General features: G+C 33.4%; 43 protein-coding genes, 1 tRNA gene, 2 rRNA genes and 1 pseudogene. 27 read left to right on the top strand and 20 right to left on the bottom strand.

Annotated elements, in window-relative coordinates; all coding sequences use genetic code 11:
- From RC62_RS00915 to RC62_RS00865, 10 genes are all read left to right on the top strand, one after another.
- A 23S ribosomal RNA gene (locus tag RC62_RS00915) occupies window positions 1-229 on the top strand; the annotation flags it as partial.
- Window positions 230-368: 139 nt separating this feature from the next.
- Window positions 369-478 (top strand): 5S ribosomal RNA (rrf, locus tag RC62_RS00910).
- Window positions 479-1,031: 553 nt separating this feature from the next.
- The gene (locus RC62_RS00900; protein WP_055091697.1) at window positions 1,032-1,595 is read left to right on the top strand and encodes a Crp/Fnr family transcriptional regulator; all 564 of its coding nucleotides are present in this window, start codon (window positions 1,032-1,034) and stop codon (window positions 1,593-1,595) included.
- A 64-nt stretch (window positions 1,596-1,659) separates the two neighbouring features.
- The gene (lpxA, locus tag RC62_RS00895; protein ID WP_055091695.1) at window positions 1,660-2,430 is read left to right on the top strand and encodes an acyl-ACP--UDP-N-acetylglucosamine O-acyltransferase; all 771 of its coding nucleotides are present in this window, start codon (window positions 1,660-1,662) and stop codon (window positions 2,428-2,430) included.
- 119 nt (window positions 2,431-2,549) lie between these two features.
- Window positions 2,550-3,356 (top strand): SDR family oxidoreductase, encoded by an 807-nt coding sequence (locus tag RC62_RS00890; protein WP_055091692.1) that lies wholly within the window; start codon window positions 2,550-2,552, stop codon window positions 3,354-3,356.
- Window positions 3,357-3,368: 12 nt separating this feature from the next.
- Window positions 3,369-3,674, top strand: a complete 306-nt coding sequence (locus tag RC62_RS00885) for a hypothetical protein (protein WP_055091690.1) — start codon at window positions 3,369-3,371, stop codon at window positions 3,672-3,674.
- 45 nt (window positions 3,675-3,719) lie between these two features.
- Window positions 3,720-4,634 carry a helix-turn-helix domain-containing protein gene (locus RC62_RS00880; protein ID WP_055091688.1) on the top strand — a complete coding sequence of 305 codons (915 nt, stop codon included), beginning with the start codon at window positions 3,720-3,722 and terminating at the stop codon, window positions 4,632-4,634.
- A gap of 3 nt (window positions 4,635-4,637) precedes the next feature.
- Window positions 4,638-4,961 carry a hypothetical protein gene (locus tag RC62_RS00875; protein WP_055091686.1) on the top strand — a complete coding sequence of 108 codons (324 nt, stop codon included), beginning with the start codon at window positions 4,638-4,640 and terminating at the stop codon, window positions 4,959-4,961.
- Window positions 4,962-5,024: 63 nt separating this feature from the next.
- Window positions 5,025-5,594 (top strand): Crp/Fnr family transcriptional regulator, encoded by a 570-nt coding sequence (locus RC62_RS00870; RefSeq protein ID WP_055091684.1) that lies wholly within the window; start codon window positions 5,025-5,027, stop codon window positions 5,592-5,594.
- Between the two features lie 78 nt (window positions 5,595-5,672).
- Complete coding sequence (locus tag RC62_RS00865) at window positions 5,673-6,410, top strand: SDR family NAD(P)-dependent oxidoreductase (RefSeq protein ID WP_055091682.1); 738 nt, start codon at window positions 5,673-5,675, stop codon at window positions 6,408-6,410.
- Window positions 6,411-6,473: 63 nt separating this feature from the next.
- Here RC62_RS00865 and RC62_RS00860 read toward each other — a convergent pair whose 3' ends face one another.
- The gene (locus RC62_RS00860; protein ID WP_055091701.1) at window positions 6,474-7,343 is read right to left on the bottom strand and encodes a DMT family transporter; all 870 of its coding nucleotides are present in this window, start codon (window positions 7,341-7,343) and stop codon (window positions 6,474-6,476) included.
- 272 nt (window positions 7,344-7,615) lie between these two features.
- On the bottom strand, window positions 7,616-7,969 hold the full coding sequence (locus RC62_RS00855) for a winged helix-turn-helix transcriptional regulator (RefSeq protein WP_055091679.1): 354 nt from the start codon (window positions 7,967-7,969) through the stop codon (window positions 7,616-7,618).
- 109 nt (window positions 7,970-8,078) lie between these two features.
- Between RC62_RS00855 and RC62_RS00850 the strand changes: the two genes are divergently transcribed.
- The 3 genes from RC62_RS00850 (at window position 8,079) to RC62_RS00840 (ending at window position 10,372) form a co-directional block, all read left to right on the top strand.
- Complete coding sequence (locus RC62_RS00850; RefSeq protein ID WP_055091677.1) at window positions 8,079-8,834, top strand: SDR family NAD(P)-dependent oxidoreductase; 756 nt, start codon at window positions 8,079-8,081, stop codon at window positions 8,832-8,834.
- A gap of 31 nt (window positions 8,835-8,865) precedes the next feature.
- Window positions 8,866-9,636, top strand: coding sequence for an SDR family oxidoreductase (locus RC62_RS00845; protein WP_055091675.1), 771 nt, complete (start codon window positions 8,866-8,868; stop codon window positions 9,634-9,636).
- Window positions 9,637-9,901: 265 nt separating this feature from the next.
- Window positions 9,902-10,372 (top strand): hypothetical protein, encoded by a 471-nt coding sequence (locus tag RC62_RS00840; RefSeq protein WP_055091674.1) that lies wholly within the window; start codon window positions 9,902-9,904, stop codon window positions 10,370-10,372.
- 54 nt (window positions 10,373-10,426) lie between these two features.
- On the opposite strand, the gene RC62_RS00835 is transcribed toward RC62_RS00840, so the two are convergent.
- A tRNA-Val gene (locus RC62_RS00835) sits at window positions 10,427-10,504 on the bottom strand.
- 178 nt (window positions 10,505-10,682) lie between these two features.
- Window positions 10,683-11,909: a bifunctional folylpolyglutamate synthase/dihydrofolate synthase gene (locus tag RC62_RS00830; protein ID WP_055091671.1), complete on the bottom strand. Its 1,227-nt coding sequence runs from the start codon at window positions 11,907-11,909 to the stop codon at window positions 10,683-10,685.
- A gap of 130 nt (window positions 11,910-12,039) precedes the next feature.
- On the opposite strand from RC62_RS00830, the gene RC62_RS00825 reads away from it, so the two are divergent.
- Window positions 12,040-12,735 (top strand): MotA/TolQ/ExbB proton channel family protein, encoded by a 696-nt coding sequence (locus tag RC62_RS00825; RefSeq protein WP_055091669.1) that lies wholly within the window; start codon window positions 12,040-12,042, stop codon window positions 12,733-12,735.
- A 3-nt stretch (window positions 12,736-12,738) separates the two neighbouring features.
- Window positions 12,739-13,134 (top strand): ExbD/TolR family protein, encoded by a 396-nt coding sequence (locus tag RC62_RS00820; RefSeq protein WP_026983008.1) that lies wholly within the window; start codon window positions 12,739-12,741, stop codon window positions 13,132-13,134.
- A 406-nt stretch (window positions 13,135-13,540) separates the two neighbouring features.
- Here RC62_RS00820 and RC62_RS00815 read toward each other — a convergent pair whose 3' ends face one another.
- The 3 genes from RC62_RS00815 to RC62_RS00805 all read right to left on the bottom strand — a co-directional run bounded on the left by RC62_RS00815 (window position 13,541) and on the right by RC62_RS00805 (window position 16,682).
- Window positions 13,541-14,443: an energy transducer TonB gene (locus tag RC62_RS00815; RefSeq protein WP_055091667.1), complete on the bottom strand. Its 903-nt coding sequence runs from the start codon at window positions 14,441-14,443 to the stop codon at window positions 13,541-13,543.
- Window positions 14,444-14,737: 294 nt separating this feature from the next.
- The gene (locus RC62_RS00810; RefSeq protein ID WP_055091664.1) at window positions 14,738-15,964 is read right to left on the bottom strand and encodes a Glu/Leu/Phe/Val dehydrogenase dimerization domain-containing protein; all 1,227 of its coding nucleotides are present in this window, start codon (window positions 15,962-15,964) and stop codon (window positions 14,738-14,740) included.
- Between the two features lie 142 nt (window positions 15,965-16,106).
- Window positions 16,107-16,682: a chalcone isomerase family protein gene (locus RC62_RS00805; protein ID WP_055091662.1), complete on the bottom strand. Its 576-nt coding sequence runs from the start codon at window positions 16,680-16,682 to the stop codon at window positions 16,107-16,109.
- 482 nt (window positions 16,683-17,164) lie between these two features.
- Here RC62_RS00805 and RC62_RS00800 point away from each other — a divergent pair, with 482 nt between their 5' ends.
- The 4 genes from RC62_RS00800 to RC62_RS00785 all read left to right on the top strand — a co-directional run bounded on the left by RC62_RS00800 (window position 17,165) and on the right by RC62_RS00785 (window position 20,839).
- Window positions 17,165-18,307, top strand: coding sequence for an acyl-CoA dehydrogenase (locus RC62_RS00800; RefSeq protein WP_055091661.1), 1,143 nt, complete (start codon window positions 17,165-17,167; stop codon window positions 18,305-18,307).
- A 143-nt stretch (window positions 18,308-18,450) separates the two neighbouring features.
- Window positions 18,451-19,428, top strand: a complete 978-nt coding sequence (locus tag RC62_RS00795) for a M28 family peptidase (RefSeq protein ID WP_055091658.1) — start codon at window positions 18,451-18,453, stop codon at window positions 19,426-19,428.
- 35 nt (window positions 19,429-19,463) lie between these two features.
- Complete coding sequence (locus RC62_RS00790) at window positions 19,464-20,141, top strand: SDR family NAD(P)-dependent oxidoreductase (RefSeq protein WP_055091656.1); 678 nt, start codon at window positions 19,464-19,466, stop codon at window positions 20,139-20,141.
- Window positions 20,142-20,236: 95 nt separating this feature from the next.
- On the top strand, window positions 20,237-20,839 hold the full coding sequence (locus RC62_RS00785) for a SprT-like domain-containing protein (RefSeq protein ID WP_055091653.1): 603 nt from the start codon (window positions 20,237-20,239) through the stop codon (window positions 20,837-20,839).
- Window positions 20,840-20,940: 101 nt separating this feature from the next.
- On the opposite strand, the gene RC62_RS00780 is transcribed toward RC62_RS00785, so the two are convergent.
- From RC62_RS00780 to gcvP, 6 genes are all read right to left on the bottom strand, one after another.
- Window positions 20,941-21,702, bottom strand: coding sequence for an ABC transporter ATP-binding protein (locus RC62_RS00780; RefSeq protein WP_055091650.1), 762 nt, complete (start codon window positions 21,700-21,702; stop codon window positions 20,941-20,943).
- Window positions 21,702-22,448: an MlaE family ABC transporter permease gene (locus tag RC62_RS00775; protein ID WP_055091648.1), complete on the bottom strand. Its 747-nt coding sequence runs from the start codon at window positions 22,446-22,448 to the stop codon at window positions 21,702-21,704. The genes RC62_RS00780 and RC62_RS00775 overlap by 1 nt, the downstream gene beginning before the upstream one ends.
- A gap of 80 nt (window positions 22,449-22,528) precedes the next feature.
- Window positions 22,529-23,377 (bottom strand): glycosyltransferase, encoded by an 849-nt coding sequence (locus RC62_RS00770; protein WP_055091645.1) that lies wholly within the window; start codon window positions 23,375-23,377, stop codon window positions 22,529-22,531.
- An 85-nt stretch (window positions 23,378-23,462) separates the two neighbouring features.
- Window positions 23,463-23,990, bottom strand: coding sequence for a methyltransferase (locus tag RC62_RS00765; RefSeq protein WP_055091643.1), 528 nt, complete (start codon window positions 23,988-23,990; stop codon window positions 23,463-23,465).
- Between the two features lie 190 nt (window positions 23,991-24,180).
- Window positions 24,181-25,239 (bottom strand): 3-oxoacyl-ACP synthase III family protein, encoded by a 1,059-nt coding sequence (locus tag RC62_RS00760; protein ID WP_055091641.1) that lies wholly within the window; start codon window positions 25,237-25,239, stop codon window positions 24,181-24,183.
- A 293-nt stretch (window positions 25,240-25,532) separates the two neighbouring features.
- Window positions 25,533-28,382, bottom strand: coding sequence for an aminomethyl-transferring glycine dehydrogenase (gene gcvP, locus RC62_RS00755; protein WP_055091639.1), 2,850 nt, complete (start codon window positions 28,380-28,382; stop codon window positions 25,533-25,535).
- Between the two features lie 220 nt (window positions 28,383-28,602).
- On the opposite strand from gcvP, the gene RC62_RS00750 reads away from it, so the two are divergent.
- On the top strand, window positions 28,603-29,409 hold the full coding sequence (locus RC62_RS00750) for a hypothetical protein (protein WP_055091637.1): 807 nt from the start codon (window positions 28,603-28,605) through the stop codon (window positions 29,407-29,409).
- Between the two features lie 383 nt (window positions 29,410-29,792).
- On the opposite strand, the gene RC62_RS00745 is transcribed toward RC62_RS00750, so the two are convergent.
- From RC62_RS00745 to RC62_RS00715, 7 genes and pseudogenes are all read right to left on the bottom strand, one after another.
- Window positions 29,793-30,191: a DUF1090 family protein gene (locus tag RC62_RS00745; protein WP_055091635.1), complete on the bottom strand. Its 399-nt coding sequence runs from the start codon at window positions 30,189-30,191 to the stop codon at window positions 29,793-29,795.
- A gap of 74 nt (window positions 30,192-30,265) precedes the next feature.
- Window positions 30,266-30,715: an SRPBCC family protein gene (locus tag RC62_RS00740; RefSeq protein WP_055091633.1), complete on the bottom strand. Its 450-nt coding sequence runs from the start codon at window positions 30,713-30,715 to the stop codon at window positions 30,266-30,268.
- A 29-nt stretch (window positions 30,716-30,744) separates the two neighbouring features.
- Window positions 30,745-31,653 (bottom strand): TIGR01777 family oxidoreductase, encoded by a 909-nt coding sequence (locus RC62_RS00735; protein WP_055091631.1) that lies wholly within the window; start codon window positions 31,651-31,653, stop codon window positions 30,745-30,747.
- 13 nt (window positions 31,654-31,666) lie between these two features.
- Entirely contained in the window at window positions 31,667-32,485 is an 819-nt protein-coding gene (locus RC62_RS00730; protein WP_055091629.1) for a hypothetical protein, read from the bottom strand.
- Window positions 32,486-32,521: 36 nt separating this feature from the next.
- A pseudogene (locus RC62_RS00725) lies at window positions 32,522-33,262 on the bottom strand (YqjF family protein).
- Window positions 33,259-33,606, bottom strand: a complete 348-nt coding sequence (locus RC62_RS00720; RefSeq protein WP_055091627.1) for a hypothetical protein — start codon at window positions 33,604-33,606, stop codon at window positions 33,259-33,261. The pseudogene RC62_RS00725 and the gene RC62_RS00720 overlap by 4 nt, the downstream one beginning before the upstream one ends.
- A 75-nt stretch (window positions 33,607-33,681) precedes the next feature.
- Entirely contained in the window at window positions 33,682-34,185 is a 504-nt protein-coding gene (locus tag RC62_RS00715) for a GbsR/MarR family transcriptional regulator (protein WP_055091625.1), read from the bottom strand.
- A gap of 344 nt (window positions 34,186-34,529) precedes the next feature.
- Between RC62_RS00715 and RC62_RS00710 the strand changes: the two genes are divergently transcribed.
- The 7 genes from RC62_RS00710 (at window position 34,530) to RC62_RS00680 (ending at window position 42,214) form a co-directional block, all read left to right on the top strand.
- Window positions 34,530-36,308 carry a hypothetical protein gene (locus RC62_RS00710; RefSeq protein WP_055091623.1) on the top strand — a complete coding sequence of 593 codons (1,779 nt, stop codon included), beginning with the start codon at window positions 34,530-34,532 and terminating at the stop codon, window positions 36,306-36,308.
- A 123-nt stretch (window positions 36,309-36,431) separates the two neighbouring features.
- Complete coding sequence (locus RC62_RS00705; RefSeq protein ID WP_055091621.1) at window positions 36,432-36,845, top strand: DUF1842 domain-containing protein; 414 nt, start codon at window positions 36,432-36,434, stop codon at window positions 36,843-36,845.
- Between the two features lie 145 nt (window positions 36,846-36,990).
- On the top strand, window positions 36,991-38,463 hold the full coding sequence (locus RC62_RS00700; RefSeq protein WP_055091619.1) for a hypothetical protein: 1,473 nt from the start codon (window positions 36,991-36,993) through the stop codon (window positions 38,461-38,463).
- An 87-nt stretch (window positions 38,464-38,550) separates the two neighbouring features.
- Window positions 38,551-39,261, top strand: coding sequence for a hypothetical protein (locus tag RC62_RS00695; RefSeq protein ID WP_055091616.1), 711 nt, complete (start codon window positions 38,551-38,553; stop codon window positions 39,259-39,261).
- Window positions 39,262-39,367: 106 nt separating this feature from the next.
- The gene (locus tag RC62_RS00690) at window positions 39,368-40,006 is read left to right on the top strand and encodes a hypothetical protein (RefSeq protein WP_055091614.1); all 639 of its coding nucleotides are present in this window, start codon (window positions 39,368-39,370) and stop codon (window positions 40,004-40,006) included.
- A 295-nt stretch (window positions 40,007-40,301) separates the two neighbouring features.
- Window positions 40,302-41,564, top strand: a complete 1,263-nt coding sequence (locus tag RC62_RS00685; RefSeq protein WP_055091612.1) for a cation:proton antiporter — start codon at window positions 40,302-40,304, stop codon at window positions 41,562-41,564.
- Window positions 41,565-41,680: 116 nt separating this feature from the next.
- Window positions 41,681-42,214, top strand: a complete 534-nt coding sequence (locus tag RC62_RS00680; protein ID WP_055091609.1) for a helix-turn-helix domain-containing protein — start codon at window positions 41,681-41,683, stop codon at window positions 42,212-42,214.
- The last annotated feature ends 76 nt before the right edge of the window (window positions 42,215-42,290 follow it).

Raw genomic sequence — 42,290 nt, 5'->3', positions numbered from 1 at the left:
ACGAGAGGACCGAATTGGACAAACCTCTAGTGTATCTGTTGTCCCGCCAGGGGCACCGCAGAGTAGCTACGTTTGGAAGGGATAAGCGCTGAAAGCATATAAGCGCGAAACCCACCACAAGATGAGATTTCTTTTAAGGATCGTGGAAGATGACCACGTTGATAGGCTATAGATGTAAAGGCAGTAATGTCATAGTCGAGTAGTACTAATAATCCGTAAGCTTATGTACACCCTTTTCTCCCCGATGCAAATCGGGGAGAAGAAACTTTCTAAAAATAATAAATAAAAATACTTTTCTTTATCTCAGTATGTTAAGATATTATGTAATGTTGATCAGTTAATCTGGTTACCCATTGCAAAAACGACCTTAAGGTGGTTATTGCGGCGGGGCTCACCTCTTCCCATCCCGAACAGAGTAGTTAAGCCCGCCTGCGCAGATGGTACTGCAGTTATGTGGGAGAGTATGTCGTCGCCTTTCTTTTTAAAACCCTGTTTCGAAAGAATCAGGGTTTTTTGTTTTTACAAAAAACCGCAATTATACCGCAATGCGGTAACTATCGAAAACGAATTTGCTTTAAAAAATCCCCATCACCTAAATGATGGGGATTTTTTAGGTTATAATAGTTCCGATTTTCAATTGTTAGATTAAAGAAGTACAAACCAAAATAAACCCCTTGTTTACCTGGAATTGCGTTAGGGATGGAAGCGATATCCTTTTGCGGTCCATAAACACCTGGCGAAGCCTTACCGAAAACCTTCCGCAAAAGATTTAGCGGACAGCCCGACCCGGAGGGAAACGCCAAAATCAATTTTATTTTAAAAAGGAAATATGTGTATTAAGTTTTATTCTTTATAAATAGTATTATTTTTGGTTTTTAGCTTCTATCGTCAATTTTACAATATTAGAAACAATAAGAATTTATTATTGTCTTAAAACTGTTTAATTTCTTTATTTAAATTTAATGTCTTGCAATTTTAAAATTCATTCTTAAATTGTATTTAATAAATTTGTTTAAGCAATAGTTTTAATTATGACTGAGTTATTAAGTACGATAAATAGCCTGCAAGTTTTGGATGAGGAAACGGAACAAGCAATAAAAAAATATTTTGTAGAAGAAAAGTTTCTGAAAAATGAATTTATTATTTGTGAAGGTAAAATTAGCTATAAAATCTATTTTATAAAATCAGGCTTAATCAGAAGATTTAGTTTACAAGATGCAACAGAAGTTACAAAGTGGATCTATACCGATAATCAGTTTGTAACATCATTGAGCAGTTTTTTTGAACAGAAACCTTCTTTTGAAAATTTTCAGGCTTCTGAAGATACCGTAGTTTATTCTTTGTCGTACCAGCATGAACAAATATTATTAGAATATCCTTTGTTTTCTAAATTTTACATTAAATTATTGCGACTTTATCTTTCTAAATTGAATGAATTTCATCACTTCTACACTTCAATGACTGCTCAGGAAAAATATTCTTATCTACTAAAGTCATTACCTCAAATTGTTTTGAAAGCGAAATTAAAAGATATTGCATCTTTAATTGGTGTTAGCCCTGAAACATTAAGTAGGATTAGGGCTCAAATTAATTGACTTTAGATCAATAAATGAGGTTTAATTCTTTTCAATATTTGTATCCTAAATAAAATACAGAAAATTGAAAAATATAATAATTGATAAGAAAGCTATAATTGGAAATAACGTAACGATTGGAAATTTTACAACTATTGAAAGCGATGTCGTAATTGGAGATAACTCGTGGATAAGTAACAATGTAACTATTTTAAACGGTACCAGAATTGGCGAAGGGTGTCATGTACATGCCGGAGCTGTCTTAGGCGGAACTCCTCAAGATTTAAAGTATGGAGGTGAATGCACTTTCTTGGAAATTGGAAATAGTAATATTGTTCGAGAATTTGTTACGATAAACAAAGGAACATCTTCAAAGTATAAAACTATTATTGGGGATGGTAATTTAATTATGGCAAATAGTCATATTGGTCACGATTGTTTTATTGGTAATAATTGTGTTATTGGATTTAATGTTGGTATGGCGGGTGAAGTTAATGTTGGCGATTGGGCTAACATTAGTGGTTTAACAGCTATTCATCAGTTTTCGATTATTGGTGAACATTCTATGATTAGCGGAATGAGCCGTATTGTAAAAGATGTTCCTCCTTATGTATTAGCATCGCGTGAACCGTTGTCATATTGTGGCCTAAATTTTACCGGATTAAAAAGAAGAGGTTTCCCAAGTGATAAAATTAATGAGTTGAAAGAAATTTACCGTATCATTTTTCAGGAAAAAAGAAATACGAGTAAAGCTTTGAATTTAATTGAAGAAAATTTTGAACAAACAATAGAGCGGGATATTATTATAAAATTCATCAAACAATCGAAAAGAGGAATTATAAAAGGATTTTACTGATTTCTTATTTAAGGTAAAAAAACCGTATTGTCATTTTGGCTAATACAAGATCCAAATAGGCTACATTTCTCAATGTTCTTATTTGGATTTTTGCATTATAAATTTAAACAATCAAAAAAATGCAAAAGACAATTTTTATTACAGGAGCTTCATCAGGTTTAGGAAAATCAGCAGCAAAATTATTTCAGAGCCAAGGTTGGCGTGTAATCGCGACAATGCGTAATCCTGAAAAAGAATCCGAATTAAATAAGCTTAAAGATGTTGTTGTACTTCCTTTAGATGTTACCAATTTAGACCAGATTATTTCAATAACTAAAAAAGTTACCAATTTATATTCTGTAGATGTTGTGATGAATAATGCTGGTTATGGTTTAATAGGAGTTTTAGAATCATTAAACGATGATCAAATTCAGCGCCAGATAACAACGAATTTACTTAGTGTTATTAGAATTTCAAAAGCTTTTACTTCGCACTTTCGTGAAAAAAAGAGCGGTATGTTTATTAATATTACTTCTACTTTTGGGTTAATAGGATTTCCTACCTGCTCCATTTATAGCGCTACAAAATTTGCTATAGATGGTTTTTCTGAAAGTATGGCCTACGAATTAGCTCAGTTTGGGATACAAGTAAAAATTATTGCGCCGGGAGGGATGCAAACTGATTTTGCTGTTCGATCAATGGAGTTGGAGAAACATGATGCTTATGAAGAATTAACTGCAGAAGTAAGTAAAGGGTATAGTGCTGAACAAATAGCTAATTATACTAAAGTAGAAGATATTGCTCAAATTGTTTTTGAAGCTGCGACTGATCATAAAAATAAATTAAGATATGTTGCCGGAAATGATGCTATTGGTTTATACGATCAACGTTTAAAAGAAGGAACAGAAGTGCAGTTTCAGAGTATTAAAACAATGTTTACTTTTTAAATTTTTATTAAAATGAAAAAACAAGCGATAGAACTCACTACTTTTAAATTAAATAATTTTACGTTTCAGCAATTTATTGAAGGTAATAAAGAGGTAGATGAATTTTTGAAAAGACAAAATGGATTTATTTCCAGAAATATTTCGGAATTAAAGAAAGGTTTTGTGTATGATATTCTTATATGGGAAAGTGTAGAAGATGGTACGAATGCCATGCATAAATTAATGACAGAACTACATGATTCTCCCGTACATGATATGATTGATCAAAGTATTGTAAACTGGAATATTGCACCAATTGAACATTTCGTAAGTTTGTAAAAATGAGAGTTGTTGAAAGCATAATGTTTAATTCAATTTTATGTCATGAAAAATCAGCCTAAAATATTTAATACAATATCAGAATTGCATGTTGCAATGGGACAGCCAAAGCCTATGCATCCGCTTATAAGTATTTTAAATTACGGCGAAGCTGTTTTTGATCCAAAGGATTTTGATCAGGGAATTATTTTAGATTATTATAAGATATCTTTTAAAACTCATTTTAAGGGAAAACTTAGATATGGTCACGGTTTTTATGATTTTGAAGAAGGAGGAATGTCCTTTGTGTCTCCGGGACAAATTTTGAAAATGCAGGATGAGGAAGCTGATTATAGTGGAATGTCATTAAATATTCATCCGGATTTTATTCGTCCATACTCATTAAACAGTAATATAAAAAAGTATGGATTTTTTAATTATTCTGCTTCTGAAGCCTTGTATTTATCTGAGAAAGAAAAAGTGACGATTCTGGATGTTTTTACTTCGATCCAGAATGAACTTAATGAGCGAATAGACAATTTTAGTCAGGATGTAATTATATCGCAAATAGAACTTTTGCTTAATTATAGTAACCGTTTTTATAATAGACAATTTATTACCAGGAAGGCAGTAAATCATGATGTACTTTCTAAACTGGAAAGTATAATAAATGATTATTTCGATCAGGAAAAAACATTAGTTAATGGAGTTCTTACGGTTCAGTTCTTAGCTCAGGAATTAAATTTATCTTCAAGGTATTTAAGTGATTTGCTGCGTAATCTTTGCGGTCAAAATACACAACAATTTATTCATGACAAATTGATAGAGAAAGCAAAGGAATATATTGCAACAGGAACTTTATCAATAGCAGAGATTGGTTATAAGTTAGGATTTGAACATCCGCAGTCTTTCAATAAATTATTCAAGAAAAAGACCAATTTGAGTCCTGTAGCATTTAAGGAATTATTCAATAAAAATTAAATTATGGCATCGCTAAATTTTGAACAATTAAAAGAACGTTCTTTAAAAATAAGACAACGTTATCACGAATTAGAGTTATTACATCACGGAAGTGAATGGACAGTTGAAGAAGATGCATTGGCTTTTTTAACAGATGTTGGTTTAGTAGCACGTCAGGTAATGTCGCAACAAGGACGCTGGCCAAAAGAAAATACCAAAGAAGAACTTCGTCATAAAATAGGCGAATCTATTTGGTGGCTTACTATTTTGGCTGAAAGAATGGATATCAATATTGAAACAGTTACGGAAGAATTTCTAAGTAAAACCGAAAGTTTATTAGGAGAATAATTTTATAATTATTTTTTGCCAAATGGCAAATTCTGCAAAAACAACTTTGATTAACTTAGTACTATGAAAGAATTTATAGAATACATATTGCAATTTGGCAGTTTAAATCAGCAGCAAATTGATTTGATTTTGAAAAAAGCAGATATACTTGAACTTCAAAAAGATGAATATTTTTCTGAGGCAGGAAAAGTTGCTCAGCAAGTTGGGTTTGTTTTAAATGGTATTGTAAGAGTTTGTTACTACAATAACAAAGGGGAGGAAATCACTAAATACTTTATTGACGAAAATAATCTGGTTGTTGATTTGGAAAGTTTTGAGAATGAAATTCAGTCAACAGCATACGTGCAAGCTATTACAGATACTAGTATTATGGTTTTTTCTAAAAAAGACTGGAAAGAACTTTCTAATACTATTGTAGGCTGGGATGCAATAGTGCATAAAGTTATTTCGAGAGCGTTAATGCAGAAAGTAGAAAGAAGAAGTCCGCAGATTTCAGAAGATGCGACCACACGTTACCTGAAATTTTTAGAAATCTATCCAAATGTTGTCAATCGTGTTCCGTTATCTTATGTTGCCTCCTATTTAGGTGTTACCCAATCCTCATTAAGCAGAATAAGAAAAAATATAAGTTAAATCGCTTTTTGTCAAATGGCAAATGATTTTATTTTTAAACGAATGACCTTTGCTTTAATAATTTAAAACAAGAAAAAAATGAATTCAGTATTAATTACAGGAGCGAACAGAAGCATTGGTTTAGAACTGGTAAAAGAGTTTTCTAAAAAAGGATTATTTGTTTATTTAGGAACCCGTGATCTTGAAAAAGGACAGGCGGTAGTAAAAGAATTAAGCGAAAGCGGATTTGAAAATATCAAACCCATTCAAATTGATGTTACGAAAACGGACACCATCTTAGCGGCGAAAAATATTGTCGAAAGTGAGCAAGGAAAATTGGATATTCTGATCAACAACGCAGGAATCAGCGGGGAGTTTCCGCAAAGTGCTTTAGATACATCGATTAAAGACATTCAAAATGTATTTGATACTAATTTTTTTGGTGTTATCAGCGTTACTCAAGCATTTTTGGAATTGCTTAAAAAATCGGAAAGTCCAAGAATAAGTAATATTACCTCGGGACTAGGATCTCTGACCTTGCATAGCGATCCAGCGTGGAAATATTATAATTTTAAAGCAGCAAGTTATGTTACATCAAAAGCAGCTTTGAATGCTTATACTATTGCATTGGCGTATGAGTTGAGAGAATTGCCTTTTAAAGTAAATGCAATTGATCCGGGTTATACGGCTACAGATTTTAATCATCATAGTGGTCCGGGTTCAGTAGAAAGTGCTGCGGCTTTTATTATCAAACATACTTTTACAGATGAAAATGCGCCTACAGGACAATTTTTTAGTAATGATATAGAAGATGAAACAGAGGTTAGCCCTTGGTAAAAAAATAGAAAAGTCTTTAAATTTTAAAAACCTCCAAAGTCAATGACTCTGGAGGTTTCTTTTTTATTTCTTCCTTCTCAAGGAAATAATGGTTTGAAGAATGACAGAAGTCATCACGAAAAATAATCCAAGATAAAATGATTGGCTCATTTCCTTGCCTTCATTAAAAAATACAAATGCTAAAATTATCGCATAAATAGGTTCTAGGTTAAAGGTAAGATTGGTTGTAAATGCAGGTATTTTTTTTAATGCTTCTGCAAATAAAACATAGAGACCAACGGTACAAAATAATGACAGCAATATCAGATAAAAAAAGTCGCTTCCGTTAGGGATTAAACTTTCAACAGGAAAAAAGATCAGATAAAATGGCATTAAAATTCCTAAACAAATTGTTCCGCCAATCATTTGATAATAATTGATGACTTTACTGTCGTAGGTTTTTACCAAACGTTCATTGTAAATCGTATACAGCGCAGCAAATGCCGATGAAATGCAGCCTAATAAAATTCCGGTATGATAAGAACTGTCAAAATGGAAAATCAGGCTGATGCCAAATAATGTGATGACACTAAAGATTAATTGAGAAAAAACGAGTTTGTTTTTATTGATCAAGGGTTCAAAAATCGCCGTAAAAAAGCTGGTAAGACAATAGCAAACCACGCCAATAGAAATACTGGAATACTTTATACTGGCATAAAAAAATGCCCAGTGAATGGCTATAAAAAAACCGATTTTAGCAATATTTAATTTTTCCCGAATATTGATTTGAACCAATGTTTTGGTCAATTGGATAAGAAAAAATAAAATAATGGCAGAAAAGAAGGTTCTATACCAAACTAAAAGTCCTTCGTTAAGGGAAATGAGTTTACCAAAAATACCGGTAAAACCCGAAAGTAGTACAGCTAAGTGTAACTTTAGATATGAATTTTTCATGAAAAGTGTCTGCTCGAAACCGAACAAGATTTAATTAATTACTAGTTAAATATGAAGTGTACAAAAACAGTTGATGTATTATCAACTTGTAACTTCATCTCATTTTAGAAAGAAATTAAACTCTTGGCGGAGGAAGACAACCTTTTCTATTCATTGTTTTTATTTTTTCAAATGTATGAAAATTTGAATGGTACTCTAAATTTGACTACATTTTTTTCTTTATAATAATAAACGTTAAGAGGAGAAATTTTATATTGGAAGTAAAAAAGAAATTAATCACCAATAATCTTTTTTCGATGTTCTATGCCCCAATCTGTCAAATTATTAATGATTGTTTGCAGTGTTTTTCCGTGATCTGTTAGTGTATATTGAACAGTGATAGGTTGCGTTTCTAAAACAGATCTTTTAATCAGTTTATTTATTTCCAATTCTTTTAATTCCTTGCTTAGCATTTTATTCGAAATGCCAACAACATCATTCAAAATATCAGAGAATCTTCTTTTGTTATAATAGCAGATAGAAGAAATAATAGCAATTTTCCATTTTCCACTCAAAACATCCATTGAGTCCTGGACGGCCATCATCTCCTTTTTATGCTGCTCTTTTTCGGGTACTGTGCATTCCATAAGGTTACTTTGTTACTTCAAGGTTACTGTTACTTTTAGTTACAAAGTTACTAAAATAAATTAAACTGCTATAAATTTGCATCAGTAAACATATTAAAAAAATATAAAAATGAGCAAATTAAAAAATAAAGTAGCAATAGTAACTGGAGCTTCAAAAGGAATTGGTGCTTCTATTGCTAAATATTTTGCAGCAGAAGGTGCAAAAGTTGTCGTTAATTATGCATCAAGCAAAGAAGATGCAGACAAAGTGGTAAAAACAATAACAGATAATGGCGGAAGTGCAATTGCAGTACAAGGCGATGTTTCGAAAGAGTCAGACGTTACAAGGCTTTTCGATGAAACTAAAAATGCTTTTGGTACTTTAGATATTTTGGTAAACAATGCGGGTATCTATCAATATGCGCCAATTGAAGAGTTTTCAGCCCAATCTTTCCACTCGCAGTTTAATATTAACGTTTTAGGATCATTGCTTTCTATTCAGGCCGCTCTAAAATCATTTGGTGAAAAAGGTGGTAATATTATCAATGTTAGTTCGGGAGCAAGTAATACGCCTCTTCCAACAGGATCTGTATATTCTGCTACTAAAGCCGCTTTAGACGCTATTACGATTTCTTTATCTAAAGAATTTAGCGGAAGAAATATCCGTATTAATTCTATTTTGCCAGGTGTGGTAGAAACAGAAGGCTCGCATAGCGCTGGTTTTATAGGTAGTGATTTTGAAGCAAAATTAGTTGCCACTACACCACTTGGCCGTACAGGACAGCCGGAAGATATCGCAAAAGTTGCCGTATTTCTTGCCTCTGATGACGCAGGATGGATTACGGGAGAAAAAATCTCTGTTTCGGGAGGTATTTACGGTATATAATTTCATCTATAAAAAAATTAAAAGAGACAAAATGAGTAAATTAAAAAATAAAGTAACAGTAGTTACGGGCGGTAATAGCGGTATTGGATTTGGTATTGCAGAAGCATTCAAAAACGAAGGAGCTGTTGGTGCTATTACAGGAAGAAATGAGAAAACATTAAGTGATGCTTTAGGAATTCTGGGTAAAGATTTTATCAGTATTCAAGGTGATGTCACGAATATCAGTGATTTGGAAAATACATTCAAAAAGACCTTTGATAAATTTGGTAAAATTGATGTATTAGTAGTAAATGCAGGAGGTGCTGTAGATGGTATAGAAATGGGAACCATAGAAAATGCTACTGAAAAAAGTTATGACAGCTATATGGATCTTAATTTGAAAAGTGCCTATTTTACGGTACAAAAAGCACTTCCGTATTTAAATGATGGAGCATCTGTAATCCTGATTGGATCGAGTGCTGCTCATCGCGCTGCACCCGGAATGGCTATTTATGCAGCGGCAAAAGCAGCAATTATATCATTGGCTAAAGGTTTATCTCTGGATTTATTGTCAAGAAAAATTAGGGTTAATACTCTTTCTCCAGGTTCTATTGATACACCAGTTTTTGGAAAAATAGTACCAGAGGAACATTTAGAAAGTGTAAAACAAATGTGGATAGATATTACACCTGTAGGCAGGCAAGGACTTCCGTCTGACATTGGGCATGCCGCGGTATTTTTAGCATCAGACGATTCAGCATTTATAGTGGGTACTGAAATCTTATCTGATGGAGGTTTAACTAATATCAGCCTTATGAGATAATTTAATTCTTACTTGTCGTTTTCAATGTTTCCCTTTTGAAAAACAAAAGTGAAGTAGAAGTAATAAAAAACTCCTTAAGAAATTAAGGAGTTTTTTTGTGTTCCTAAAAGTTTTTTCCCAATCATATTTTGCAATACCTGGATAAACCGGTAACTAGATAATGAACCATTTTCTTCGATTTGAAAGCTAATTTACGGTGGCATTATATTTGTAATATTGGGAAAAAGTTAACTGAAACTAAAAATCAATAATAACCTTGAAATATATGGAAAATCAAATTACTATACCAAAACCTTGCAGCCAAAATTGGAATTCAATGCTACCAAATAAAGAAGGTAGATTCTGTAATTCTTGTAGTAAAACAGTAATTGATTTTACTAAAATGGGGAATACTGAAATAAAAAAATATTTGCTTGAAAAAAAATCCAGTCAGGAAAATATTTGTGGACACTTTAAATTTGATCAAATTGAGACCGCGAATAGTATCAAATATTCTAATTTGAAAAATAGAATTAGCAAAATTAAGGTTAAACCAATTAAAAAAGCTGCACTGTTTTCTTTAAGTCTTCTTTTTGCTTTAACAAGCTGTATGGGAAAAGCAGCAATAGAAGGGGAGCCAGCAGTAATTGATAATGATTCAATTAATGATAATGAAATCATTAATAAAGAAAATGACACTTTAAAACATACTGATTCTATAAAAAGCCAGATTATTCAGGAAAAGGCAAAAAAATAAAGGATCAAGAAAAATAGACATAAAAAAAACTCCTTAATTTCTTAAGGAGTTTCTTGGTGGGCGATGAGGGGTTCGAACCCCCGACCCCCTCGGTGTAAACGAGGTGCTCTGAACCAGCTGAGCTAATCGCCCTATTTTACTAGGTTGCTATCGTTTGTGATTGCGAGTGCAAATATAAGGCACTTTTTCAGTTCTGCAAACAAAACCCGCTAAAAATTTAAAGTTTTTTTAAAGTTTTTTCTATCTCGTTGTAATTGAATTTATTATAAAGATAGTTTTTTTAGTCTTTTTCAGACAATTTAAAATTCTGCTAGTTTAATGGCAATTCCGCAACAACAAAAGTGCTTCCGCCAACATAGATAAAATCATTTTGCGTCGCGTTTTTCTTCGCAGCAAAGAAAGCTTCGGCTACAGAATCGTATTTCTCTCCTAACAAATTATATTTTTTAGCTGCTTCTTTTAAGATTTCAGTATCTAAACCTCTCGACGAATCAGGTCTGCAAAAATAGTATTGTGCATTTTTAGGAAAAAGAGGTAAAATAGAATCCAGGTCTTTATCGTTAACAACTCCCAGAACAATATGTAGATTCTCAAAAGTTTCTTTCTGAATCTGATTCATTACAACCGCTAATCCGTGTTTGTTATGTGCAGTGTCGCAAATAATTTTTGGTTTTTCGCCTAGTTGCTGCCATCTTCCTTGTAAGCCCGTATTTTTTACTACTTTCGATAAACCAGATTTTAGACTTTCATTTGAAATCTTAAATTCATTTTGAGCATTCAAAACCGCAATTGTTTGCTGAACCGTTTTTTTATTGTGAAATTGATAATCTCCAATTAAGTCTGATGGGAAAACTTCAGAAATTAAATCTGAGGCAAAATAAATAGGTGCTTTGTTTTCTTCGGCTTTAGCCAAAAATACAGGCTGAGTTTCTGGAGTGTATTCTCCAATAACAACAGGAATGTTGGGTTTTATAATACCGGCTTTTTCAGCAGCGATTAATGCTGGAGTATTGCCTAAAAACTGAGTATGATCTAAATCGATGTTCGTAATAACAGAAACCAAAGGCGTGATAACATTAGTAGCATCTAATCTTCCGCCAAGACCAACTTCGATAATTGAAATGTCTACCTTTTGAGCTGCAAAATAATCAAAAGCCAAACCTACAGACATTTCGAAAAAACTCATATCATTGGCTTCAAAAAAATCTTTGTGTTTGGCGACAAAATCACAAACAAAATCTTCTGATATTTCCTGACCATTAATTTTAATTCTTTCCCTGAAATCTTTTAAATGTGGAGAAGTATATAATCCTACGTTATATCCTGCTTCTTGTAAAACCGAAGCCAGCATATGCGAAGTTGATCCTTTGCCATTGGTTCCCGCAACATGAATGCATTTTAGCTTATTTTCCGGGTTATCAAGATGCGCCGTCAATAATTTAATATTGGTCAAATCTTCTTTATATGCTGAGGCACCTTGAAGTTGATACATCGGGAGTTGATTAAACATCCAATTTGTGGTTTCCTGATAGTTCATGTATTTGGATAAAATAGTTGTTGATTGAAATAATTTTCGTTTTTTTTAGTTTTATATTACAGCGAAAATTATCTTTATTGCAAATTTCAAATATTTTTTAGAATTAATTATTAAAAACCAGAATTAATATATGTTTAGTTTTATTCAATTACAAACAGACACCATTGCAAACGCCGCATCTAACGTAGTTATCGAAAAAATTGCACCAAATACCGAAATCTCAGTTTTAGGATTCATCTTAAAAGGAGGTTTTTTCCTGATCCCGATCGCCATTTTATTATTCTATACTTTTTATGTTATTATAGAACGTTATCTATATATTAGTAAAGCCTCTAAAATTGATGCCAGATTAATGCAGGATGTTGGAGATAAACTAAATGCTGGAAATATTGAATTGGCCAGAACAATTGTAGAAAGAAGTAATACAGCTGCCGGAAATATTTTAAAAGAAGGTGTTTTAGTTATTGGAAGACCAATTGCTGAAATCGAATCAAATATGGATCGTGCTGCCGATATTGAAATTGGTGAAATGGAAAGACGTCTGGGTCACCTAGGGCTTATTGCCGGTATAGCACCAACGTTAGGTTTTATTGGAACAATCTCAGGAGTTATCAAGATTTTCTATAGCATTTCGGTTACTGAGAATATTAGTATAGGAAACATTTCAGGAGGTTTATATGAGAAAATGATTAGTTCCGGTTCAGGACTTATTGTAGGTATTATTGCCTATAGTGCTTACCATCTATTGAACGGAAAGATTGATGATTTTGCTTTAAAAATCCAAAAACAAATATTAGAATTTGTAAATATAATTCAAAGAGCATAAGGTATGTCTATTAAGAGAAAAAGAAGATTTCATGCCGAAGTCGCGACTTCATCATTGAGTGATATTATGTTTTTCCTGCTGTTGTTTTTTCTTATTATCTCAACACTTGCAAATCCTAATGTTATCAAGATGACTTTGCCAAAAGCGAAATCAAATGAAAAAACCAATAAACAGCTAATCAGTTTATCAGTTACCGAAGATAAAAAATTCTACATCGACAAAGAACCCGTAGATTTTGAAAATCTGGAAACAAGTTTAATGTCAAAAATAGGAGCAGATAAAGAACAAACCGTTGTAGTTCGAATTCCGTTCAATTTGCAAGTACAAGATTTAGTCGACGTACTGCAAATAGGAGTAAAGAACAATCTGAAGTTTGTGATTGCTACAAGTCCGAAGTAAAATCATTAGGGCGTGACCACAATAAAAAAATGGGCAAATCAGCATAACGTTGATTCGCCCACTTTTTTATTGTAGTCGGGCTATCCGCGCTACTTCGGTAGCCAGCTCCTATCCCTCACGCAAAAGAAAAGAGAGAATGGAAGAAAAGTGCTTAGAAGAAAGAGGAAAGAAGAAAGAAGAAAGAGGGAGAATAGATTAAAGAAAATAGTCATTGAGTATTTCATTTCGACTCAGGAGAAATCCTCGCGAGAAGCTCCACAAAGATTGGTGCTTTTCGTAACGGAGTTATTCGTGTCCTTCGACTTTGCTCGAAATGACAAACTAGACGCATAAAACAATAAAAAAGGCTTTCTGAAAATCATCAGAAAGCCTTTTTTATTTTATATAAATTGATGAAATAAGTGTTTTAATCCAAGCTAAAATTATAAATAATTTTTCCAACTTGTTTTGCAGGCGCGTTACTGTCAGCATCCCATTTGGTATTCATGGCGGCAATTTTCGCTTGATCCAGTAGACATCTTGCTGTATTTGTTGTTCCTTTTATTCCAGCAGTTGCATTAATTGTTTTTCCGTTTTGATCTACTGTAACTTCTACAACTACTTTTCCTTCTTCATTACAAGTGTACTTTGGTGCAGGTTTAGACAAAGCTTTACGACCGTTTAAGGAATAGCCTGATCCTCCGCCAGTACCTCCGCCGCTTCCGGCTCCATAACCACTTCCGGTCCCAATTCCATTTCCTGTGCCGTTTCCTCCGCCTGTTCCGCCACCAGAACCTCCAGTGCCATAATAACCGCCTGAGCTTAAACTTCCGCCAGCTTTTCCTTTGTTTCCTGCCGTTTTATCATCTCCGTCGCCGCCTTTGTTAGACCCTTTTAAAATACTGGACAAAGCATCATTTGTAGAATTAGAAACTTTTGGTTTTTCAGGAACTGGTTTTGCTTCCGGTTTTACAACAGGAGTTGCTTTCTTAGGTTTTTCTTTTACGGGAATAATTACATCTTCAGCAGCAGCATTTGTGTTTTCTTGTGTTATGATAGCTTCGTCCGGAGTTGATTTTGAGGGAGCTTGTTTGGTTTCGTTTTTAACATTCAAAACTTCACTTTTATAATTTGCCCCAGATCCTAAATCACTGTCTCCAAAGTTTACCGTTACGCCGCCACCGCCACCGCCTTCTGCAAGTGCCGCATTATTTTCCGGATTATAAGGAGGCCAAAAACGTATGAAAAATAAAAGCAATAACAATACAGCATAAATCGCTGTAGTGATTAATAGTGATTTCTTTTTATCTGAAGAATCCGTAGAAGTCATTTTGATTCTGAGTTTGTAATAGTATTTAATAAAAACGTTTAAAAGTAGTAAAAATTGTTTAGAAACAAAGAGGGAATTTAACCCCAAAGCCCGCAAGGGTTTACGCAAAGCTGTTTGTTTTTAATCTCGCAAAGTCGCGAAGTCGCAAAGAAAACTTAAAAATAAGACTTTGCGCCTCTGCGACTTTGCGAGAAATAAGTTAGCGTCCGTTGCGTAAACCCTTGCGAACTTTGCGTTTAAACAAAAAAAAGCGAGCTAAAATTTAGCCCGCTTAGAATAAAAGTATAAAGAAAATTATACTAATTGTTTCAATGCAATTTCAAAAGCTGTTGCACTGATATTTGTTTTTGACGGATTTAAAGCATGTGCTTTTACAATCGCATTTTTTATAATTTCAGAGGTATCATTAAAAATCGCCTCATCCGTCATTTGAACTTTTTTCTCCATGAAATAGGCAAAAACCCTTGCCATTCCACAGTTTGAAATAAAGTCAGGAATCAAACTCACTTTATGATCTACTTCTTCCATAATAGAACCAAAGAAAATTTCCTTGTCAGCAAAAGGGACATTCGCACCACAAGAAATCACTTCCAGTCCGTTGGCAATTAAGCTGTCAATTTGAGTTTGCTGTACTAATCTTGAAGCGGCACAAGGTGTGAAGATTTCAGCACCAATTGTCCATATTTTTGAATTGATTTCTTCAAACGGAATCATATTATCAGCAACCAATTTATTACCGTCTTTATTTAAGAATAACGTTTTAATTTCTTCAAAAGAAAAACCTTCTTCTTTAATTAATCCGCCATCGCGATCAATAATTCCTATAACTTTTGCTCCCATTTCAGCCAGGTAAAAAGCAGCTGCAGAACCTACATTTCCAAAACCTTGTACGATTGCTTTTTTACCTTTTATATCTCCTCCATAAGTTGCATAAAAATGACGTACAGCTTCAGCAACGCCGTAACCAGTAATCATATCAGCAACAGTATATTTTCTGGTTACATCCGGTGAGAATTTAGGGTTCTCGATTACTTTGATAACACCCTGACGTAATTGACCAATTCTATTAATTTTATCAGCTTCTGTTGGTTTAAAATGCCCATTAAAAACACCTTCCTGCGGATGCCATACACCACATTCTTCTGTCATTGGGATAACTTCGTGAATTTCATCAACATTAAGATCTCCGCCAGTTCCGTAGTAACTTTTTAATAAAGGCGAAACCGCTTTGTACCAACGTTGTAAAACCCCTTTTTTACGAGGATCATTCGGGTCAAAATTTATCCCGGATTTTGCACCTCCAATTGCTGGTCCGGAAACTGAAAATTTAACTTCCATTGTTTTAGCCAAGGACAAAACTTCATTCATATCTAATCCTTTTCTCATTCTTGTTCCTCCACCTGCAGCTCCTCCGCGTAGTGAATTAATAACAGTCCATCCTTCGGCTTCTGTTTCAGAATCTTTCCAGTTAAAAACAATTTCAGGTGGTTTATTTTCAAATTGTTGTAATAAATCTTTCATTTTGTTGAGATATGTTTAGTTTGCGTAAAAGTATAAAATAGAATAATGCGAATAATGTATTATGCATCAATTTTTATTAAACAAAAAAAGAAAGCCGAAAACAGTACGTTTTCGGCTTTAGAATATTTTTTTAAGCTGTAAATTATATTCCTAATAAATGTTTTTTCAATGTATCGTCTACCGGTTTATCAGAAAGCCAGATTCCGAATAATGCTTTTTTGAAATCAAATCCTGAAACTTTTCCTTTCAAAACTTCATTTTTATATACATTGATTGTTTGGTCAAGTGGGTTATAGCCTAAAACAAAAACATCTTTTTCTGTTATGGCATCACTTAGTAAAGCTTTAAATTGTTCAATTCTTGGTCTTAGTTCTTCAAGGTTGCTTCCTGCAGATTTTTCGAAACCGGCATTCATTGCTTTTGTCAATTTGTTTGACGATACCATTGATGATGTTATTTCAATTCTGATTGCCATTTCAGTATCACTGTCAATAATAAATTGTGGATCCTGACTTAATTGAGATAAATATAAGGCCTGAACATAAACTTCGAGCCACATTTTAGATCTTCCACCAGCTCCGTTAAGCTGCAAAGTTTTACCTTGAAATTCAATTTTTCTAGGAACTGTAACGCCATTTACCTCCAGTTGAGTCTGGGCTGAAACGGTAGAAAATTGTATGCTTAAAAGAAGAGTAAGTAGTAGTAAAATCTTTTTCATGTTCTATCAATTTTATAATTTTTAGGCAAAAATAATGTTAATTTATCAATTAAACCTCGTTTTTTAATAAGTTTTTTTTTCTTGCGTTCTTATTTTTTTAACCGTATTTGATTAATAATCAAATTAGTAAGAGTAGTTTTACGTGCTTTTTTGCATTTTAAGATTTGTTTAAGTTTTTTGAACTTGTAAAGTGTAGATAAAACTTGGTTTTTAGTCTTTTTAGGGCGTGTTTATATTCTTAAAATTTAAAGAAAACGTTGCAAACTTAATGCCTGTACTGCTAAATTTCGTTATTATTACGAAAACGTTATCGTAATTGTTGCCGATCTATTAAATTTATATGCATGCATTGTTAATTCCAGTTTTAAAAATTATCTTTGGAAGCCTTTTTCAAGGAAATAAAACAATTCAAAAAACAAAAATAACCATCTGTTAAACCCTCTTTTTAAATTTGGCTTACAGAAAACATAAAACACATAACTATGGATTTCAATCTTACCGAAGAACACTTAATGATACAACAAGCAGCAAGAGATTTTGCTCAGAACGAATTGCTGCCAGGTGTTATTGAGCGTGACGAAAAACAAATTTTTCCAACGGAGCAAGTAAAAAAAATGGGACAATTAGGATTCATGGGAATGATGGTTGATCCTAAATACGGAGGAAGTGGTCTGGATGCTATTTCATATGTAATTGCAATGGAGGAGATTTCTAAGGTTGATGCATCTGCTTCTGTAGTTATGTCAGTAAACAACTCATTAGTTTGTTGGGGTTTACAAGAATATGGAACAGAAGAACAAAAACAAAAATACTTACCTGGTCTTGCTTCAGGAGAGATTCATGGAGCATTTTGCTTAAGTGAGCCGGAAGCCGGTAGTGATGCAACATCTCAAAAAACTACTGCAATAGACATGGGAGATCATTACCTGGTAAATGGTACAAAAAACTGGATTACAAACGGAAACACAGCATCTGTTTATTTGGTAATTGCCCAAACGCATCCGGAGAAAAAGCATAAAGGAATTAATGCTTTGATTATGACTAAAGATATGCCGGGTTTTTCTGTGGGTCCAAAAGAACAAAAAATGGGAATTCGTGGTTCTGATACTCACTCTTTAATGTTTAGTGATGTAAAAGTTCCTAAAGAAAATAGAATTGGAGAAGACGGTTTTGGGTTCAAATTTGCCATGAAAACGCTTGCAGGAGGACGAATAGGTATTGCATCTCAGGCATTAGGTATTGCATCAGGAGCTTATGAACTGGCTTTAAAATATTCGAAAGAACGTAAAGCTTTTGGTACCGAAATCTGTAACCACCAAGCGATAGCCTTTAAACTGGCAGATATGGCGGTAAATATCGAAGCAGCCCGTCATTTGTGTATGAAAGCAGCCTGGGATAAAGACCAACAAAAAAACTACGATGTAAGTGGGGCAATGGCAAAATTATTTGCTTCGCAAGTAGCAATGGATACGGCTGTTGAAGCAGTTCAGATTCATGGAGGAAATGGTTATGTAAAAGAATATCATGTTGAACGTTTTATGCGTGATGCAAAAATTACACAGATTTATGAAGGAACTTCAGAAATTCAGAAAATAGTAATTTCGAGATCTGTTATTGCAGGATAATTTTAACCTAATTGTATATAAAATACCCTTTCAGCTTTTTTGCTTTGAAAGGGTTTTTTTATGATTTATTTTTTTTAAATTTCAGGTTTTTGTTTTAAACCAATAATTTAGCTTTCTACCTGTATTAAAATAACCTCAATTTTATGAAAAAAATATACTTTCTCCTTCCAGTTGTTTTATTAGCCTGTAAGTCAAACCCAACGGTGATAAGTGAAAAAGCTTCAATGGCAACCTCGAAACCTATTGAAATCACTTATAAAGTAGAACAAAATGATGTCTCAGATTTTCTGAAATATCTTTCTTCAGATGAATTAGAAGGCCGCGAAACCGGAACTAAAGGAATTGAAAAAGCAGCAGTATTTTTAGAAGATTTTTTCAAAAAAAATAACATAAAGCCTTATTTTTCATCCTACCGCGATACACTTACGAATTTTAAGACGCCGGCTTATAATATTGTTGGAGTTTTAGAAGGGACCGATCCTGTTCTAAAAAAAGAATTTATTGTTTTAAGTGCGCATTATGATCATATTGGGCTATTAAAAAAGCAACAGCCAGATGTTATTAATAATGGGGCAAATGATGATGCATCAGGAGTGACGGCTGTCGCAGAAATGGCAAAATATTTTAGCGTAACAAAATCTAACAAAAGAAGTATACTATTTGTATTTTTTGCCGGAGAGGAAAAAGGATTGTTAGGTTCTAAAAGTTTAGTACAAAAACTAAAGAAACAAAACTTCAATTTGTATACACAATTAAATATCGAAATGATTGGTGTACCTATGAAACGTGATTATCTGGCTTACATTACTGGTTTTGACAAATCGAATATGGCTGAAAAAATAAATGAATATACAGGTAAAAAGACAATTGGTTTTTTACCTAAAGAAGCCGAATATGAGTTGTTCTACAGATCAGATAATTATTCTTTTTATGAAGTATTCAAAAAGCCTTGCCAATCTATAAGTACTTTTGATTTTGAAAATTTTGATTTTTATCATCACGTTTCAGATGAATTTAAGGTAATGGATATTTCACATATGACATCTTTTATTCAGGAGTTTTTGCCAGCAGTGACTAAAATTGCCACTTCTTCAACAGAAGAAATTACAATGAATAAATAACCAGTCGTTTTGTTTGATTTGCTTATTTTTGTCTTATGAAAAATATTATTGTTACCGGAACCAGCAGAGGAATTGGTTACGAATTAGCATTACAATTTGCTAATGAAGGTCATCAGGTTCTGGCGATTTCAAGAAAAATACCTCAGACACTTTTACAACATCAAAACATCACTTGTCTTTCAGTTGATCTGGCTGACGAAACAGCTTTGCAGGAAGTAGACAATTTTCTTTCTCTAACCTGGAAAAAAGTTGATGCTGTTGTTCACAATGCAGGAGCATTATTATTAAAACCGTTTGCAGAGACTACTCAGGCTGATTTTGAAAGTATTTATAAAGTAAATGTTTTTGCTGTTGCGAATCTTACCAGAATTTGTTTACCATATCTACAAAAAGGAAGTCATGTGGTAACAATAAGTTCAATTGGAGGTGTACGTGGTAGTCTTAAATTTGCAGGATTGGCAGCTTATAGTTCAAGTAAAGGAGCAGTAATTACCTTAACAGAATTATTGGCAGAAGAATATAAAGAAGAAGGAATTTCTTTTAATGTTCTTGCTTTAGGATCTGTTCAGACAGAAATGCTAAATGAAGCTTTTCCAGGATATCAGGCGCCAATTTCTGCAGAAGGAATGGCAACTTATATTTATGATTTTACGCTTAACGGAAATAAATATTTTAACGGGAAAGTGTTAGAGGTCTCGTCAACAAATCCTTAATTATTTATAGATTATTAATTGTCAGGCTGAGCCGCGTCGAAGCCATTTTGTTATTTCATTTAATTAAAAAAGATACTTCATAACTCATAATTATTTTGAACGAAACTTTAGCCAGATATATACCAGAACATGCTGTAAAGCCTGTTTTTGAATTGATTGTTGCCAATCAGGTGCATCTTAAGATCGTAAATGAACGCCAGACGCGTCATGGAGATTATAGGAGAGGACCAAGTGGTAAACATGAAATCACGGTAAATGCCAGTTTAAATAAATATCGTTTTTTGATTACATTAATTCATGAAATTTCGCATTTGGTAGCATTTGAAAGATTTGGAAGAAATATAAAGCCACATGGAAATGAATGGAAACTCACCTTTCAACGCATGATGGTTCCTTTTATTCGTCCGGAGATTTTTCCAGGTCAATTATTGCCTTTGTTAGCCAGACATTTTAAGAACCCATCTGCGAGTAGTGATACTGATACTACTTTATCACTGGCTTTAAAGCAATACGATGCTCAGAACGATAAAAACTATGTTTTTGAAATCCCATACGGAAGTGTATTCAGAATTAAAAATGGCAAAATATTCAAGAAGTTAGCTGTTAGAACCAAACGTTTTGAATGTATAGAAATAAGTTCGGGAAGAACTTATTTGTTTAATCCAAATGCTGAAGTCGAATTGATAAACCCGAATTGAGGTGTTGTCAAATTTCAAATAAAAAATCCAAATTTCAATAATGATACATTGGGATTTGGATTTTTTTATTGAGTTTGTTCCAGTAGTGAATTTTGAAAGGTTTAACCTTTAAGATATGCTTCTCTTACTTTTTTAAACAAGTTCGAAGAGTAAACAAACTTCACAATATCTTTATTGTCTGTTCTAAAGATTTCTTCTTTAGTTCCCTGCCAGGCTTTTATTCCTTTTTTTAAGAAAACAATATTTTCTCCAATTTCCATTACCGAGTTCATATCGTGCGTATTGATTACGGTTGTGATATTGTATTCTTCGGTAATTTCCTTAATCAAATTATCAATCAAAGTTGAGGTGTTTGGATCTAAACCTGAGTTAGGTTCATCACAAAACAAATATTTCGGATTATTTACAATCGCGCGTGCAATCGCGACACGTTTTTGCATACCTCCGGAAATTTCAGAAGGTAATTTTTTATGTGCATCTACGAGATTTACTCTTTCTAAAACAAAATCAACACGTTCCTGAATTTTGGCTTTATTGTCTTTAGTAAACATTTTCAAAGGAAAAGCTACATTTTCTTCAACAGTCATTGAATCAAATAAAGCACTTCCTTGAAAAACCATTCCAATTTCAGTTCTTAATTCTCGTTTTTCATCTGGATTTAATTCAGAGTATACTCTGCCGTCAAATTCAATTGTGCCTGAATCCGGTGTGTGAATTCCTAACAAGGTTTTTAGTAAAACCGTTTTTCCTGATCCACTTTGTCCAATAATCAAGTTGGTTTTTCCAGTTTCAAAAACCGTCGAAACGCCTTTTAAAACTTTACTGTCTCCAAATGATTTTTCTATGTTTTTTACTTCTATCATTATCCTAATAATAATTGAGTTAATATATAATTAAAAAGAATAATACAAACAGATGTCCATACAAATGATACTGTACTTGCTTTACCAACTTCTAATGCACCACCTTTCATATAATATCCGTGAAAAGATGGAATTGTAGCCAATAACATTGCGAAGATTAAAGTTTTAATAAAAGCATATGTAATATGAAAAGGAATAAATTCCATTTGGGCACCCTGAATGAAATCCTGACTAGTCGAAAAACCTCCATATGCACAAGCAAGCCATCCTCCAAAAATACCCAGAAACATACTGATTCCAATTACGAAAGGATACATTAACAAGGCTACTATTTTTGGGAAAACAAGATAGTTTAATGAATTAACACCCATAACTTCCAGAGCATCAATTTGTTCTGTAACACGCATTGTTCCAATACTGGAAGTAATGTATGATCCCATTTTTCCGGCCATAATCACCGAAATAAATGTAGGAGCAAACTCCAGAATTACAGATTGACGTGTAGCAAAACCAATTAAATATTTTGGAATTAAAGGATTGGTTAAATTTAGTGCTGTTTGAATAGCTACAACTCCTCCTATAAAAAAAGAGATAAAGCAAACGATGCCAAGCGAGTCGATTATTAAATCATCGATTTCTTTGAAAATTAATTTTTTCATCACAGGCCATTTGGTCTGTTTATTAAAAATTTCTTTCAGCATTAAAAAATATCTTCCTATTTGAGATATATAACGAATTAGCATCATAGTTTTTGAAATATTGGCTAAGGTAAAAAGAAGTTATGAGTTTTGGGTCATGAGTTAAGCATTTTCGGTAGTTTTCCGGCTTACATTAACTTTTGTTTCATTTTCTGAAAACGATAATTTCTAATAAATTTAGCTTGTTCGGGTGTAACCAGTAAAGGTGTTTTGTTTTTTTTTGCTTTCCAGAAGCCTCTGATATAGTCAAAAAACAAAAATGGTTTTTTCTTCATCATTGCCAGCTTTGCTGATGCAATTGCTGTGATCATAAAACCGTATCCAAGTGTATAAAAAGCTTCGCCTTGTTTATAACGTGCTGTTTTGTTGTAGTTTGCTCCTGTTGGTTTAAGATGTTTTACATGTAAAGAAGGATCGGTAACAATTTTCCAGTCATAGTATTTACAAAGCAATTCGTCTACTGTGTCCCAGCCCATAGCTGGTTTTAAACCTCCAATTTGCTGATAGGTTTCAGCTCGATATGCTTTCAGCGCACCGCGGATATGATCTTTATCGGTTAGGTTTTCTAATATCCAGTCACCATTTTTTTCTATGTAGCAAAAGCCTCCAACCATTCCAACTCTGGGATCAGATTCAAAATGTTTAATAATAGTTTCAAAATAGTTCGAAGGAAAAATTAAATCTCCATCTATTTTTACGATAATATCATAATCAGAATCCAGTGTTTCAAAACCTTTTTGGAAAGCCTGAATCACTTTGCTTCCCGGCATATGAATCGCATCAGAAGTTTTGTTTACCACTGAAATAAACCGATTTTCCTTTGCAAATCCTAATACAACTTCTTCTGTTTTATCAGTCGAATTGTCATTTACAACGACAATTTTTGAAGGTAAAACGGTTTGTGTAACCAAAGATTGCAAAGTCAGACCAATTAAGTCTTGCTCGTTGTGCGCGGGAATAACGATGTAATATTTCATTTAAAAAAATTTAGATTTTAGATTTTAGATTTTAGATTGTTGGTGTTATCTGAAAATCAAAAATCAAAATCGTTAATCAAAAATCTTATATCTTGATTTTCTCTGCTGCCACTATGTAATACCTAGGAGTAAAATATCTTAGCAATGGCCTGAACCCAAACTTCTTTACCGGATGTGTAAATTTTTGGCGATCTGTTATTTTCCAGCCTGTTTTTTCTAGAAGCCAGTCTAATTGCCAATCTTCAAATTCATGATAATGTCTGTCCCACATATCTGTTTTAGAACGGTATGCCGGAGAAAACCATAAACGTAACGGAATTGAAATTAACAATTTATCACATTTTACATTTTCCAGAATGGTGTACGGATTTAGCAAGTGTTCGAAAATTTCGAATGCAGTAAAAACGGTATATTCTTCTGTTTGTAAAGCTGTTTGATCGTTATCTAAATCTTCACCTTTTGTGTTTTTTACGGTATAACCGTTTTCTTCCATTATTTTAGAAAATGGATTTGGTACACCAAAATCAAAAATGGTTTCTGATGTTTTAACGTGTTTTTGTAAAAACTCCAGAGTAAGTTTAAATCTTTTATTGGGAAACGTTTTTTCGTACATAGTCGTTGCGAGGAACGAAACAATCTCTCGTTCTTGATTTTATAATTAGGTCGCAAATATACTAAAAAGTCCGCATTTTAAAATGCGGACTTTTTTTTAGTTTACAGTATTCAGTCGCAGTGATCAGTTTAAACAATCTGTAAACTGTGACTGAGAACTGCGACTGAATACTGAGAACTGCGACTATAAATTAATATCTATAAACAAATGCATTGACATTCATTCCTGCTCCAACCGAAGCAAAAATTACAACATCGCCTTTGTTGATTTCATGATTTTCTAATTTGCCCTGAATTAAGAGGTCAAAAAGAGTTGGTACAGTTGCAACACTGCTGTTACCCAGATCATGAATACTCATTGGCATAATGTTTTCCGGGGCAGTTTTGTCGTACAATTTATAAAAACGTGCGATAATTGCTTCGTCCATTTTTTCGTTTGCCTGATGAATAAGGATTTTCTTTACATCATCAATTGCGATTCCGCTTTTATCCAGGCAGCTTTTCATTGCGCATGGAACCTGACTTAAAGCAAATTCGTAAATTTTACGGCCATACATTTTTATGTATTTAATATCCGGATCTAAATCAGGATTGTATGATTTTCCAAAATACAAAAAGTTGGCTTCATCATTAGCAAAAGTGGCACTTTCGTAAGATAGTAAACCCGCTTCATCTTCAGAAGCTTCTAAAATTGAAGCACCCGCACCATCAGAATAAATCATAGAATCACGATCGTGATCGTCTACAACTCTTGATAAAGTTTCGGCCCCAATTACCAAAACGCGTTTTGCCATACCAGATTTGATAAAAGCATTTGCCTGAAGAACACCTTCAATCCATCCGGGACATCCAAAAAGAATGTCATATGCTACACATTTAGAATTTTTAATACCCAATTTATTTTTAACGCGTGTTGCTAAACTTGGTAAAATATCAGATTGATTTGTTCCTGATTTCACATCGCCAAAATTGTGGGCAAAAATAATATAATCTAATGTTTCACGATCGATATTAGCATTTTCAAGCGCTCTCTCGGCAGCAAAAAAAGCTAAATCAGATGAGGTATGTTGATCTTCGGCATAACGGCGATTTTCAATTCCGGTAATACCTTTGAATTTTTTAATTACAACTTCGTTCGGGTAAGCAAAAGGAGTTCCGTCTTCATTTAAAAAAACATGTTTGTCAAAATCAGTATTGCTTACTTCTTTATTTGGAATATAACTTCCTATGCCTATTATTTTTATTTTCATTATTCAATAATTATCCGATAAATTTATTGCTAAAGTATAAATAAAATCATGATAACTATCATAAAAAATACTATGCATGCATATAATTATGAAATAATAATTATTTGTGGAATATATTGTTTATTTTTTAATGATTTTTAAGTTTTACCGAGATTTCAAACGTTTGAAATAAAAGTCAAAGTAAGGTTTTTCTGTTTCATGTTTTGCGTCTCAACAAAAACCTGAAACAAAAAATAAACCCGACAGGTTTTAAAAACTTGTCGGGTTTGAATATGTAATTCGAAAACTAAAAATTAGTTTTCCATATAAGCTTCAATAGGAGCACAGCTGCAAACTAAGTTTCTGTCACCGTAAGCATCATCTACACGACGAACTGATGGCCAGAATTTATTTTCAGCGATGTATTCTAATGGGTAAGCCGCTTTTTCTCTAGTATAAGGAAAATCCCAATTGTCAGTCGTTAACATTGCCAATGTGTGCGGTGCATTTTTCAATACATTGTTTTTATCATCGGCTGTTGCAACTTCAATTTCTTTTCTGATTGAAATAAGAGCATCGCAAAAACGATCTAATTCAGCTAAATCTTCAGATTCAGTTGGTTCGATCATTAAAGTTCCAGCTACTGGAAAAGAAACCGTAGGAGCGTGGAAACCGTAATCCATCAAACGTTTTGCTATATCACCAACTTCGATTCCATTTTCTTTAAACGAACGACAATCTAAAATCATTTCGTGAGCTGCTCTTCCGCATTCTCCTGTATAAAGAATTGGGTAGTGTCCTTCGAAACGGGATTTCATGTAGTTTGCATTCAAAATAGCGTGTTCTGTAGCACTTTTTAATCCTTCAGCTCCCATCATTGTGATGTAACCGTAAGAGATTAAACATACTAAAGCTGATCCGTAAGGTGCAGATGAAATTGCTGTAATAGCTTGTTCACCACCTACTTTAAGGATTGGGTTAGTTGGTAAAAACGGAACTAATTTTTCGTTCACACAGATAGGTCCAACTCCAGGTCCGCCACCACCGTGAGGAATAGCGAATGTTTTGTGTAAGTTTAAGTGACAAACGTCAGCACCAATAGTAGCAGGATTTGTTAATCCAACTTGCGCGTTCATGTTTGCACCATCCATATATACTAATCCGCCATTGTCGTGGATTAATTTGGTAATTTCAATAATCGAAGATTCGAAAACTCCGTGAGTAGAAGGATACGTTACCATTAAACAAGATAAATCATCTTTGTGTTCAATCGCTTTTTCTCTTAAATCTTCTACGTCAATATTTCCTTCCGGAGTCGTTTTAGTAACGATGATTTTCATTCCGGCCATAGCTGCAGAAGCAGGATTGGTTCCGTGAGCCGATGAAGGAATCAAACATACATTACGGTGACCTTCGTTTCTTGATAAATGGTAAGCACGAATCGCCATTAAACCAGCATATTCTCCCTGAGCTCCAGAGTTAGGCTGTAATGTTGTTCCGGCAAATCCGGTAATTACATTTAATTGTTCCTCTAATTTTTTAAGCATTGTAATGTAACCTTCAGCTTGTTCTACTGGTGCAAAAGGGTGAATGCTGTTCCAGTTTGGCATTGATAAAGGCAACATTTCTGAAGCTGCGTTTAATTTCATCGTACAAGAACCTAATGAAATCATCGAATGATTCAATGATAAATCTTTACGCTCTAATTTTTTGATGTAACGCATGATCTGACTTTCTGAATGATGATTGTTGAAAACATCATGTGTTAAGAAAGAAGATGTTCTTTCTAATGAAGCAGGTAACTGACTTACAGCAGTTAGTTCAGCAACTGTGAAAGTTTCTTTTCCTAAAGCTTCCGCAAAAATGGCAATAATTTGGTTGATGTCAGCAATTGAAGTCGTTTCATTTAACGAAATAGAAATTGTATCAGCATCAACATAAAAGAAGTTTACTTCGTTTTTCTCTGCAATAGCTTTTACTTTTTGAGCATCTGCTTTTACCAATATAGTATCAAAGTAAGCTGTATTGGTTTGAAAAACGCCTAGTTTATTTAAAGCCTCAGCAGTAGTAACCGCCGATGCGTGAACTTTGTTTGCAATATATTGTAATCCTTTTGGTCCGTGGTAAACAGCATACATTCCGGCCATAACCGCTAATAAAACCTGAGCTGTACAAATATTAGAAGTTGCTTTTTCACGTTTGATATGTTGCTCACGAGTTCCTAAAGCCATACGTAAAGCGCGGTTTCCGTTTACATCAATAGAAACTCCAATAATACGACCTGGCATAGATCGTTTGTACTCGTCTTTAGTTGCAAAAAATGCAGCGTGAGGACCGCCGTAACCCATTGGTACACCAAAACGTTGTGAAGTTCCAACTACTACTGCAGCTCCCATTTCTCCCGGAGAAGTTAAAGTCGCTAATGATAAAATATCAGCAGCAAAGGCAACTTTGATTTCGTTTTCTTTTGCTTTAGCAACAAAAGCACTATAATCGTTTACCTGACCGTATTTTCCTGGGTATTGTAAAATGGCTCCGAAGAACTCATTCGAAAAATCAAATGTTTCGTGGTTTCCAACCACTAATTCAATCCCGATAGGAGTTGAACGTGTTTGCAGGATTGATAAAGTCTGAGGCAAAATTTCCTCAGAAACGAAGAATTTGTTTGTATTGTTTTTCTTTTGATCACGCGTACGAACATCAAATAACAAAGCCATAGCTTCGGCAGCAGCTGTTCCTTCATCAAGTAAAGAAGCGTTTGCAATTTCCATTCCTGTTAACTCAATAACAGTAGTCTGGAAATTTAAAATTGCTTCAAGACGACCTTGAGCAATTTCTGCCTGATAAGGTGTATAAGCAGTATACCATCCTGGATTTTCAAAGATATTTCTTTGAATTGGTGCCGGAACGATAGTTGGATGATAACCCAAACCAATATACGATTTGAATACTTTGTTTTTCTTGCCTAATTCCTGAATATGATTTGCGAATTCGTATTCCGTCATTGCAGGATCCAAATTCAAAGGTGCTTTTAAACGAATGTCATCCGGAAGGGTTTCGTAAACAAGTTGTTCGATCGATTCAACTCCAATGGTTTGTAACATGTGTTGAAGATCTGTTTCTCTTGGGCCAATGTGTCTTAAAGCAAAAGCATCTGTTCTCATTTGTAGCTATCTAATTTTTTAAAGGCAATGTAATTTACAAAGTGTCTCTTTGACTTAATCAGGTGTTACACAAGGTTTATTACATTTTATAGTAAATGTGTTGTTTTTTTGTGGCGCAAAATTAAGTATTATTAATAATTTAATAGGTATTTTTAACTTCAATTTTTATGAAATTTACAACTAAAGAGTTGATTTGTTAATAATTGATTAGATTTAAAGAATGAAACTATTAAAACAGATATTCGATTTTTACCTGAATAGCAGTATTCATGTGGCTTTATCCTGTTATGCCTTGGTTCGGGTTACGTTTCATGTGTTTCATATTCAGTATGATGCGCCCATGGCTTTGTTTGTTTTTTTTGGAACAATTGTGGGGTATAATTTTGTTAAATATGATGCATTGGTTCGTGTGAAGAAAAAACCAATAGGAAATCAATTGAAAATTATCGCTCTTTTGAGTTTGGTTTCGGTGATTTTGGTGGGCTATTATTTTTTCCATTTAAAGCGAATTACCCAAATAGTTTCAGTTGGAATTTTTGCCATAACAGCACTTTATACACTTCCGTTTTTCCCAAACAGAAAAAATGCCCGAAACTGGGCAGGCGTAAAAATATATATTGTTGCCCTTTGTTGGGTTGGCGCCACATTAGTTTTACCTTTTATAAATGCCGAAGTTCCGTTTATACCTGATTTTTTTATAAAATGCATTCAGCGATTCGTATTGGTTTTTGTACTAATTCTGGTTTTCGAAATTATTGATTTGGCAAATGATGATCCGCATCTAAAAACTGTTCCGCAAACTATAGGTATAAAGCGCACTAAGATTTTAGGTTTTTCGCTTTTAATTCCGTTTTGGATTGTCGGAATTTTGACCTTCACTTTTCATGACCTAATTATAAATCTTATTATGGTGATTATGTTGATGTTATTTATTTTATTCGCAAACCCAAACCGATCTAAATATTACACTTCATTCTGGGTCGAAAGCGTTCCGGTTTTTTGGTGGCTTATGATTGTGTTTTTATAAAAAGACATCAAAGTTTTTAAATAATTTGGGCGTGTCCCTTCGGGTCGGGCTATTCGCTGCAAGTCCTCGCACTTCCTTCGTCAGGCTGTGGGCTATCCGCTGCTATCCCTCACGCAAACCATAAATCAAGAAAATCTATTTTCAATGTCATTAAGTTGAGGGAAGATTTATAAATGCGATAACGAACAAATATCTTGCAAAGACGCAATCTTTTCATTTCGAGGAACGAGAAATCTCCGTGAGAAGCTCGACAAAGATTAGATTCTCGTTGCGGAGTTACTTGCGGAGATTTCTCGTTCCTCGAAATGACAAGATTGCGTTTAGATATTAGGACTTTGCCAAACTAATCTGCTAAATCCGCCAAATCTGCGAGAGAACAAAAACTATTTTGTTTTTTGCTCTGCCAACGCTTTGTTCAAATCAGCTTTAGCTTCAGCTAGTTTCTTTTTTTTCTTGTTGATTTTTTCTGTGCTTTCCTGATCTTTAATTGCTTTGTTCAGATCATCAGTTCTTTCCTTAACTTTTTGTTGTTTTTCTTTAACTTTTTTGTCAAGGTCGTTGCTTACAGTTTTTGTTGTGCAATTCTTTTTGGTTTGAGAAATGGCATCTTCAACCCCTTTAATTTGACTTTGATTACCAGCTTTTTTAGCAGCAGTTAATTTGATGTTTAGCTCGCATAATTTTCTTTCGCAGCCTTTTAAATCCTTGCAATTACTTTGTGCAAATCCAATAAAAGATAAGGCTAAGAATGCTATTGATAAAATTTTTGTTTTCAAATTCATAAGTTTATTTTTTAATGATTTACAGATTGTATTTCTATCGAACGGCTATAAAAGTAAGAAAATTATTTTAGTTTTTATTTTTCTGATAGCACTTTCAAAATTTTGTTTCGCTCGATAAGAAAATTAGTGAGATGTTTTTCTAATAATAAAATATCAAAAAGTTTCCCGATTATACCAAATGGAGTCTCATATTGTAATTTATCTCTCATGATTGTTGCCCCATTTACTTCTTCAAAAAAATGTTCATGTCTGAAAGATTTGAATTTGCCGCGTTCCATTTCATCTACAAAATAATCATAAAAGTTCATTGCGGTAATTCGGCTTTTGTGCGTGATATAAAAACCGAAATGTTTGCCACGCCAGGTTACGCTTTCGTTTAAATTTATTAATCCTGATGTTACGCCAGCAATTGCTTTTTCTTTTGAGGGACTTGCAGATTGCTGATGAATATCAATATTTCTTGCAGCATCAAAAACAATTTGTTTCGGTGCTTTTATTTTTGTTGTGAGGTTTATGGTTGTCATGATTGTGGTTATTTTGTGTCAAAGATTTTTTAATTTAATAAATCTCGAAAAGCATTATCAATATCTCCAAACTTAAATTCAAATCCATTCTCTAGAAGTTTTTTCGGAATCACATTTCTGCTTTTCAAAACCAATTCAGTTTCTGTTCTGATGAAGAAAGATCCAATTTCCAGTAGCAAAGTATTCATCGGGATTCCGAAAGGAAAACCAACTGCTTTTCTAAGTTTTTGCATAAAGTCAGCATTGCGAATAGGTTCAGGAGAAACTATATTTATAATTCCGGTAATTTCTTTTTGAATGATAAAATCGATTGCATTGACAAAATCATCTTCATGAATCCAACTTATAAACTGATTCCCTTTTCCTTGTTTTCCGCCAAAACCTATTTTTGCCAAAGTCTTAAGCGGAATAAAAGCACCTCCATCTTTGCCTAAAACAATTGAAGTTCTTAAAGCAGTTTTCAAAGTATTTGGCGTTTCGATTTTAAAGAATGCTTTTTCCCATGAAAGTGCAACATTTATAGAAAAATCATTTCCGATTTCACCGTTAACCTCATCCATTTGTTTGTCAAGTGAAAATCTGTATATTGTTGAGGTTGATGAATTAAGCCAATGTTTTGGTGGGTTTTTACATTTTAAAACCGCTTCATTTAAAACCTTTGTACTTTTGATTCGAGACCATAAAATTTCTTTTTTATTTTCTTTCGTATACCGACAATCAACAGATTTCCCTGCAAGATTTATTAAAACGGTTGCATTTTCCAATTCATTTTCCCAGCCGGAAAAATTTTTGGCGTTCCAGTTTACATATTTTATTTCGTCAATTGTTTGAGATTTCCCTCTGGTTAGAATTACAATTTGGTCAAATTTATTTTTGAAGTGATTGACTAATACTTGTCCTAAAAAACCGGTTCCGGCTGCGATTATAAGCTTTGTCATAAGAATACTATTTTTAATTTAAAATTAAGGTTAAAGCAAGAATTCGGTAAAGCACCCAAGTGTAGCAAAGATAATGTGGGAGTTTTAGAATTTTAATTCTTCTAATATGTTCTGTAAACATGATCAGAACAGTTATTGCAAACCAACCTAAAATAAAAATTGCCGGAAAATTTATAAACTGACTTACAATTAAAATTGGCACTAAAATTAAAGAACCCATTAAAGAAACAGTCATTAAATTTCCAGCATAATTCATAATCGTCTTTTTGTCAAATTTTAAAAGAAACAAACTTTGAAAAATGATTTGACCAAAAGCCAAAGCAACTTCTCTAACTATACTTGTTTTGGGTAAAACCGGAATCAAATTAGAATATCCAAATAAAACAAAAGTAGTTATCGTTAAGGCAAATGCGATAAAAAGAAAACGGTATTTATAATTGAAATCCGGAACGCATTGCAGTTTGTTTTCTTCATTTACACTTCCCGGAATTATTACCTTTCTATTATAAGAAACAAAAGAATATATTTTTTTAAGAATATAATGTACGGGTTTTATAGTCGTTATTTTTTCGATTAACGGAAAAGAAAATCCAACCACTTTTATCAAACTATCAATTCCGTAAGTAACAGTTTTGGTTTTGTTATCAACCAAAGCAATTTCGTTTGGCGCACGTTTTAAGTCTACAAAATTTTGTTCTTCTTCAGATAATTGACCATATGATTTTCTTCCGTTTTCATCTAACATTCCACTTTTTACAAAGCCAGTTGTATACAAACTGCAAAGCGGACAATCTTCATCATAAAGCAAAGTTTGGTTTTCTAGTGTTTTCATGATTTTTGGTTTTAAGATTATGAAATGAATTAGGATTTAATGATGCATTTTTTTAATTAGAGAAATTGATTTTACTTTCTTTTTATTCTTAACCACAATTTCAGAGCCTTTCGCCAGAAAAACGGATGCTGGTTTTGTGTCCTGAAGAAATTTAAAATCCTCTCCATATGTTTTACTAAAATCGATATCAACGTTATAATTTAATACTTCAAATTGTTCCCATCTTGGATGTGTAACTTCATATTCGAAAGTGATGTTTTTTGTAATTTTGGTATAACCGAAATAATGTTCTGTAATAAATTCAGCTTCAGAATCAATATCAATTTCTGTTGGATTTTTTTTAGTTTCTACCTGAATTGTATTCCACTTTTTACGATCCTTTCATTGATATGTAAAAATGTTTGTATTTTTATTTTCAATAATTTCATGTCTCATTTTCTGTGTTTCGTAGTGTTCCTGATATAGTGTATTGGCAATAAAAGTGATCGCTTTTTTAGGAACAATTTCTTTAATAAAAACGACTCCTCGTTTCCATTCTTCGTTTTCAAATCGTTTTACGTAGAATCTTAAATTCACTTCTTCAAAATCTACATGAAACGGAACTTTTAATCCCATAACTTTTGTATTTTTAAACATAAAGCCAACCAGACTTATATAACATTTGTTATTCCATATATCTATTTCAGTTCCTGCCGGAAGATATTTTTCTAAAACTTTAGTATCAATTTCATAATTTAAAAGAGCTAAGTTTTGCCATTCGGCTTTTAAGAAGTTCATAAATGTGCTTTTTTATAAGTGATTAAAGAAAAGTAGCCAGCAAGAAGTATTGGAAGCATAAATAAGATGAGGTAAATAAATTCAAAATTTAGTATTACACCATTAACGAACCACAACAGAAAAAAGAAAATAACACCATTAACATACTTTTGAAGGTTTTTGTCTTCGGGCTCGTCCATTAGCATTTTTATTCCAAAAATCAATTGAAATAGACCTGTAAGGATCGTTGATAGCAAACCACACCCAACTAATTCTCCTCCTTTGTCAGGAGTAATTATTCCTGCTGTAATTAATAGTATAGGTAAACCAACAAAAAAATAATTGAGATAATTTATTGCTTTCATGTATTATAGTTATTGATTGTTTTAAACTTTCAGAAAAAAATGAAAGTTGTAATTAAATTTTTTTAGCTTTGAAATTTACTTCATGATTTTAAGGACCAAACGTCCCAACCAATTTTCATTAAATTCAGTGATTTTATCTAACATGTTATCAGCTTTTAAAACGAAATCATACAATTTTGAAGTCTGATCAACAAAGTGTTTTTCTTCAGCAGAATCTTTTGCTTCTATTGTCGATACTTCTTTTAGGATTTTAAGGGCAGGTTTTATCTCTCTCTTGCTTCTTTCTCTCGAAATTTTCACGGCTAATTCATCCAGATCTTTTTCGGCAGTAAAAAACTCTCTTCTTTCTCCGGATTTGTATTCTTTGTATACAATTCCCCAATCCATTAAAGCTTTTAGATTCATGCTGGTATTGCCACGGGAAATTTGCAATTCCTCCATTATATCTTCCATAGAAACAGGTTCGTTTGAGACCATTAATAAAGCATGGATTTGTGCCATGGTTTTATTAATTCCCCATTGAGAACCTAATGCTCCCCAGGATTGTACGAACTTATTTTTTGCTTCTTTGAATTCCATGGATCAAATGTAAGTAAAAGTTTTTAAACTTTCAAAAATAAATGAAAGTTTGTTATGTCGTTTTTATTAATTGATTAAAAACGATATGAAAACAGGTGTTTATACCTGCAAAATTATTCTGTGTCATTCATTATCTCATTCATACCTAAAAATTTCTCTTCTATAACATTTTATTCAAAACCACTTTGTATTTGATATAGTTTTGAAATAGAAATAAACCGAATATCTTATTTAATACATCTTTTATATTTTGTATAATGTATTGTAAAACAAATGTTTGAGTTTTATTCTTAAAAAACAAACTAAAAAACAAACCTCAAAAAATAACTTAAAAACTTAATCTCATGAAAGACTTATCTTCTCCTTCTACAGCATGTGTTGATCCTATATCAGAATCACAATATCCAGTTTTGGAGTCTTTCACAGGCTCTCAGCCAATATTGCCACAATATTGGGAATGTACTTGTTTACTTCATCCTTTTAGTCCTGTTCAAAGTAACAGTACTGATGCAGATAAAGCGAGCCCCTTTTTTGAAATTTGCATTGCGACAGTTTACTATGCAGCAGGAATTGGATTAAATGCTTTACTGGTAGGAAGTTCAGGAAGAAGATGGTGGTATAATATAACTCCGTCACAAACGACAGTATCTACAGACGGAATTAATTTTGTACCTGTAGATATGGGCTGGACAGTTCCTGGTACAAATTGGTTTGGGAATGAAAGTGGTAATGCCACTTGTGCCGGAACCAGCTACTTAAACTGGATGGAAGCACAACAAGTGAACTGGTGGAAAATTCCGGTTGGCAGCAGCACTCCGGCACCCGCTACATGGATGTGGTTTGATAGTGTATCTAATTTACCGGTGCGTCTTATGTTTGGTCAAGGTCCTGTTGCTTCTCCTATAATGGGAGATGTGAATCAACTGGCACTTTTTCAAATGTTTTCTTTTAGCTATTTTTCTTCTTTTCAGGGATTATCAGGTAATCCTTTAAGTTCACCTTTAATAGATCCTGTTATTGATGGTTTTTCTTTTGGTAATCCAAACAATTATGAATTGTTTGAATGGAATACAAATTTTGGAATGACTGTTTTTATGACGCCAGTTAATGAACAATTCAATCCGTTGCCTACAAGAGTTTTATATAATTGGGCAGCTGATGATCAATATAAAGTTTCTTCAGACAGAAGTCAAAGTACTCTGATGAAAAACACCTATAATAAAATAGGTCCAAATGATCCATTTACCTCGCAAGTGGCACTTCTTACCGGACCATCTCCTTTAGGAATGACTCCTCCGCCAAACAGTCGCGCCGGTTTTATAATAAATTATTCAGGAGATGAAATAACTAAATGTCTTGGTTTCGCAAACTTTCCGTTTCCTCAGGAAGCACCAAATTGGGTTCAGATACCTGCGGTAGGGGGTAGTGTTCAGGCGACTATTTTGAATAATCCTGTGCTTTGCCCAAATAATCCGGTTACTGTTTTAGGAGTACTTTTCCCGCCTTCCGGAAATAACTATCCTGATTCTACTTATTTATGGACTTGGTATAGTCCTCTCAATGCAAGCGGAAGCAGCAGCAGACCGGTGACCTTTATGCAATCACAATCAGGCGTAGGTTTGGGAACTAGCCTTGCCTTAGCAGATTATTTTGATTATGAAGAATTCACAACGCCAATACCGCCTTGCAATTTTGCAGTTCCACCGGCTGATTTTGAAGTTGCTGCCAAGCCCGCTGCCAATACTCCGGAAAATCCTAATCCTAGTTATCCATGGCTTGATACGGGCATTAGAATTAATGCGAGTACAGTTGCAAGCATTTCTTATTTAAAAGGTTTATGGACAGCAAACCCAAATGATAATTATGGTCAGTTATACAATGCTAATGGAAATCCAACCTATATCAATGCAAAACCTGGTTATACAATGCCCAACGAAAACGAAGGTGCTCTTATAGGTAAAGTTGGGGATACTGTTTTTTTAATAGGTATGGGAGCTACTACGCCAGTGGGGCTTGTTGGAAAATTGGAATTATGCATTAACGATGATTTAACCGGAGAATATGGTGCCGGTTTAGCAGATAATATTGGTTCTATAACCGTACAGATAACCGTTGGATTCTAAACTTTATCATTAGGATACTATAATCATAAAAGCTTAAAAATAAAAAGTGGAGCAGAAACCACTTAAAAAAACGAGGCGTCACCGAAAAGCCTTATGAGTAGGAAAACCTAAATCAAAAAAATTATGTCAGATTTATTAGCAGGTGCTTATTTAGCAAAAGGCACAATTGGAAATGTAGGAACACCAGGTGCTCCAATCGCAACATTTAGTTTAGTAGTTGTACCATCACAACATTCTGTTTCTGGTACGGTAGTAATTACTCAGGCTATACAAGGTCCTGATAGCCATATTGTTGTTCCTGTAACAGGAAGAATATATGCAACAGGAATAGGACATGTTACTCAGGTAGTTAGTCTTCAGGGACAATATGTTCATAGCGTTCCTCCTCCTGCAATTGGTTCTTTTTTAGCCAATTTCGATGCTCACTTAGCAATTGATAATGCATGGAACGGAACTGGAGGTTTTTCATATTACCAACATAATATCGAAAATGTACCAGTTGCAGCAGCTAAAAACTTAGAGTTAGCTCAAAACTAAAATTCTCCCCAAACAATTCAACAGGATAATAAAAAATTTCCTGACTCGATAAGAGTTTTGATTTAAAAGATCGCCTGGTTGCAGGCGATCTTTTTTATTAATTCAAAAATATTTTTTTCCTAAAAACGTACTAAACCTATAGAAAATGAAAAAAAAATATGTTGTTATTACACTGCTGCTTCTGGTTGTAATAGCAGTTGGTCTTTGGTTATTTCTTTTTAACAGAAATACCGGAACAGAAAAAGAAGGAGTATTCTCTACATATGCCAGCACATCTGCAGCTTGTAATTGTGAAGAAAACTGGTTTCCTCATGAACAAACTCCGCCACCAGCAGAAGGTGATGGAAGTCCGTTTGACAGCAAAAGCACTACAAACTGTATTTTTCATCAATGGTCGTGGCAAAAATTTTTATGGCTCACAAAACCATTGCCAAGCGGAAATCCTTTGTTTTTAGATTCTCTTACTGTGGTAAGCCCTGAAATGGAACGCGTAAATCCGCAATTGGGTTTAAAACTAGTTTTAAGTTCTTATAATCAGGCTGGCCCTGAAGGCGTTTTGGTTTCTAATCCAAAAGTTAATTCGGGAAAAAGTGTTGGTGATACGGTATTTTATTCGATTCATATTAATAATACGTTTATGGATAAAGCTGTTTTGGCAGCATCTTATATCAATAGCGGAAAAACTCCTTATTCTAATCTGGAGACATTTCCTGTTGGTTCACTTGAACTAAAAGTTTCATGGATCAATATTGATGCAATTGCTAAAGAAAAACGTGCGGATTATTTTACCACTAAAGCAGCTGTTAAAAATAAGAACGGAAAATATGTAATCAAAACAATGGCATTATTAGGGATTCATGTTGTAGGCGTGGTAAAAAACCATCCTGAATTTATCTGGGCAACTTTTGAACATAAAGATATGGCTCCCGTTTATGACTGGAAAAATAATAATGCTACATCAACAACTGAGAAGTTATTGTATGAAAAAGGAAAAACTTCAGGATTACAGGCTATAACCTGGGATACTGTCACGAAAAAACCATTTCTTCAAAACAAAGCTTTTGTTCTTTATGAATACGGAGTTCCAAAGGTTTTAGGTACTGATAAATTTATGGAAACGAGCCAATCAGAGCCTGCTAATTTTGATAACATTGATACAATCAATAAGTGTGTAACGGGCAAATTGAAAGATGTTTTTAGGAATTATTTTTATAACGGTTCTATTTGGCTCGACACAGATGGATTATCTCCCGAAGAGCAGGCAAAAACAATTGTAACAAATAAAATTTCAAGTGTTCTGCCAGGCGCATTGGCAAGGGGTTCTTCCAATTTAGCCAACATTACAATGGAAACTTATACGCAAACTTTTAAGGATAGTATACACGAAATCAATGCTGGTAATCTGGTGAATTGTTTTACATGCCATCAATCTAAAAATTTTGATAAAAAACGTGGCGATGGCAGATCTCCACTGTATTTAAGCCATGTCTTTGAGTCTTATTTAGTAATTACAAAACCTAAATTGCTAAGTAAAACAAATGTAAAAACAAACCGTATTGAAGAAACAAAAACACTAAAACTTAAACAGTTTGATGAGTTTGTAAGGGATAATAAATAAAGAAATAAACTGTCAGTATTCAGGAAATAATACTGGGCGAAACCCGAAAAGCCTCACGAGTAGGGCCAACAAACAAATAAATAAATTATGGCAACTTTTACAACAACAATTAATCTTAGTCCGGAGGATGTAAGAATTTTAAAAAGTGAAGGATATTCTCTTTATGGCTTTAAATCAGTAACAGCTTCAGGCGACGGTTCTCCTGCTGTTTGGTTTAATCTTCCTGCTGAAAGAATACTGGGATCAGTAAAGATTACATGGCAAGATGAGTTTGAAGCTTATAACTCACTCACTTCAGTGACTCCTAATATTAGAATTGATGCCATTAATAGCGTACAAGCTGATTTGGGACATCTAATAACTATTGATAAAGGATCCGGTAACTTAAATGTTAGTACAGATGGATTTGATGGTGCCATCTCTTTTATTAATCTGGATAGTCATCGATTTACAGTTGGCGTTAGTCAAACTGTAAATGGTAAACCGGGTATCATATGTGCATTTCCAATTTTAGGTTCAGGATCTTCAAGAATTATTACTCCTCTTCCAAAAATCGCATTGATTTTTTCTACTGAACAAATAGAAGTTGGTACGATAGTAACTAAAGCAATGTCTTCAGGCGCATATATTAACCTTAAAAATGTTAATTCGCGTACTCTTAATTATAATGTAAATGATGGCTGGAGCGGAGATGGAGGTCCATGGTTGAAAAATTTTAATGCATTTACAGATTTAAAAAAGTTGTTAATCGAAAACGCAAGCAGAGAAGAATTAGCACTTAGCGAAAAATTTGTATAATAAAAACATCTAATTTAATTACTCTTCGTTAAAATCTAATGAAGAGTAATTTTTTATTAAATAATGGCAATCAAAATTTGAAGAGGCACATTTCAATTAAAAACAGATGAAGAATTCAGTAATAATAAATTTTTCTCAGGAAACTGTAGAGGCATTAAACATGGAAAATTATACTTTATGCTGCTTTCTTGCCTGTAAGTCTAAAAATCCTTCATTGTTTAGGCCTTTGTGTTGGAATGTTACAAAAAGATTCATGAAATCTGTTTTAATAGAGTGGGAATATAGTCTGAGCAGTTATGCGTCTACGAGTGTTATTATGCCAGATAATGTAATTTATTTTCCTCAGCCGGAACCTATTTTGTCTGACTCTTTATCCAGACTTAAAAGTATAGCAGGTTCTAATTATAAAATAGAGCTCAAACAACGCATGCTAATTAAGGATTATGGTGAGGTTTTAATTGATACGGAAAACTCTAATATTTTCGATACAGTATTAATTCAAAACGATTCTGATAGCGAATATGCTACCGGAATTTGTGTTTACAGTAATAATGATCGCAAATATTATGGCAGTAGTGTTTTTAAAACTTTTGGAGGACAAGCTATTGATGTCACTCCAGCTAATAAAATATTTTTGATGTTTAGTAGTAATGATATTCAAAATAATACCGTGATACTTAAGTCTGAAAATAGAGGTATACTAATTGACTTAACGGATAGCAAAGATAATTCCCGAACAGTTTAACATGATATCAATAAGGGATGGAATGCAAATAAACAAGTATGGGGACATCCATATCCACATGGTACAGATCTAAAAAAATTGCTTGTTTCTGCATTAAGTCACAATGATTAAAAGTTTTGAAAAAAATGAGGCAAATATAAGTTTTTGCTTCTCGAACTTCATGTTTTTAAGATCTTATATGAGTTTCCGGAATTGTTTAAAATCTATTTTTTAAGAATTGTAAAGTTATGTTAATTTAGGAAATGAAATTTTGTATTAGATAATGGAAATATATTTTTGTAAAAATCACTTTTTTATGGAATTATATTACACTTTTTCAATACTAATTGTATTGGCCTCTTTCTTCGCCTATTTAAATCTAAGATTTTTAAAACTTCCGGGAACTATCGGAATCATGATTATTGCAATGTTAGTTTCGGTTGGAATTCGTCTTTTAGGAGATTCTTATTTTCCTGCTACTACAAAACATTTTTTTGAACTGATAAAAGAATTTGACTTCAATGAAATCCTAATGGGAGCGATGTTAAATTTTCTTTTATTCGCAGGAGCATTGCATGTGAATATGTCAGATCTTAAAGAACAAAAAGTTCCCATTATGATTTATTCTACGGTTAGTGTAGTATTATCAGCATTAATCATTTCTATACTGCTTTATTATATTGCCCCAATTTTAGGAATAAAAATCCCTTATATATTTTGTTTGGTTTTTGGAACCTTAATATCTCCAACTGATCCAATTGTGGTACTTGGTGTTTTAAAACAAGCAAAAGTTCCTAAAAGAATAGAAACCAAAATTGTTGGTGAATCTTTGTTTAATGATGGTGTAGCAGTTGTTATGTTTGCAGTTGTTTTAAAAATGGCAACTGATCCGGCATTCGATATGACTTTTGGTTCTATTGCCTGGTTATTTGCAAAAGAAGGAATAGGCGGACTTTTATTAGGAGCTGTTTTAGGATATACAGCATCGAGAGTTATGAAAAAAATCGATGATTATAAAGTTTCCGTACTCATAACACTTTCTATTGTAATGGGAGGATTTCTAATTGCTCAAAGTTTACACGTATCGAGTCCGTTGGCAATGGTTGTTGCTGGATTGATTATTGGAAATTATGGCAAAAAAGTTGCGATGAGCGAAGTGACTCAAGATTATTTAGGTAAATTCTGGGAACTTATTGATGAGATACTAAATGCTATTTTATTTTTATTTATTGGCTTTGAACTTTTATTGTTACCAGACTTGAATAAACAATTGCTAACGGGTTGTGTCGCTATTTTTATAGTATTGTTTTCTAGAATTGCTTCTATCGTTTTGCCCTGGAAATTCTTCGACATATTTAAAATTTTCGGTATAAAATCTGCCTATAGTAAAGGTTCTTTGATGGTTTTGGTTTGGGGAGGAATTCGTGGTGGAGTGTCTATTGCATTAGTACTTTCAATGCCCGAAGGAGAATATAAAAACCTACTGCTTGAAGTAACCTATATTGTAGTACTGTTTTCAATTGTAGTGCAAGGACTGACAGTTGGGAAATTAGCAAAAAGAGTTTTAGAGAAAGAGTAAATTACTTAGGTAATAGAAAATAGAGTAAAGAATAAAGACTTAATTTAAAAATTGAAAAAGGGCTGTCTCAAAATGAACTGCCCCCAAAAAGTTAGACACTATTTGGGGGCATTTTTATGGAAAGAAAAGTCAAGTACAATTGTGAATTTAAACTTCGTTGTGTAGAAGAAGTTATAAAAAGACATAACTCGGTTAAAGGCACAGCTAGAGCAAACAACATAGCCGAAAGCAACCTTACATGCTGGATTAGCCGCTATAATGAATTTGGAATTGAAGGTCTTTTACCAAGGCAAAAAAATAAAGTTTATACTGCAGACTTTAAATTAAAAGTGATACAAACCATTGAAAATAAGTCTTTATCTTTGGATGAAGCCTGCTTGATTTTCAAAATTCCAGCGCAGTCAACCATAATAAGCTGGCAAAGAAAATATGCAAAAGATGATTTGGCAGGTTTAGAACTTAAATCACGTGGTAGACCAGCAGTTATGAATTTTAAGAGAAAGCAACGAAAAACAGACAAACCTTTAACCAGGGAAGAGGAACTCTTAAAGGAGTTAGAGTACCTGCGCGCTGAGAACGAAATTCTAAAAAAGTTCAACGCCTTAGTTCAAGCCGAGCAAGCCAATCAAAACAAAAAGCTCAAACCATAATAGAATTAAGGCATAAGTATGATTTAGATCTTTTACTAAATTGTATGAACATGGTTAGAAGTACGTATTATTACTA

This window comes from Flavobacterium aquidurense, from assembly GCF_001404985.1.
GTDB lineage: Bacteria > Bacteroidota > Bacteroidia > Flavobacteriales > Flavobacteriaceae > Flavobacterium > Flavobacterium aquidurense_B.
This window is presented reverse-complemented; position numbering and strand designations above follow the sequence as displayed.

What these genes read in the sequence shown, in the direction of transcription:
- RC62_RS00735 (WP_055091631.1), bottom strand. Translation starts at nt 31,653, where the DNA reads ATGACAAAGCTTATAATCGCAGCCGGAACCGGTTTTTTAGGACAAGTA.
- RC62_RS00695 (WP_055091616.1), top strand. Translation starts at nt 38,551, where the DNA reads ATGGCAACTTTTACAACAACAATTAATCTTAGTCCGGAGGATGTAAGA.
- RC62_RS00900 (WP_055091697.1), top strand. Translation starts at nt 1,032, where the DNA reads ATGACTGAGTTATTAAGTACGATAAATAGCCTGCAAGTTTTGGATGAG.
- RC62_RS00680 (WP_055091609.1), top strand. Translation starts at nt 41,681, where the DNA reads ATGGAAAGAAAAGTCAAGTACAATTGTGAATTTAAACTTCGTTGTGTA.
- RC62_RS00815 (WP_055091667.1), bottom strand. Translation starts at nt 14,443, where the DNA reads ATGACTTCTACGGATTCTTCAGATAAAAAGAAATCACTATTAATCACT.
- RC62_RS00685 (WP_055091612.1), top strand. Translation starts at nt 40,302, where the DNA reads ATGGAATTATATTACACTTTTTCAATACTAATTGTATTGGCCTCTTTC.
- RC62_RS00810 (WP_055091664.1), bottom strand. Translation starts at nt 15,964, where the DNA reads ATGAAAGATTTATTACAACAATTTGAAAATAAACCACCTGAAATTGTT.
- RC62_RS00770 (WP_055091645.1), bottom strand. Translation starts at nt 23,377, where the DNA reads ATGAAATATTACATCGTTATTCCCGCGCACAACGAGCAAGACTTAATT.
- RC62_RS00780 (WP_055091650.1), bottom strand. Translation starts at nt 21,702, where the DNA reads ATGATAGAAGTAAAAAACATAGAAAAATCATTTGGAGACAGTAAAGTT.
- RC62_RS00800 (WP_055091661.1), top strand. Translation starts at nt 17,165, where the DNA reads ATGGATTTCAATCTTACCGAAGAACACTTAATGATACAACAAGCAGCA.
- RC62_RS00855 (WP_055091679.1), bottom strand. Translation starts at nt 7,969, where the DNA reads ATGGAATGCACAGTACCCGAAAAAGAGCAGCATAAAAAGGAGATGATG.
- RC62_RS00840 (WP_055091674.1), top strand. Translation starts at nt 9,902, where the DNA reads ATGGAAAATCAAATTACTATACCAAAACCTTGCAGCCAAAATTGGAAT.
- RC62_RS00870 (WP_055091684.1), top strand. Translation starts at nt 5,025, where the DNA reads ATGAAAGAATTTATAGAATACATATTGCAATTTGGCAGTTTAAATCAG.
- RC62_RS00765 (WP_055091643.1), bottom strand. Translation starts at nt 23,990, where the DNA reads ATGTACGAAAAAACGTTTCCCAATAAAAGATTTAAACTTACTCTGGAG.
- RC62_RS00730 (WP_055091629.1), bottom strand. Translation starts at nt 32,485, where the DNA reads ATGAAAACACTAGAAAACCAAACTTTGCTTTATGATGAAGATTGTCCG.
- RC62_RS00875 (WP_055091686.1), top strand. Translation starts at nt 4,638, where the DNA reads ATGGCATCGCTAAATTTTGAACAATTAAAAGAACGTTCTTTAAAAATA.
- RC62_RS00705 (WP_055091621.1), top strand. Translation starts at nt 36,432, where the DNA reads ATGTCAGATTTATTAGCAGGTGCTTATTTAGCAAAAGGCACAATTGGA.
- gcvP (WP_055091639.1), bottom strand. Translation starts at nt 28,382, where the DNA reads ATGAGAACAGATGCTTTTGCTTTAAGACACATTGGCCCAAGAGAAACA.
- RC62_RS00760 (WP_055091641.1), bottom strand. Translation starts at nt 25,239, where the DNA reads ATGAAAATAAAAATAATAGGCATAGGAAGTTATATTCCAAATAAAGAA.
- RC62_RS00885 (WP_055091690.1), top strand. Translation starts at nt 3,369, where the DNA reads ATGAAAAAACAAGCGATAGAACTCACTACTTTTAAATTAAATAATTTT.
- RC62_RS00750 (WP_055091637.1), top strand. Translation starts at nt 28,603, where the DNA reads ATGAAACTATTAAAACAGATATTCGATTTTTACCTGAATAGCAGTATT.
- RC62_RS00745 (WP_055091635.1), bottom strand. Translation starts at nt 30,191, where the DNA reads ATGAATTTGAAAACAAAAATTTTATCAATAGCATTCTTAGCCTTATCT.
- RC62_RS00775 (WP_055091648.1), bottom strand. Translation starts at nt 22,448, where the DNA reads ATGATGCTAATTCGTTATATATCTCAAATAGGAAGATATTTTTTAATG.
- RC62_RS00700 (WP_055091619.1), top strand. Translation starts at nt 36,991, where the DNA reads ATGAAAAAAAAATATGTTGTTATTACACTGCTGCTTCTGGTTGTAATA.
- RC62_RS00790 (WP_055091656.1), top strand. Translation starts at nt 19,464, where the DNA reads ATGAAAAATATTATTGTTACCGGAACCAGCAGAGGAATTGGTTACGAA.
- RC62_RS00690 (WP_055091614.1), top strand. Translation starts at nt 39,368, where the DNA reads ATGAAGAATTCAGTAATAATAAATTTTTCTCAGGAAACTGTAGAGGCA.
- RC62_RS00715 (WP_055091625.1), bottom strand. Translation starts at nt 34,185, where the DNA reads ATGGAATTCAAAGAAGCAAAAAATAAGTTCGTACAATCCTGGGGAGCA.
- RC62_RS00830 (WP_055091671.1), bottom strand. Translation starts at nt 11,909, where the DNA reads ATGAACTATCAGGAAACCACAAATTGGATGTTTAATCAACTCCCGATG.
- RC62_RS00720 (WP_055091627.1), bottom strand. Translation starts at nt 33,606, where the DNA reads ATGAAAGCAATAAATTATCTCAATTATTTTTTTGTTGGTTTACCTATA.
- RC62_RS00880 (WP_055091688.1), top strand. Translation starts at nt 3,720, where the DNA reads ATGAAAAATCAGCCTAAAATATTTAATACAATATCAGAATTGCATGTT.
- RC62_RS00740 (WP_055091633.1), bottom strand. Translation starts at nt 30,715, where the DNA reads ATGACAACCATAAACCTCACAACAAAAATAAAAGCACCGAAACAAATT.
- RC62_RS00710 (WP_055091623.1), top strand. Translation starts at nt 34,530, where the DNA reads ATGAAAGACTTATCTTCTCCTTCTACAGCATGTGTTGATCCTATATCA.
- RC62_RS00795 (WP_055091658.1), top strand. Translation starts at nt 18,451, where the DNA reads ATGAAAAAAATATACTTTCTCCTTCCAGTTGTTTTATTAGCCTGTAAG.
- RC62_RS00845 (WP_055091675.1), top strand. Translation starts at nt 8,866, where the DNA reads ATGAGTAAATTAAAAAATAAAGTAACAGTAGTTACGGGCGGTAATAGC.
- RC62_RS00865 (WP_055091682.1), top strand. Translation starts at nt 5,673, where the DNA reads ATGAATTCAGTATTAATTACAGGAGCGAACAGAAGCATTGGTTTAGAA.
- RC62_RS00860 (WP_055091701.1), bottom strand. Translation starts at nt 7,343, where the DNA reads ATGAAAAATTCATATCTAAAGTTACACTTAGCTGTACTACTTTCGGGT.
- RC62_RS00890 (WP_055091692.1), top strand. Translation starts at nt 2,550, where the DNA reads ATGCAAAAGACAATTTTTATTACAGGAGCTTCATCAGGTTTAGGAAAA.
- RC62_RS00825 (WP_055091669.1), top strand. Translation starts at nt 12,040, where the DNA reads ATGTTTAGTTTTATTCAATTACAAACAGACACCATTGCAAACGCCGCA.
- RC62_RS00805 (WP_055091662.1), bottom strand. Translation starts at nt 16,682, where the DNA reads ATGAAAAAGATTTTACTACTACTTACTCTTCTTTTAAGCATACAATTT.
- RC62_RS00850 (WP_055091677.1), top strand. Translation starts at nt 8,079, where the DNA reads ATGAGCAAATTAAAAAATAAAGTAGCAATAGTAACTGGAGCTTCAAAA.
- RC62_RS00820 (WP_026983008.1), top strand. Translation starts at nt 12,739, where the DNA reads ATGTCTATTAAGAGAAAAAGAAGATTTCATGCCGAAGTCGCGACTTCA.